We start from the raw sequence: 57,671 nt of genomic DNA on the forward strand, positions 1-57,671 counted from the left end.
CGCTGATGAGGCCGACCGCGGAGACATACGCCACGATCATCGAAGTCGCACCGCCGGCCGCGCTCAGCAGGTACGTCAGTAGCAGGGGCGTCAGACCCGAAGCGACAATGCCGGAGAGTTGATAGACCACCGAGATCCCGGTGTAGCGCACCCTGGTGGGGAACATCTCGGCGTACAGCGACGGTTGGGGTGCGTACATCATGGGGTAGAGCACCCCGAGCATGACGACGATGGTGATCACCACCACGCTCGTTCGCAAAGTTCCGAGCAGAAAGAATGCGGGATATGTTGCCGCAGTGCTGATCACGATGCCCAGAGCGAACAGCTTCCTGCGGTCGTAGCGGTCAGACAGCTTTCCGTACCACGGGATGAACAAGACCATCGTCGCCGCCGCCGCCATCACTGATATCAGGATGGTCTGGCGACTCAGGCGCAGGACGTGGGTGCCGTAGGTGATGACGAACACCGCCCAGGTGTTGAACGCGACGCCCTCCGCCCAGCGACTTCCCATACCCAGCAATAGGTTTCGCCGTGATTCTGGATCTCTGACCATTTCCAGGGCGGGCAGGGACGATCTCGCTTCGACTTTGCCAAGCCCGCGGAAAGCCGGGGTTTCCATCACCTTGAGACGGACGAACGTACCCACCGCAACCAGGATGAGGCTCAACATGAAGCCGATTCGCCAGCCGAATGCCAAGAATTCGTCACTCGACATCACCGAGTTGAGCCCAGCGAAAACGCCAGTACCCAACAACAATCCAAGCGCGAGGCCCAGTTGAGGAAGACTTCCGTAGTAACCGCGCTTACCGTCTGGGGCGTACTCGACGGCCATCAGCACGGCCCCACCCCACTCGCCGCCGATCGCGGCACCCTGGGCCAATCGCAGGAGCACGAGCAGGATCGGCGCGCCAATGCCTATCGTGTCGTAGCTCGGGACCAGACCGATCAGAAACGTCGCCAGCCCCATGATGATCATCGTGGCAACCAGCGTCTTCTTCCGGCCGACGCGATCGCCGATATGACCGAAGATCAGGCCGCCGATCGGGCGAGCGACAAATCCGATCGCGAAAGTCGCGAAAGCGAGCAGGGTCCCGACGATTGGATCGGCGCTCGGAAAGAACAGCTTCTGGAAGACCAACCCGGCTGCGATCCCATAGAGGAAGAAGTCGTACCACTCCACGGTCGTTCCGAGAATGCTGGATACAACGACGGTGCGAATTTCCGCCCGTGTCGGACGTGGGCGCGCCGGGCTGGTCAAAACGATTCCCGGAAGATCTGGGTGAGTGCTTCACGCGTCACGGGTCGCGGCACGACAGCCAACTGCCGGGTCTGCTTCATGGTGCCCTCGACGAGGGTGGGCAGATGGTGTTCGCTGTAGCCGAAGGCGCGCAGCCCCGCCGGCATACCGATGTCCACCATCAGCTCGCTGAGCACGTGGGCGAGGGCATCGGCTCCGTCGGTTGCGGTGAACCGCTGCCCGGACAGCAGCTCCGCCGCGCGCAGATGGCGCTCTGGCCCGCTCGGGTAGGTCCAGCGGAAAACTGCTGCGGCGGTTGCGGATACAGCCTGCCCGTGCGGGACCATCGGCATCGGTGGGTATCCCTCCGCCTGATAGTTCTCCACCGCCCCGGCAATGGGATAGGCGTTGGCGTGTGGCAGATGCGTGCCGGCGTTGCCGAAGCCGGTGCCGGCCGAGGTGGAGGCCAGCGCCATCTGGTACCGGGCCTCGAGGTCACGGCCGTTCATTACGGCCCGCCGCAGATACTTGCCTACCAGCGTCAGCGCCAGTTCGCACCACGTGTCGCTGATCGGGTTCGACCCGCAGAACGCGGGCCGCATCATCGGATCGGCGGGCGCGGGCTTGGCGTCGAATCGGATGCAGGTGTAGCTCTCCAGCGCGTGTGACAAGACGTCCATCCCACTGGCGGCAGTCGCCTGGTGCGGCAGCGAGACGGTGGCAAGCGGGTCGACTACGGCCAGCGTCGGGCGCAGTTTTGCGTGGCTGATTCCGGCCTTCAGATGCAGTCCCAGCAAGTCGACCACGCAAATGCTGGTGGATTCGGATCCGGTGCCTGCGGTGGTTGGCACCGCGATCAGCGGTTTCAACGGTAGCCACGGTGCCCGGCCGCCCCCGATGGGCGCCGTGACAAAGTCCAACAGTTCGCCGTCGGGATGGGTTGTCAGGAGGTTCACCGCTTTCGCGGTGTCGATTGCCGAGCCACCACCGACCGCCAGAAAACCTTGCCACTCTTGTTGTTTGGCGTAGGTCACGGCTTCTGCGATGCTGTCGTCGGTGGGCTCGACGGCGACCTTGTCGAACACTTCCGATTTGATTCCGGCCCCGATCAATTGCTCATAGATCCGGTCCGGCATACCCGCGGCGCGCACCCCCGGGTCAGTGATCACTAAGCAGGATTCGATGCCCAGCGCCGATAGTTCGGCACCTATCTCATCGAGGGCTCCCAGGCCAAATTTCAATGGTGGTGCGGCCCAAGTAAATACGGTCTCGTTCTGAAGTGATCCGGGCATCCTCGTCGCCTTTGACGGTCACAATGTAGGGGAGGTCCCCACATTGTGGGACAGTACGCCTCCGGGCCGCCATTGAGAAGTGGATCACACCCCGGCGCCGGCTCCAGCTAACCACTGGGCTACGCGGTTTGCGGTGCGGGGCCAGCAGATCGAAAGAGCTCTGGCAAAAGTAAATTCACCGGGATTTCAGAACCACCCAGGATCTCAGAATGACATGGTCCGGTCGACGGGCACGAACTGTGAAACATCTCGCGCGGCCCGGATAACCTGCTTGCCCAATGTGCGAATCCGGCTTTTCGACATGCGGACCGTAGGAGCCTGGATGACCAGCGCCGCGTGCGCGTGTCCCTGCGGGTCCAGCACCGGGGCGCCCACACAGCGCAAGCCCTCGATGTTTTCCTGTTCGTCGATGCTATAGCCGCATCGCCGGATGCCGGCGAGCTGATCGGCCAGAGCTGCGGGGGTGTTCAGACTGTGCGGAGTGACCTTGACGAGTTTGGACGGCAACGAGTCGAGGTATCGATCGGCATCGGGCGAGAACGCCAGGATGGCCTTCCCGGAAGCGGTGCTGTAGAGGGGGAACCGCGTTCCGGTGTGCTGTTCGTACCGCAGTGGGAGCGTGCACCGCACCCGCATCATCACCACCGACTCCGCGCCTTGGCGGATCGACAGGTTGATCGCCTCTTCGGTCTCGGTGTTGAGGCGCTCGAGGATGGGCAGCGCCTTTTCGATGCCCAACCCGCGCTGTGCGGCCTGACCGAGCAGCACCGCGCCGCTGCCGAGGTAGTAGCAGTCGGAAAGTGGATTGCGCGCGACGAGACCCTCGGCGATCAACGCCCGGATCAACCGATTGGCGGTGCCCGACGAGAGCCCGAGCGCGTTTGCGATCGCGTTGCCACTGAGTTCATCCGGTGAGCCGGCAAGCAACTTCAATACGGCGAGTGCCCGTCCCACTGATTGGGTCCCCGCAGGCAAATTCTCACTCACGGCGCCCAGCCACCGGTCCTCTCCTTCAGATCCGGTAGCCACCAGGCAGCAGCGCGGCGACCTCCTTGGCCGTGCTGACGACGAGGCGGCCGAGATCGTCCAGCCGATCGTCGCGAACGCGCATTTCGGGCCCCTGCACCGCAATTGCAGCCATCACGGTGCCCTGCGCGTCGAAAGCTGGAGCGGCGACTCCGCGGACTCCGTCGAGGCGCTCGCCAAGGTTGATGGCATACCCACGGGCGCGGGTCTCCTCGAGATCGCGCAACAAAGCTTTGCCCGAGGTGATGGTGATCGGCGTCAGCGGGCGAAGCTCGCCGAGCCCGGCCACCTCAGCCGTGATGTCGGGCGCGAACGCCAGAAATACTTTGCCGCTGCTGGTGCAGTGCAGCGGAATCCTCGTCCCTACGGGCTGGATGAAGCGCAGCGGGTGTTTCGACTCCACGCGAAGCACGACGAGGCCGTGGTCACCGTCTCGGACGACAAGATTGGACGACTCGCCCGACTCGTCGCTCAGCCGCTCCAGGACCGGGGCCACGCTATCGAACCCCAAACTGCGCTCGGCGGCACGACCGAGCAAGTAAGCCTCTCGTCCGAGTCGATACCGCTCGGTTTGGTCGCTTTGCACGACGTAGCCGGCCGCGACAAGTGCGCGCACAATCCGGTGGGTAGTGCTCGTGTTCAACGAGAGCGTGCGGGCTAATTCGGTCACACCCAAATCGCTCGGGGACTGCCGAAGAATGCCCAGCACCCTCAGGGCGCGGCTGATCGTCTGGGTGCCCAGAAGCGGCTCGTCCGCCACCGCCGTCACGCCGCCGACCACGTCCGATTCCCCTGCCATGGCAATAAGGATAACGACATCAACCTGACAGTTGACTGGTATCGGACCTAGCGATCACTCGGGTCGCGGTGACGACATCGCGCAACACCGGCGGTAGTTGCTCACCGGACCGCAGCACCAGCCGGAGGCTGCGCCGCAAATCCATCCCCACAGTCGGGACGATGATCAGCCGGTGCTGAGCGACTTCGTCGGCAAGCGCCAGTGAGCTCAGCACGGCCGGGCCGATCCCCGCTTCCACCGCGGCCTTGATCGCGGTCGTCGATGACAGCTCCATCATCGGATCAGCGGTGACCGGGTAGCCGAGACGGTCGAGTTCGTGCTCGAGCACATACCGCGTGCCGGATCCCGGTTCCCGGCTGATCATGGCGGTGCGGCTGAGCTGCTCCGCGTCTACCGAGGCCCGGCGGCGGCCCCAGGGGTGCGAGTGGCCTACCACCAGGACGAGCTCGTCGTGAGCCACCACAACGGAATCCAGACCGTCGCTGACTTCCGCACCCTCGACGAATCCGACGTCGGCGGCCCCGGCCAGCACCAGTTCGGCGACTTTGACGGAGTTGATCACCTGCAGACCGATAGTCACGGTGGGCAGCCGCCTGCGCAGTTCGGACAACCAGCCGGGCAGTAGATACTCGGCGATCGTCATGCTGCAGGCGACTTGAATCCGGCTCGCCTGATGGTCGCGCAGCGCCGTGATGCCCGCGTCCAGTTCGCTGGCGGCGTCGACCACCCGCCGGGCCCAGTTCGCGATCATCGCGCCGTGATCGGTCAGCCGTGATCCGGTCGTGGACCGCACGATGAGGGCGACGCCGATCAGCCGTTCCATGTTTCGAATGCGCGACGCCGCGGCAGGCTGCGAAACGCCATGTTCGCGGGCGGCTTTCGCGAGGCTGCCCAACCTGGCCACGCTAAGTAGCAGGTCGAGCGAACCGATCTCCGGCACCCGTGGTGACAGCGGCACGAGTTAACGGTACTGGGTGGGGTCAAAACCAGACTTTGGGCCTTCCAAGTCCAAGGGCGCTACCGGCGTGGGCAGGCGGTCGTTAACGTCGCTGCCACAACGGAATCGGAGATGCAATGCAATACGGATTCGCGATCGACCAGCGCACTTGCATCGGCTGTCACGCGTGCACCGTGGCCTGCAAGACCGAGCATGAAGTCCCCGTCGGACAGTTCAGAACCTGGGTGAAATACGTTGAGTCCGGGGAATTCCCGGCCACGACGCGCGACTTCGGCGTCATGCGCTGCAACCACTGCACGGACGCGCCCTGCGTCAAGATCTGTCCGACGAAAGCCCTGTACAAGCGCGACGACGGCATCGTCGACTTTGACAACGAGCGCTGCATCGGGTGCAAGGCATGCATGCAGGGCTGCCCCTACGACGCGATCTACATCGACGAGGACACGCACACCGCCTCCAAGTGCAACTTCTGTGCCCATCGGGTCGACGAGGGGCTGGAGCCGGCGTGCGTCGTTGTCTGTCCGACGCATTCGATCTGGGTCGGCGACCTGGAGGATCCGACCAGCGGTATCGCCCGCCTGGTCAATTCCAACCCGGTGCAGGTCCGCGCGCCGGAGCAGAACACCGGTCCCAACGTCTTCTACCTCGGCGCTGACCGGGCGGTGCTCGACCCGTTGGCCGCTCCGACCGGCAAGTCCTATCTGTGGGCACGCCCCGACAAGCACCGCAGGGAAGCCTCCACCGACCTTCCCATCGACCCGGTCAGCAAGGCGCGGACCACACTGAACACCGCCCATCCGCGGCCGTGGGGCTGGCGGGTGACGACCTATTTGTGGACCAAGGCGGTCGGTGCCGGGGCCATGCTGATCGCTACGCTCGCCCGCTTGATGGGAGTCGATCTCGATCTGCTGGGCTCGGTTGTCGCGCCGATGATCGGGCTCGCGGGGGTCGGCATCACCGGGGTCCTGCTCGTCTGGGATCTCAAACGACCCGAGCGGTTCCTCTATATATTTCTGAAACCCAATCCGCGCTCGTGGCTGTTCTGGGGCTCGGTGGTCCTCGGCGTGGCCGGCGCGCTGTTCTCGGCGTGGCTGGGGATCGGCATGCTCGACTACGCGGGCCTACTGGACGCGAAGACGAGCGGCTCGATGCTGTCCGCAATCGCGGTACCGACTCTGCTCGCCGCCACGATGACCACTGGCTACACCGGGTTCCTCTTCGGGCAGGCAGAAGGCCGGGATCTGTGGCAATCGCCGCTGCTGTTCTGGCACCTCATCGTGCAGGCATTCATGGTCGGCGCTGGCGCGCTGACGGTTGCCGCCGTGGCCACCCATCCGGGCCGCAACGCCTGGGAGCTGCTGCTGGTCACCCTGACCGTCGCCACGGTCGGGCATGTCCTGATGGTGCTCCTCGAATTCCTCGGCCGACACCCGACCAGCCACGCGGCTGCTGCCGCGCACATGGTCGTCAAGGGTCGCTACGCACGCGAGTTCTGGGTGGGTGGTGTGGCCCTGGCGGTCCTGGCCGCTGTGCTTGCCGGTGCCAGCTGGGCCCTGGCAAGCACTGCGCCCGTGGCGCTCGCGGTCGTCGGCGGTCTCGTCGTCCAAGCGGCGCTGCTCGTCTACGAGAGCGTGTTCGTCCGCGCCGGCCAAGATGTCCCCCTGTCCTAAGTAAGGAGCACCCATGTCGGTCGAACCGGTTCTCCCGGGCGCACGCCGCCACGAGCACCTGCGCAATTTTCCGCCAGTGTCCGCCTGGGACAACCACATTGAGTACGACGCCAAGGCCCATCCCCGCAAGGTGCCGCACTCCTACATGCTGATCCCGACCACGTGCTTCAACTGCGAAAGTGCCTGCGGGCTGCTGGCCTATGTGGACAAAGAGGACCTGTCGGTCAAAAAGCTGGAAGGCAACCCCGCGCATCCCGGCTCGCGGGGCCGCAACTGCGCAAAGGGTCCCGCCACCGTCAACCAGCTCAACGACCCCGAACGGATCCTGTACCCGTTGCGCCGCACCGGGGAGCGGGGCGGCGGCAGCTGGGAGAGGGTCAGCTGGGACCAAGCGCTCGACGACATCGCCGAGCGGATCCGCACGGCACTGACCGAGGGCCGCCACGACGAGATCATGTACCACGTCGGCAGGCCGGGTGAGGACGGCTTTACCGAGCGGATGCTGAACACCTGGGGAGTCGACGGGCACAACACCCACACCAACATCTGCTCGGCCGGTGCCCGGCTGGGCATGTCGTTGTGGGCGGGCTTCGACCGTCCCTCGGCCGACTATGCGAACGCCAAAGTCATGCTGCTGCTCTCCAGTCACCTGGAGACCGGGCACTACTTCAACCCGCACGCGCAGCGGATCATGGAAGCCAAGCAGTCCGGTGCCAAACTGATCGTGCTCGACCCGCGGATGTCGAACACCGCCTCGCACGCGGACATCTGGCTGGCACCGTGGCCGGGTAGCGAGGCCGCGATCCTGCTTGCGGTGGCGTCTTACCTGCTTCGCACCCGGCGCATCGACGAGCCATTCCTGCGTCGCTGGCTCAACTGGCGCACCTATCTACAGCAACTGCATCCCGATGCGCCGCAGGATTTTGAGACGTTCCTGGACCGCATCACCGACGACTACGCGGAGTACACCTTCGAATTCGCCGCGCAGGAAGCAAAGGTGCCCGCCGAGAAGATCGAGGAGATTGCCGAACTCGTCGCTGACTGCGACAACCGGTTGTCGTCGCACATCTGGCGCGCGGCTGCCGCCGGCAACCTGGGCGGCTGGCAGGTCGCCCGTTCGCTGTGGTTCGTGATCGCCCTGACCGGCAGCATCGGAACCCGCGGTGGGACCAGCCCGAACGGCTGGCACAAGTTCATCCCGCAACCCCCGAACATGCCGAACCACCACGAGCGGTGGAACGAGCTGACCTTCCCGCGTGACTTCCCGCTGTGCACCAACGAGATGTCGATCCTGTTGCCGCACTTCCTCGCCGAGGGACGCGGGAGGTTGGAGGTGTACTTCTCCCGGGTCTACAACCCGATCTGGACGAACCCGGACGGGTTCACCTGGATCGAGCAACTGTCCAATCCGGACAAGGTGGGCCTGCACGTCGCGCTGACCCCGACCTGGTCGGAGACAGCCGAATTCGCCGACTACGTGCTCCCGATGGGTCACTCCAGCGAACGGCACGACACGCACTCCTACGAAACGCATGCCGGCCGGTGGCTCGGCTTCCGGCAACCGGTACGCCGCGTCGCGATGGAGAAGCTCGGACAGTCCTGCACCGACACCCGCGACGCCAACCCCGGTGAGGTGTGGGAGGAAAACGAGTTCTGGTTCGAGCTCTCCTGGCGCGTTGACCCCGACGGTGCCTTGGGCATCCGAAAGTACTTCGAGTCTCCCTACCACTCCGGCCAGAAGATCACCGTCGACGACTACTACCGGTGGATGTTCGAGCACAGCGTTCCCGGACTTCCGGAAAAGGCCGCCGCGCAAGGCATGACACCACTGGAATACATGCGCCGTTACGGTGTGGTCGAGGTGGAACAGCACGTTTACCGCCGCGACGAACGCGTTATCGACGACACGGAGCTCGTCGACACCACAGTCGATGAGCTGGGAGTGGTGCGCAAGCCGGTGACCCTGGACTCGGTCGCACCGATCGTCGGTGAAGCCGGTGCGGTCGGTTTGCAACATGACGATGGAACCGTGACCTTCGGATGGCCGACCCCGTCACGCAAGCTCGAGGTGTTCTCCACCGCAATGCGGGACTGGGGCTGGCCCGAGCACACGACACCCGGATACATTCGCTCGCATGTCGCGGCCAGCGAGATCGACCTCGACGCCGGCGAGATGGTCCTCGTCCCGACCTTCCGGTTGCCCACGTTGGTTCACACCCGTTCCGGAAACGCCAAGTACCTCAACGAAATATCCAACACGCACCCGCTCTGGCTGAACTCGCGCGATGCCGCCCGACACGGGGTGGGCACCGACGACTTGGTGCGGATCAGCACCGAAATCGGCTACTTCGTTGCCCGGGCCTGGGTCACCGAGGGTATCCGCCCGGGCGTGTGCGCACTCTCCCACCATATGGGTCGCTGGCGCCTTCATCCGGGCGAAGGCAGTCGCTGGGTGTCCGGGATGGTCGAGTTGTCCCATCCCGGTGGCGAGCACACCTGGTTGCTCCGCCACAAGAGCGGGGTCGCGGCATTCTCGTCCAACGACCCCGACTCCTCCCGCATCACGTGGGACGACCCCGGCGTCCACCAGAATCTCGCGTTCGGCGTCCATCCGGACCCCCACTCGGGCATGCACTGCTGGCTGCAGAAGATCCGGTTGGAGCCCGCCCACGCCGAAGACAGGTATGGCGATGTCTACGTCGACACCCGACGTTCCTCCGAGGTGTACAGAGAATGGCTGTCTGGGACCAGGAACACCCTGGGACCAGGCGGACAGCGCCGCCCCGAATTCATGATGCGGCCCCTCGCGCCGACGCGGCGCGGCTACCGGGTCGAGACATGACAGCGATATCGCGATGATGACGCGGCATCGGCGCCGGACGCTTGTCGACGATAACGAGTTGCGGTCGGCAGCGGAGGCGGTGGAGGATCCCGAGATCCACCGTCCGCTAGGGGATCTGGGGATGATCAGGCGCGCTGACGCGGGACGCGACGGCGTGGCTCACGTCGAAGTCGCGCTCACTACGCTTGCCTGCCCGATGCGCGAGCGCATGCGTACCGACATGGCCACCGCGCTTGCTGCGGTCGACGGCGTCACCACGGTCGAGGTGACCTTCAGCGTTCTGTCGGAGCGAGAGCGTCTCGCCCTCGCCGGGCGGCTGCGCGGCACCGACGGACCGCGACTCGCCGACGGGACGCAGGTATACGCGGTCGCCAGTGGTAAGGGCGGTGTCGGCAAGTCCACGGTGGCGGCCAATCTGGCTGCGGCGCTGTCCATGTCGGGCCAGCGCGTTGCCTTGCTGGATGCCGATGTGTGGGGCTATTCGGTGCCCCAGCTGTTCGGGGTCCGCCGAAGCCCGGTCGCGCTCAACGGTCTTATGCTGCCGGTAGAAGCTCACGGTGTGCGGCTGATGTCCGTCGGATTCTTCGTCGACGAGGAAGAGCCCGTTGTGTGGCGCGGTCCGATGCTGCACAAGGCGCTCGAGCAGTTCCTGTTCGACGTCCATTGGGGTGACATCGATGTCATGCTGATCGACCTTCCTCCGGGCACAGGCGACGTGACACTGTCGCTGCTGGAGCTCGTCCCGCAGGCCGGACTGCTCGCCGTCACCACGCCACAACCCGCGGCGCAGCGGGTCGCTTCTCGAGTCGGACGCATGGCAACCAATATGCGGATGCCGATCGTCGGGGTGGTGGAGAACATGAGCGCCGTGGTGTGCGGTCGCTGTGGTGAGCACACCGAAATGTTCGGCTCGGGCGGTGGGTCGCGGTTGGCTGACGAACTCGGCACCGAATTGCTTGGTCAGATCCCCCTTGATGTGGAGCTGCGCTCGGCCGGTGATGAGGGCACACCCGTGGTTATCCAGCGGCCGCAGGCGCCGTCCGCCGCGGCCCTGACGCGCCTCGCGGCGCGGCTGCCCGCGGTGCGTCGGCCACTGGCCGGAATGTCGCTTCCTCTGACCGTAACCGGTTGAGGGGCAGACGAATACGGATCGCCGGAGATACCCGACGCTCAAGGCCCGGTTTCCAGCGGTGCCGCCAGGCCCCTCCCCCGCGAGGCATTTCCTCACGCCACACAAATCGAAACTGAAAACGCTGACAATGATTGGACTGAAAGGGATCTCGTCCTCATGTGAGCCGCGCCGATTGGCGGTTTGCGTGCCCCGGAAACCCAATGCATTGGTCGTGGTAGTCGATCCAAACCACCCTTGGGCGCGGCGCCGCACACCCCCGACAGCAGCCGAGTTGGCCGCAAGCCAGTGCTGGAACTCGGCAGCGCGCCGGTGATCTCTGAAGGTTCCCGCCGGCTCAAAGGGACCTCAGGCTGCAGCCCCATCGAGCAAAGGGACCTCAGGCGGACCCGAAACCCGAGCGATCAGGATCCGCTGCGGGCAGGCTCAGCCGGTGACAGCGTGGCTTGCACGCCCAACGAGCGGAGAGCTTCGCCGATTGCGCTGGGCACGTCGACGACCACCGCGCCCGCTTCGGTGAGGGCGCGCACCTTCGACTCACCACTGCCGCGGCCACCGGTCACGATTGCGCCGGCATGGCCCATCCGTTGCCCCGGCGGGGCGGTACGCCCGGCGATGAAGGCGACTACGGGCTTGGTCATGCCGGCGATATACACCGCGGCTTCCTCCTCCACCGCACCTCCGATTTCGCCTACGACGACGACGGCCGACGTGCGCTCATCGGCGTCGAGGAGCCGCACCGCGTCCAGCGTCGTGGTGCCGAGGATCGGGTCACCGCCGATGCCGATGAAGGCACTCTGCCCGAAGCCTGCGGTGATCAGTTCCATCGACACCAGCGTGCCCAGGCTGCCACTGCGCGAGATGACGCCGATCGGACCCGGCCGGAAGATGTTGTGCGCGAATCCGGGCATGATGCCGATCGATGTTTCGCCCGGCACGACCAGTCCTGCGGTGTTGGGTCCGAGCACCGTGGTTCCGGCCGCTGCGGCGCGGGCGAGGATTTCCATGACATCCTGCGCCGGCACATGCTCGGTGAGCAGAACCAGCTTGCCGACGCCCGCTGCGATCGCGTCGAGTGCCGCGGCCCTGGCGTGCATCGGTGGGACGAAAAGCACGGAGGCGTCCAGCCGGTGATGCGCTGCCGCCTCGACCACGCTGTGGTAAACGGGTATGCCGTTGACCATGCGTCCCCCGCGGCCGGGGCTCGCACCGGCGACGACTTCGGTACCGCACTCGACCATGCGCTCGGTCCAATACGAGCCTTGCCTACCGGTGATCCCTTGGACAACGACTGTCTCACCGCGTCGAATCAACATCGTTACACCTCCACTGTGGTCGCCGCGGCGGCAACTGCGGCCTTGACGGCATCGTCCATGAGTTCGTAAGGATCCACCCCAAGCCGCTCGCGGACGAGGCGTATCGCCTCCTCCTCGCCGGTGCCGTGGATGGTGAAGAAATAGGGAATCTCCGGTCGCAGCTCTTCGATGGCGGTGACAACGCCTTCGGCCATGACATCGGTGCGGGCGAAGGCGCCACAGAAATTGATCAGCAGGCTGCGCACCCGTGGATTGTCCAAGACCAGCTTTAGGGCCGGGGTGGCCTTGGTATAGGCGTCGCCGCCGATCTCCAAGAAGTTGGCCGGCCTGCCGCCGTAGTGGTTGACCACATCCAGGCTCGTCATGGTCAGCCCCGCACCGTTGGCCAGAATCCCGATGTCGCCATCCAGCTCGATGAACTGCAGACCCAGTTCGCGACCGCTGCGCTCAAGCTCGGTCCCAACCTCCAACTGATCGGCGCGAAGATCCGCGACCAGGGCCGGGTGCCGGGACAGCGCGCCCGGATCGAGCGAAACCTTGCTGTCCAAAGCTATGAGCTCGCCCGAGGTCGTGACGGCCAGCGGGTTGACCTCGACCAAGTCGGCGTCGGCCGACCAATAGGCCTGATAGAGCGCGGCCAGCGTCTGCGCTACCGCTGCCTGCGACGTCTGGGGAAGGTCAGTAGCGGCAAGCATGTCGGCGGCAGCGTCCTGGGCCAGACCACACAGGATGTCGATGGGCAGCTTGTGGACCCGCTCCGGGAACTCAGCATTGATCTCTTCAATGTCCATACCGCCCGCGGTGGAGAACAACAGCAGCGGGCCTTTGGTCTGGGCGTCGTTGAGTATCGCGGCATACAGCTCCTGCTCGATGTCCACGCATTGCTCGATGATGAGTTCCTGTACGCGGTATCCGCCTATTTCGGTGCCGAGCAGGCGGCGGGCCGCATCCGCGGCCTGGTCGGGCGCGTCGGCGAACAGGACACCGCCCGACTTACCACGTTTGCCGGCCGGCACCTGAGCCTTGAGCACCACCCGGCCGCCGATGGTCGCCGCAGCTTCCATCGCCGCCTCTGGCGAGTCGACGACTTCCCCTTTCGGAATGCGAACGCCGGCATCGGCAAGCAGTCGCTTGCCTTGGTATTCGAGGAGTTTCATGATCACCGTCCGTAAGTAGCGAAGTAGGAGCCCCACAGGTCCTCTTCGGTTGGTTCACAAGCCGGGATGACCCGCGCGAGTCGGGTGATGTTGAGGAAGTCCCGGTAAGACAGGTTGTGGGAGATGCTGTTGCCTGCCCAGGTACCTGCCCCCATCGTCAGGGTGAAGCCAAGCCCGTTGTCGAATCCGCCACCGGTGCCGAAGCAATGCGCCTGGTTCACAAGTACCCGGGCCACCTGCAGTCGTTCGGCGACGTGTCGCGCCTGGTCGTCGTTTTTGGTGTGGATGCCACACGAGTGACCCGCGCCCTGGAAGTCCAGGATTCCCTGGATCCGGTCGATCGCCTCGTCCAGATCGGCGAACCGGTAGACGGTGAGCACCACGGAAAGCTTCTCGCCGCTGAATGGGTGGTCCGGGCCGTAGCTGTCCTCCTCGACGAGGAAGAACTCGGTGTCGTGTGCTCCCCGCCCATTGAGACCGGCCAGCGCGGCGATCTTGCCCGGCGGCTGCGCGGTGACCTCGGGGCTGAGGTTGCCGTCGGGCCACATCACCTGCTGCAAGCGTCGCTTCTCGTCTGGGCTCAGCAGATAGGCTCCCTGACTACGCAGTGCTTCGATCGCGGCGTCGTAGACGTCGGCGTGGATGTGCAGCGAATTCTCCGAGGAACAACTGGTCGCGTAGTCGAACGTCTTGCTGGCGCGGATCTTCGCTGCCGCGTCGGCGAGATCCGCGTCGGCATCGATGATGACCGGCGCGTTGCCCACACCGACACCGATCGAGGGCGTCCCGCTGCTGTAGGCGGCGCGCACATTCTTCTGTGATCCGGTCACGACGACGAAATCGGCTTGTCGCATCAACTCGAACGTCAGCGCTTTGGACGGTGCCGCGGTGTACTGCACTAGATCGCGCGGGACCCCCAACCGGTCGAACTGCTCATGAATGTGCTGGACCAGGAGCGCGCAAGTGGACGCTCCCTTGGGCGACGGGGACAGGATGACGGCGTTGCCACCCTTGAGCACCATCATCGTTTTGTTCGCCGGGGTCGCGGCGGGATTGGTCGAAGGACAGACGGCCGCAACGACGCCCATCGGCTTGGCATATTCGGTGATGCCGGTGTCGCGATCTTCGCTGATGACACCCACCGACTTCGCGCCGGTGAGGTCGCGCAGCGTACCCATCGTCTTGCGCTGATTCTTCAGCGTCTTGTCCTCGACATTGCCGAGTCCGGTGTCACGAACCGCGAGCTCGGCGAGCTCACGCGCTCTGGCGGGCTCCGCGATTGCCCACGCGACGGCCGCGACGATGTGGTCCAGGCGTTCCTGGGAACATCCCGCGACCTGGGCCTGGGCCGCGCGCGCACGCCGCACCATATCGGCCACAACCGGTTCGGCGCTTTCGACTTTTACCGTGGCTGAGGTCATCATGCTGGCTCTCCTATTCTGGGCAACGATGCCGCTCCGCTGGCGGCCTGAACGGCGCTTGCCAGCGCCACGAACTCGATGTCATCGACACTGCATCCGCGTGACAGGTCGTTGATGGGCTGGGCGAAGCCTTGAAGGATCGGCCCGAGCGCGGCTGCCCCGCCGATTCGCTCGGTGATTTTGTACGCGATGTTGCCCGCGTCGAGGTTGGGAAAGATCAGCACGTTGGCCCGTCCCGCGACGACCGAGCCTGGTGCTTTGCTGGCTCCGATCTCGGCGACGAACGCGGCATCGAACTGCAGCTCGCCCTCGATCAATAAATCCGGGCGAAGCTGGCGGGCGATCTCGGTGGCCCGGCGCACCTTGTCGACCTCGGCATGTGCGGCACTGCCTTTGGTGCTGAACGACAGCATCGCAACGACAGGCTCGATCCCCGTGAGCGAACGATAAGTCGTCGCCGCGGCTACCGCGACTTCGGCGAGCTGTTGGTCGTCGGGCATGGGAATGACCGCACAGTCTCCGTATCCGATTACCTGCCCGGAGGGAAGCCCCATCAAGAAACAGCTCGACACCGTGTGTGTGTCATGTGCTAACCCGACCACCCGCAGCCCGGCACGCAGCACGTCTGCGGTTGGACGGGACGCCCCCCCGACGCACGCATCGACGGCGTCCATGCGCAGCAGGGCGGTCGCCACGTAAAGCGGATCGCCGAGCAGCTCCGAGATCTGCGCCTGCGTAAAGCGGGATGGCAGCGCGCTGCGCAGCGCTGCGGCGAGCTGCCCCACCCGGTCCGCCGAGGCGGTGTCCACAATCAACGATTCCTGCGGCGGCCTGATCCCGCTTCGCGCCGCCACGTCCTGGATCACCGTCCGGCGGCCGACGAGGTACGGCACCACGGTTCCGGATTCGGTGAGCCGCGCTGACGCTGCAATCACGCGCGGGTCTTCGCCATCGGCCAGCGCCACCCGGACGTTTCGGCCTGCGAGGACGGTTCGCCAGGCGATCCGCAGGGCCTGGAGAACGCCGAGGTCGGTGCGCGTGTCCGCGGCGTTCATCGGGGCACCAGCGATGTCGCTGACGGTCATCGATCCTCGCAGGTTGAGGTTGATTGTTTTCACATTATGAAATCACTTCCCAAACTGTCATGATCCCGAACCGCTGTCAAGGTTCGCGGGGTGTGGCGAACGCCGCTCGGACTGACGCCGGCACGTCAGATCGAGGATCTCGTTAATACCTTATCTAGCAGCGTATATCGAGAGTCGAAGCGTGATCTACGGAGAGCAAGTTGGGCGGTGTTATTGACATCACAGCGTCTTGTGGCTAGCGTCACATGCCACCAGATCTGGGATGCCTTTTCACATTTAGGGACGACTCAAACCCTCGGTGCTGCCCCGCCGAGGCATAGCTAGGCGGTGGACCCCACATGCTCAAACCCGCACCACACCTCGACGCGAGTGAAGCACGACCGAGAGCTAGGCCATCGCTGCGCACCGCGTTCGTCGGACGCGTGCGCGGCAAGGTGCTGTTTCTGCTGTGCTTGCTGTACTTCATCACCTACGTGGACCGTGTGAACATCTCGACGGCCGCGCCGTTCATCAAGCACGACCTCGGGTTGTCCAATACCCAACTCGGTTTGGCCCTGTCCGCTTTCGCTGTTCCGTATGCGTTCTTTCAGATCTTCGGCGGGATGATCGGCGACCGTTTCGGACCCCGCATCGTGCTCGGCGTCGTCGGAGTGGTGTGGGCGGTGGCGACCGCGGCCACTGGATTCGCCGTCGGTTTGGTATCACTGGTCGGCGCCCGACTTGCGCTCGGCTTTGGCGAAGGAGCAGCTTTCCCAACCGCAACCAATGCGATGGCGAGGTGGATGCCTGCGGATCAGCGGGGATTGGCTCAGGGCGTGACCCATTCCGCCGCGCGACTTGGCAATGCCATCACTCCACTGGTCGCCGCGGCGCTGATCACGCTTTACGGCTGGCGGCTTTCGTTCTGGGTCTTCGCCGCGATCAGCCTGCTGTGGGTCATTGCTTGGGTCCGGTCGTTCTGCGACTCGCCGGCCGACCACCCGAAGATGACGGAAGCAGAGCTGAAGGAACTGCCCGAACAGCAGCCGCAGGCGAACCGTACGCCGATCCCATGGCGTCCGCTGCTGCGCCGCATTCTTCCGGTGACCTTTGTGGACTTCTGCTACGGATGGACGCTGTGGGTGTTCCTTACCTGGCTGCCCTCGTTCTTCAAGGAGAGCTACGGTTTAAATCTCCAGCATTTCGCCATGTTCAGCACCTTGGTGCTGTGCGCCGGGGTCGTCGGCGACACCGCCGGTGGGGTGGTCTCCGACGCGCTGCTGCGGCGAACGGGCAACCCGAAGATCGCCCGTCGCGCCACGCTCGTCGTGGGCCTGCTCGGTTCGTTCGTCTTCGTGGTGCCCACGCTGTTGACCCACCACCTTGTCTTCGTCGCGACTTTCCTGGCCTTGTCGTTCTTCTTCCTCGAGTTGACCAACGCGGTCCTCTGGGCCATCCCCATGGACATCGCGCCGCAACATGCCGGCACCGCCGGTGGGCTGATGAACACCGGCTTCGGGATAGCGGGCGTTCTTTCCCCACTGGTGTTCGGCATGCTGCTGGACGCAACCGGTAGCTGGACGGTCCCCTTCGCCGTCTCCGCCGCGCTGCTGTTCATTGGGGCAATCGCCGCACTGCGCGTCAATCCACAGCCGATCTCCGTGGAGACCGTTGCCGTATGACAGCGTCACCGCCATTGGACTTCGGGGCGTTACCGCCGGAGAGCAATTCGGGCCGGATGTATGCCGGTCCAGGTTCGGGCCCGTTGATGGCTGCGGCCGCGGCCTGGGACCTCCTGACCGCAGAGTTGAATTCGACCGCGACCCGCTACATGTCGGTGATCACCAAGTTGACCGGCTCATCGTGGCTGAACCTGGCGTCGCAGGCGATCGCTTCCGCGGTCACGCCCTATATTTCCTGGCTCAACACCGCGGCCGGACTGGCTGCGGAGACCGCACACCGGGCCAGGGCCGCCGCGGCGGCCTTTGAGGCCGCGTTCGCACTGACGGTCCCGCCGCCGGTGATCGCGGCGAACCGCTTGTTGCTGATGACGCTGATCACGACGAACTTCATCGGCCAGAACACTCCGGCGATCGCGGCCACCGAAGCCCAATACGCCGAGATGTGGGCTCAAGACGCTGCCGCAATGTACGGCTACGCACGTGTCTGGTACCCGACGCCACGACTTTTCGGCATGGGTGGCCTGGGCAGGTCGGTGTCGGCGAACGTCGCCTCGGCTAGCAAGGTCGGGGGATTGTCGGTGCCCTCGAAGTGGGCCTACGCCCGGATCGCCCACCCACGCCACCGTCGTCGTCGAGTATGTTGCCGGCCAAGAAGGCCCAGCGAGCGGCCTGCTGCGCGGCACACCCGCGGGTAACGGCAGCGCGCGGCCGCCGGCTCGGGAGCGCTCGCCGGCAGTCGCAATTCGCGTTAGCGCTTCTTGACCGACTTCGGCGGCTTGGCACCCCGGCCTTGTTGACGCGCGGCAGCGCGCCGCTCGCGCCTGCTGGCACCCCCGGGTACCCCGGCCGGAGTCTTCTGCCCGCCACCGCCGTTGCGTTGGACCTCCGCCGAACCGTCCTCCGCCGGACCGGAATACGTCAGAGCGGGCGCATCGTTGTCAATGCCCTTGGCGCGCACCGTCCTTGGAGCCTGTTCCCGCACCGCGGTGAGTGCACCACCGGAGGTGCCTTCCTGCTGTTCGGCGGCCACGGCGTTGGTCGTCCCCAATTCCGCCAGCCCCTCCGGGGTTTCCATCGGAGCAAGCTGGGGAGAGGGCGCCGCCTCCACGGTGACGTTGAACAAGAAGCCGACCGACTCCTCCTTCATGCCGTCGAGCATGGCCATGAACATGTCGTAGCCCTCGCGCTGGTACTCGACCAGCGGGTCGCGCTGCGCCATCGCGCGCAGCCCGATGCCCTCCTTGAGATAGTCCATCTCGTAGAGGTGTTCACGCCATTTGCGGTCGATCACGTTGAGCAGCACGTTGCGTTCCAGCTGTCGCATCGCGCCTTCTCCCGCGATCTCCTCCAGCTCGGCTTCCCTTGTGGCATAAGCCTGTTCGGCGTCTTTGACGAGCGCCTCGAAGAGCTCGTCGCGGGTGAGTTCGTCGCGCTCGGAGTCGGCGTCTTGACGGGTGAGCGTCTCGTGTTCGATCCCGACCGGGTACAGCGTCTTGAGCGCCGTCCACAATGCGTCAAGATCCCAATCCTCGGCGTAGCCCTCGCCGGTCGCGCCGTCCACATAGGCGGTGATGACGTCGCGGACCATGTCGAACGCCTGCTCCTGCAGGTTCTCGCCCTCGAGGATGCGTTTGCGCTCCGCGTAGATGACCTTGCGCTGCTGGTTCATCACCTCGTCGTACTTGAGGACGTTCTTGCGGACCTCGAAGTTCTGCTGCTCGACCTGGGTTTGGGCGCTCTTGATGGCGCGGGTGACCATCTTGGCTTCGATCGGGACGTCGTCGGGCAGGTTCAGCCGGGTCAGCAGGCTCTCCAGTGCGGCCCCGTTGAACCGGCGCATGAGCTCGTCGCCCAGCGACAGGTAGAAGCGCGACTCGCCGGGGTCACCCTGCCGCCCGGAGCGACCGCGCAGCTGGTTGTCGATGCGCCGCGACTCGTGCCGTTCGGTACCCAGCACGTACAGGCCGCCGGCCTCGATGACCTCCGTGGCCTCTTTGGTGGCCTCCTCCTTGACCTTGGGGAGCTCTTCGTGCCAGGCCGCGTCGTACTCCTCGGGGGTCTCGACCGGATCCAGACCACGGGCACGCAGCCGTAAGTCAGTAAGGAAGTCGACGTTGCCGCCCAGCACGATGTCGGTGCCGCGACCGGCCATGTTGGTGGCGACGGTGATGCCACCGCGGCGGCCGGCCTCGGCAATGATGCCGGCCTCTTGCTCGTGGTACTTGGCGTTCAGCACGTTGTGCGGGATCTGCCGTTTGGTGAACTGCCGCGACAGGTACTCCGAGCGCTCCACGCTGGTCGTCCCGATCAGGACCGGCTGGCCCGCCTCGTAGCGCTCGGAGACATCGTCGACCACTGCGATGTACTTGGCTTCCTCGGTCTTGTAGATGAGGTCGGACTGGTCTTCGCGGATCATGTCCTTGTTGGTCGGGATGGGGACCACGCCGAGCTTGTAGATCTCGTGCAGCTCGGCCGCCTCGGTCTGGGCGGTACCGGTCATGCCGGACAGCTTCTCGTAGAGCCGGAAGTAGTTCTGCAGCGTGATCGTGGCCAGCGTCTGGTTCTCGGCCTTGATCTCGACGTGTTCCTTGGCCTCGATGGCCTGGTGCATGCCTTCGTTGTAGCGACGGCCGATCAGCACGCGACCGGTGAACTCGTCGACGATGAGCACCTCGCCGTCGCGGACGATGTAGTCCTTGTCGCGGTTGAATAGCTCCTTGGCCTTGAGCGCGTTGTTCAAGTAGCTGACCAGCGGCGAGTTGGCGGCCTCATACAGGTTGTCGATGCCGAGCTGGTCTTCGACGAACTCCACCCCGAGTTCGTGCACACCGATGGTGCGTTTGCGCAGGTCAACCTCGTAGTGGGTGTCTTTTTCCATCAGCGGGGCAAGCCGGGCGAACTCGAGGTACCAGTTGGAGGCACCGTCTGCGGGACCGGAGATGATCAGCGGCGTGCGCGCCTCGTCGATCAGGATGGAGTCGACCTCGTCGACGATGGCGTAGTTATGCCCGCGCTGCACCAGGTCGTCCAGCGAGTGCGCCATGTTGTCGCGCAGGTAGTCGAAGCCGAACTCGTTGTTGGTGCCGTAGGTGATGTCGGCGTTGTAGGCCGCCCGACGTTCGTCGGGGTTCATGTTGGCCAGGATCACCCCGACCTGAAGGCCGAGGAAGCGGTGCACCCGGCCCATCCACTCGCTGTCGCGTTTGGCCAGGTAGTCGTTGACGGTGACGATGTGCACACCCGTGCCGGCCAGCGCGTTGAGGTAGGCGGGCAACACGCAGGTCAGGGTCTTGCCTTCACCGGTCTTCATCTCGGCGACGTTGCCCAGGTGCAGAGCCGCGGCACCCATCACCTGCACGTCGAACGGACGCTGATCGAGCACCCGCCAGGCGGCTTCGCGGGCCACCGCAAAAGCCTCGGGCAGCAGGTCATCGAGGCTTTCGTCGTCCTCGAGCCGCTTGCGGAACTCGTCGGTCTTGGCCCTCAGTTCGGCGTCGGTGAGTTTTTCGACGTCGTCAGACAGCGTGTTGACATAGTCGGCGACCCTTCTCAGCCGCTTGACTATGCGACCTTCACCAAGGCGCAGCAACTTCGACAGCACAGCTATGTCCCCTGTTGGATGTCAGTCTTCTTCGATGAGGCGCCACCCATCGTAGGTGACTCGCTTGCGAAGCCGCCGAACGTCGGCGTTCAGCTGATCGACGACGGTCAGGAGAGCCTGATCAGCCCGTAGTCGTACGCGTGTCGGCGGTAGACCACGGACGGCCTCTCGGACTGCTTGTCGTAGAACAAAAAGAAGTCGTGCCCGACGAGTTCCATCTCGTAGAGCGCGTCGTCGATCGACATCGGCGTGGCCTGGTGTTCTTTGGTGCGCACCACCCGCCCTGGCTGATGGTCTCGATCGTCGTCACCCGTGTCGTGTTGGTGTGCCGCCGCGGATGCGTTGTTGAGGGCCTTTCCCGGCGGCGGGGCCACCGCGGTGGCCTCGGCCAGGGAAACAGGGGTCTTTTCGCCGTAATGCACTTTGCGGCGGTCCTTGCCGCGGCGCAGCCGGCTCTCCAGCCGTACCACCGCGGACTCGAGCGCCGCATAGAAGCTGTCGGCGCACGCCTCCCCGCGGACGACCGGCCCGCGACCCCGCGCGGTGATCTCCACGCGCTGACAGGACTTACGTTGGCGACGGTTGCGTTCATGCTTGAGTTCGACGTCGAAGAGGTAGATGGTTTTGTCGAATCGTTCCAAGCGGGCGAGTTTCTGCGAGACGTAGATGCGGAAGTGATCGGGAATCTCGACGTTGCGGCCCTTGTAGACGACCTCGGCGGTGGTTGTCGGTTCTTGGGCGTCGATTCCTGCCGGTGGTTGGTCCAGAAGCTGAATGGAATCCGCGGTTGGCCTTGACATACGTGACAACTCGTTTCTCTTTTCCCGTCGCACGCACCCTGCGTGCCGGCTTGATTGAATGAGCGCCGACGGGGTGGGAGCGGTTTTGAAAAGATGACCGCCGCAGGCAGCCCGCCGGTGCAAGGTGTCGAATACTCACCCCCTCCGCAATTGGCGTCTCAACCTGGGAAATCGCGACCCGTGAGTCGGGGCCAGTGCACCCCGAGAAGTTGTTGAAGGTTGTCCCCGACGTTAGCTCGTGTTCGCCTCGCCGTGCCACCGATTTGACGAACCCGTAGCGAGTTCTTCACCTCTTCTTGGCAATTTCACTGGTTCGCGGCGAGATTCGCCGGTTCAGGCGGCCGCGATCGCCAACACCGCGGTCACGCGCACTCCGGCCGCGGACAAGATCCGCACCGACTCGCGCGCCGTCGCACCGGTGGTGACGATGTCGTCGACGAGCAGGACTTCGGTGTGCGGCGGTCGGCCCCGCAGCAGCACCCGGCCCGCGACGTTGCGCTCACGCTCGGCGGTGCCAAGACCCACCGAGTCGCGGGTCAGCGCCTTCATCCGCAACGCCGGAAGGACGGTGACGTCCGGATGCCGGGCCACCGCGGCCGTTGCCAAACGGGTAACGGGATCGCCGCCGCGCCGGCGCGCCACCCAACGCCGTGTCGGCGCGGGCACGATCGTCAACGGGGTCTCGACGATGCCCCAGGCCAGCAGCCGGTGTACGCCGACGGCCAGCGTTTGGGCCAGCGGCGTGACGAGGTCGGCGCGCCCGTGCTCCTTCATCGCGAGAATCGCCTGGCGACGCGCACCGGCGTAGCGGCCGAGCGCGAACACCGGTGCGTGCGGGTCGATGCGCGGACTGATCAGATGCGGCTCGTCAGGCTTGATGACCAGTTCCGTGGCGCACGCATCGCACCAGCGGGTCGACGGCGTCCCGCAGCCGCCGCATTCCAGCGGCAGGATCAAATCGAGCACAGCGTTAGTGTCGCCAGCCGGGGTGACATTTATTGCTGCTGGTTGGCCTTCAGCTGTCAGGCCGACGAGCCGACGTGGTCCCATTCTTCCCAGGCGGTGATCCGGTCCTGATAGAAGTTCTTGACGATCGCCAGCATCCTGGAGCCAAAGACGATGCGCAGCGGTGGTTTCTCGGCGTCGACGACGGTCAGCAGTGCGGCAGCGGTCGCCTGCGGATCGCTGGGTTCCCCGAAGATGCCTTCCCCGTACGCGTCCGCGTCCTGGTGACGGCTCGCATATGCCGGCAACGGGGTGGCGTGTTTGGCGGACGACCCAGCCCAGTCCGTCCCGAACAGCCCAGGCTCGACCAGTGTCACCTTGACGCCAAAGGGCTCGACCTCAAAAGCCAGGGCCTCGCTGAACGCTTCCAACGCGAATTTGGATGCGCAGTACACGCCCACATTTGGACCGGTGAAGAGACCGCCCGTCGATGAGACCTGAACGATGTGCCCGCCGCCCTGCGCACGCAGGAAGGGCAACGCCGCCTGCGTTATCCAGATGGCACCAAAGAAGTTCGTTTCCATCTGTTGGCGGAGTTCACTTTCCGAGAGCTCCTCGACGAAGCCGAACTGCCCGTAGCCGGCGTTGTTCACCACTACGTCGATCCGGCCAAAGTGAGAATGCGCCTCCGCGACACGCGCGAAGCCTGCCTCGCGATCGGTCACATCCAGTTCGAGCGGCAGGAGCGCGTCGCCAAAGCGTTGCTGCAGATCGGTGAGTGTCGACGTGTCGCGTGCGGTAGCGGCAACCCTGTCGCCCCGTTGCAGCGCTGCTAACGCCCATAGGCGGCCGAAGCCACGCGAGACCCCGGTGATGAACCACACTTTCGACGACATACTCGATCCTCCATTGCGGTCAGCCCTGGTTGATTGAGACACCCTCGGGACGCGATTCATTCCGCAAAATTCCCAGGTTCACTAATTAACCGGTGTCGTCTGTCTTCTGGTCAACACCAGGGCCGCGCATAGGATGCTTCTTCCAGTCGTGCGGTATGACCGCCGCGTCACCGACAACCACACCACATATCTGGGTACTGAAATCTCAAAAAACATTGCTAGGCAACGTGTTCAGACGCTGGATCTAGCAGCCGGTGCTCGGCCTTGATCTCTTCGGCGGCGCGCTCGCCGATGACCACACAGGGTGCCATCGTGTTAGCCGCGGTGATTCTGGGCATGATGGATCCGTCAGCGACACGCAGGTTTTCGATGCCATACACCCGCAGGCTGCCGTCCACGACGGCGAACCCATCGCGTCCCATCTTGGCGGAGCCGACATAGTGCCAGTAGGTCAGTCCGGCGTCGCGCACATACGTCAGCAGATCGTCGTCCTTCAGATCGCCGGGCATCACCTCGCGCTTCGTGAAGGGCCGCAGCAACGGCGAATTGCCCACTTCACGAAGCTCTTCGACGAATTTCACGGTGAGTCGCAGGTCGTCGGGATCGGACAGACCGTTGTGCACCACCTTGACGGGTCGATCGGGATCCGAGCTGATCAGTTGCACCCTGCCGCGGCTTTTCGGGTGGGTAAGCCCGCCGAACATCCCCCAACCGGCTTCGGGAAGCCCGAAGCGAGCGATGTTCTCGGGGCTGCCGATTAGCATCGCACCCTGGCACGCAAAGAAATCTGGCTGGTCGCCGCCGGCTTCACTCGGCCAGAACAGCACCGCGTCGCCTGTGCCCTGGAAGGGTTCGGCAGCCGGACTCTCCCACATGCAGCTGATGGCGAGATGGTCGTGGAAATTGCGGCCCACACCGGGAAGGTGCTGTTGGACCGGGATCCCCAAGGGTCGCAATTGATGTTCATCGCCGACCCCGGACAGCATGAGGATCTTCGGGGTGTGGATTGCGCCCATCGACAGCACCACCTCGGTGCCGGCCAAGAATTGGCGCACTTCGTTGCGATAGCGGACCTCGACTCCGATGGCCCGGTGGCGCTCGATGATCACTCGCCGCACCAACGCATTCGACAACACCGTCAGATTGGGCCGGTCCATGTATGGATAGGTGTAAGACCGGAAGACCGATTCGCGCTTGTCGCCGCGAACGCGCAAGTCCGAGATCGCCGCGCCACCGTTGCCTTCCATCATCTGTCCGTTCGGATTCGCGAACGGAACCACGCCCAGACATCTGGCGGCTTCGACCACGGCCGGCCCAGCAGGATGCGGATTGTGTTTCGGTTGCACGTAGACGGGGCCGCCGCTGCCCCGGCGATCATCGGGGGCGCCCTGCCAATCTTCGATGCGCCGGTAGATGTCCAGAACAGATTGGTAGCCCCAGGCGTCATTTCCCGACTCGGCGGCGAAGAAATCCCAATCCGCCTTGTGACCGCGTGCCCATAGCATCACATTGATGCTCGAGCCACCGCCCAGCACCCTGCCCATCGACAGCGTCAGCGAACGCCCATTGAGATGCTGGTTCGGTTCTGCCGGAAACGCCCAATCCGTCTCGCTGCCAAGGTTTGTCTGCCACAGGCTCACCTCGGTGACGCTGGGTACGTCGTCGCTGCCGCCCGCCTCCACCAACAAGACACTGACTGCCGGGTCTTCGGCCAGCCGCCGGGCAACGACCGAGCCGGAAGATCCCGCACCGCAAACCACGAAATCGTAGTGCTGCTTGAGGCCGGCTGTCAGGCGATCCTGGTTCTCCCGGACTCGCCGGCGCAGGTCGTTGTCCGGCTCCGTGTGTGAGTTAGTCGACACCCGTTGTCCCCCCGCCTAATTCGTACATCCCGATGACGCTGCTGGTGGCAGCGTGTTCGCCGGCGCGGATGCCTGAGAACACGCAGTCCGCCAGCGACAGTCCGCTGACGTAGGAGTTCGCACAGACGCCTACCGCGGTGCGGCCCGCGGCGTAGAGCCCCCGAATCGGAGAGCCTGCCTCGTTCAATACCTGACCGCTGGCCCCGTCGACCCGCAAACCACCCAAGGTCATGCCCGGCACGAAGTAAGCCAGCGAGGGCCGAACCGAGATGTCGAGGCCGTAGTACGGCCCGCACCTGAGCGGGCGGCACATCGACGGTGTCTTGCGCTCGGGGTCCTCGTGCCCGGCATCAGCGGCGTGGTTGTAGGCCGCCACCGTGGCCGCCAGGCCCGTCGTCGAAATCCCCAGCGTCATAGCCAGTTCGGGCAGTGAGGCGGCCCTGCGAAATTCGGCGGTGAACACCGCGGCCATCTGGAGCCTTTGCAGCGGCGAGGTCTGGGTCACCAACTGCGCGCGTGCCCGCTTCCACATGACCGAATCGAGGACGAGAAATCCGCGTCCGCCGAACTTGCGCACCATGACGTCGGCGTGGGTGGCACCGTACAGGTCTTCGTTGGCAATGCGTTCGCCGCTGAGACCGACGGCTATGCCCTCCAGCATCGCCGTGGGCGGGCTCAGGAACCGCCAGGCGGCCACGCTGTGCAGATACCCGGTCGCTCCGCCGACCCCCGTCCCCAGCATGATGCCGCTACCGTCGTCGGCTGGTGTCCCCAGCGGCGAGATGCCGGCGAACGACGGCGCATAGCGGAGCAGCATGTCACGGTTGAACGCAAATCCACCGGCAGCCAATATCACGTTCGGCGCTAGGACCATCAGCTCGCTCGTGCGCTGCCACAAGCGGGCCGCGCCGGTGGGAAACCTACGGGCGACCGCGGGTGCCCAATTGGTCAGCTTGTCCCGAAAACGCGTTGTGCGCCAATAGTGCTGTAGCAACAGCGGGTTGCAATCAGTGACGGTGCGACCGCGCACTCCTGCCACTCGGCCGTTTGCCATCACCAGTTCCTCGGCACGAGTCATGGGCAGGAACTGCACGCCCAATGCCTCGGCCGAATGGCGCAGCGCCCGATACAGGGCACGACCAGAGCCCATGCCCTTGGCGACCTGCCGGTGTCCGCGCGGAGCCGGAGCGGCTCTCCGGCAGTACGGGTAGGCCCGTTCGTTGCCGGAGAAGTACAGATAGTGCCGGTCGGTCGGATAGGACGTTTTGTAGTCACACAGCGACGCGGCAAACCGAGCGCCGTGGCGCTCAAGCCACGAAAGCCGTTGCACGCTCTCATCACAAAACCTGCGTAACGTCTCGTCGTCGACCGCGCCGCCGACCTCTTGCCGCAGGTAATTGAACATATTGTCCGGGGTGTCGTCGAAACCAGCCGCCCGCTGGTAGCGAGTGCCCCCGCCCGAATACACCACTCCGCCCGACAGGGCCGTGGCCCCTCCACCGACCGACCGATCGACGACGAGTACCCGGGCCCCACTTTCGGCGGCCGCGATTGCAGCGCACGCGCCGGCTGCGCCGAATCCCACGACCACGACGTCGAATTCGTTGTCGGCAGGAACAATCACGTCAGCTCCGATCTTTCAGTGGCCGGCGCTCACGCCGCGGTCGACGTCTCGTCACCCAATGCGGCGGTCAGCCCGCCAGTTCGCGCACGATGTCGGCGGCCGAACCCGTTCGCACGTTGCGGTACGCAGCACCCGTCCACATGCCCGCGCCGTGTGGGTCACCCAACTTCACCGCAGCCGCCTGCAGGGGCGCGGTGATCATGGCAGCATGGGGAAATCCGAATACCGCGTGAGCGTCATGCTTGTCGATGAATCGATTCCGCAACGCGCGCGCATACCGTCCGGTGAACGCCCGCGTCACCACGGTTTCGGTGAACTGGGGATCGCGCAATGCCGCGCGATGCACCGGGTTGGTACCGGCTTCATCCGCGAGCAAGAACGCCGTACCGATCTGTACCGCAGACGCGCCGGCATCGTGCACCCGCCGCACCGCAGCAGCGGTCCCCAATCCCCCGGCCGCGACAACAGGGCAGTCAAAACAGGCGACCAGGGCCGACACCAGATCATCGAGAGGATCGTCGGCAGGCCTGGCGAGCGGGTCAAATGTCGCCCGGTGCCCACCCGCGTCGGGGCCCTGTGCCACCACCGCGTCCGCGCCAAAACTGACCGCTATGACCGCTTCTCGGACGGTGGTCACGGTGGCGAGGGTCAGGATGCCGGCACCGCTGAGTCGATTGCACTCCGCTTGGTTCGGCGAACCGAAGGTGAATGAAACCGCTTCCGGTCGCAGATCGCACACCACGTCGAGCTTCGCCGCCCACTCGTCGTCGTCATCATGTGGTTCACCCAGGGCCACGCCGTAGTGTTCGGCTTCGTCCTCGAGTGCTGCCGCGAACGCGCCGAGCTGCTCGATGGTGGCCACCGGAGCTTGGGGCACAAACAGATTCACTCCAAGCGCGCCTGAGGTCAGCCTTCTCGCCGCAAGGATCGAGTCGGCGAGCTCTTCGGCGGATAGCATGCCTGCCGCTAAAAAGCCCAGGCCACCGCCATTGGATACCGCGGCCGCCAACGCCGGCGTCGACGGGCCGCCCGCCATGGGCGCGCCGAGCACTCGAACACTCAAATCCCCCAACGCAAATCGGTCAAACACCACAAACCTCCCCGATACTTATCTGCCGTACCTGACTCAGGGCATGGCCGTCGACGATGACAATGCTTTTGCCCTCCAGACGGATCCAGCCGTTAGCCTCGAATCCACGTAACGTCGCGCCGATCGTCTCCGGATCGACCCCGGCAAGATGAGAGAAGTCGTCCGACGTGAGGTCATGCACCACCCGCACGACGTCGCCCTCCTGTTTGCCAAATCGCTTCTTCAGCAACAACATCCGGCTCGCGATGCGGCCCTGCGCGTCGGCCAACGCGAAGTCGACCAGAGAGTTCGTCATCGCTTTCACCCACCGCGCGAACAGACGCAGCACCTGATCGCAGACTTCCGGGCGTTCGACCACCCAGGTCAGGAGCTGATCACGGGCAATCGGTACCGCCGAAACATCGGTGAGGGTGGTCATCCTCATGTCTTGCGGGCCGGGGTCGAAAAGGGTGATGGCACCGAAGATCTCTGATGGGCCCAGAATCTTCAGCATGATCTCACCACCATCGGGACCCTGGTAGGAAACCTTGACTTTGCCGGACATGATCACGTAAACGCGTCCCTCAGCGTCGCTTTGAGCGCCGACAACCAGTCCGGGCGAGAAGTGCACGGGCTTCAGGTCCTTGGACAAGGCGGTGACCACCTCGGGACTTGTCCTGCCGAATATTCCGGATGCGATCAGCGCCTGTTGCACATCGCCATGCTCCGGACGCGGCGTCGCGGGTACGCTTTCGGCCGCGCCCAACGCCACTGCATCCAAATCGTTTTCGTGGTGTCGCTGCTTGTCGAACGTCAGACCGAATGGGACTCGTCGCCCACCACAACAACGCCACCACCATCACCATCGGCGTAAGGGCGATCGCCGCGGGACTTGTCACATGGTTAACGCTATGCAGGCCAGGGTAAAACGGGTAGCCATCGCGCGCTGCCTGCAGGACAGATTGCGTAGGGAACGGCTAAGCCGTCCGGGATCAATCCCAGCCGCTCGCCCAAGGAGTACGCGGACCGCCTGACTCGATCGGGGCATTATCCCCGGCCAACGCTAACGAGCTTGCCGGGCTGGGCCGAGCCACCGTGCGCAAGGCTATGGCCACAGTGCGCAGACCACGAAGTATTCGGTGTGACCGCGGCCAGCGGCGAGCGTAACATCGACATCGCATGACCAATCGACGGGATAGCTGCCATATCGGATAGCACTGCGTGGAGGACTGCGAAATCGGTCGACGAGTTCGCCATGTTGTGCTGCCAAGAACCCCATGTCAGGCTGTTGAGCAACCCGGATTCGTTTTCGCTCGGCCAGCGGGCGGGTGTCGTCGGTCCGATCACCCTCTCCCAACTTGTGGTCGGGTCCGACGTGTCGCTGGATTGCGGTGATCGATGCAGCGGCTACCGCGTGAATGTGCTGCACTCGGGACGTTCTGAGTGGACGCATCGGGGTTCCTTCCACAACGCGGGTCGCGGCACTGCCGCCGTGTACCAGCCGGAAGGCCACACCGCGGCGCGCTGGGTGGCGGGCAGCCGGATGTTGGGGGTGAAGCTCGATCGCTGCGCTGTCGACGATGCGCTGAGCGACGCGCTGGGCCGGCAGGTGACAGCGCAGGTCGAGTGCGCACCCTTCATGTCGACCACGACTGCGGCGGGTCGCGGCTGGATCAGCATGCTGTTGTTCCTCCACCAGCAGATCTCTCGTCCCGACAGTCTGTTGAATCAACCACTGGCCGGATTGCCGTTCGCCGACAGCCTGATCCGTGGATTCCTGCTCGCCGCCGATCATCCCGATCGCGATGCCGTCGCGGCAGGCGCGCCTCGCCCCGCGCCCCGCACCATTCGTGCCGCGCTAGACATCATCGAGGCCGAAGCGCACCTGCCGTTGACCGTGTCAGCGCTTGCGGCACGCACCCACGTCAGCGCCCGCTCGCTGCAGCAGGGTTTTCGCAGCCATCTGGATGCTTCACCGATGGAGTATCTACGCCAGGTGCGGATGCGCCGGGCACACCAGACGTTGCTCGACTCGGACCCCTCGTCGCTGACTGTGGCCTCAGTCGCCTACCGCTGGGGCTTCACCAATCCTGGGCGATTCGCGGCTGCACACACGGAGCGATATGGGGAATCTCCTTCGGAGACCCTGCGCCGCAACGGGTTCCGCGCGCCGGGTTCCGCGCACCGAGGGACCGTCAATAGTCGCTATGCACTGCGGCGCAAAGTTTCCGACGGCGACTCCTGATAACGAGCGGTGTGGGCGGCCGCGAACCGGCCGAGATTGGTGAAACCCCACCGACACGCAACCGAAGCGACGGTGATCCGCGATGGATCGGACTCCAGCAACATCTGGTGTGCCCGGCGCATCCGCACCTCGCGCAGATACGCCATCGGCGTGATGCCGAGGTGCTGGCGGAACCCAAGCTGTAACGACCGGACGCTGACGTAGCTGCGCTCGGCCAGCGCCGACACCGTCAACGGCTGGTCGGCCTCGGCCTCGATGACGTCGATCGCGGCCCGGATGGCGCGCGGCTCTGGCTCGCCCACCTCGCCGGCCAGGGCCTCGCGGTAGGGGTGGTCGGCGGCCAGCAGGAGGCCGTGGACCACGCTGTCGGCGAACGGCATCCCAACCATCGGCTGGTGCACAGTGCTGCCGGGAGCGAACAGTTGCTCGGCGAACAGCGTCACCATGTTGATCCAGCTGCGGGCGGCTTGAGCCGTGGCGGCCATGACGGGTTGGTAGTCAATTTGGGAAGTGATGGGGCGCCCCAGCACTCCCGCAAGCGCGTCTTCGACAGCGTGCCGGTCGATCATCACGGCCAGCAGGCGGCCGACGTAGCGGGAGACGCTGGCGTTGCCTTCCGGTCGATACACCGACACCGCACCCGGCTTCGTGACGAGAGAAGGGCTGTCATCCGTCGCGGCCGAGGGTGTCCCGACGGGCACCGTGACATGATAGTGGGGACGATTCTCACCGCCGTTCACCCATACCTCGTCGTGAAAGTCGATGTCCAGAACGGTAATTGGACCGAGGCTATGTATCCGGTGGGTGAATGAAAGCGAGCCGGTGCCCCTGGTCGGCCCAATGTCAGGCCACCAGTGGGGCGAGGACTCCGATCCGCCGTTGCGCACCTCGGCGAAGTCGTCCAATGATCGCACGGAAACCCAGCCCCGGTTATCTACCGCCACGGTGGCACCTCCTATCCATCCACGATAGCGCTGCCGGCAAGGCCGAGAATCCGTCAACGCCGAGCTGTTCTGACGCGGACCCGTTCTTCGGCGGTGAGGCGTTGAAACGCCCTACGGCGCAACGTCTCTGTGGGCGTCTCGCGGTAGCGCGCGGAGTGGGCGGCGGCGAACCGGCCGAGATTGGTGAAACCCCACCGGTAGGCGACCGAAGCAACCGTCACTGTCGACGGATCCGACCTCAGCAGCGCCTGGTGTGCCCGCCTCAGCCGGACCTCACGCAGATATGCCATCGGCGAGGTATCCAGGTGACGCTGAAATCCTTGCTGGAGCGTGCGGACGCTGATGTGGGTGCGGGTGGCGATCACGGAAAGCGTCAAGGGCAAATGCGCTTCCTCCTCGATGATTTCGATCGCGGAACGAATCGCGCGAGGCGCGATCAGCCGTACGTCTCGGGCAAGGGCGTCGCGGTGCGGATGATCGGCGGCCAGCAAAAACCCGCGGACCAAGCTGTCGACGAACGGCAATCCGACCAGCGGCTGATTCAGCACGCTGTCGGGCCGGAAGACCTCGTCCCTGAACAGGGCCGCCATGTTGATCCAGGTTCGGGTCGTCGCCGCATTGGCTGGCATGACGGGCGTGAAGTCGGGCTGGGACATCACCTGCCAACCGAGCGCATCGCTGAGTGCATCGTCGACAGCGGAGCGATCGAGCTTGATGGAGATCAACCTGCTGCCGGCGCTCCATCGGACCGCGCACCGACCCTGCGGCGGGAAGACCGCGGCCATACCGGGGCCGCCAGCAAAAGAAAGACTACGGTGTACACCCTCGGTGGATCCCGATCGCAGCACAACGATTCGATAGCTGCCACACGCCTCACCGGCGTCCAGGGACAGTTCAGATCCGATGGCGATTTCGGCCATGGTCGCCGGACCGATTCGACCCACCCGATGGGACAGCGAAAACGAATCGGGGTCGGTCAGCAGTGTCATGTGGCGCCGGCCGCAGCACACCTGGGCGAAGTCGTCGAACGTCTTCGCCGGTGCCCAGACGTGGGCATCCGAAGCGCACGTTGTCGGTGATTCCGTCACTCGGTCGTCTTCCTCCCCAGCCACGGATGCCCTTTCCGTACCCGCTCATCCACAAGTTAACGTCGCTGACATTGCTGTGCCACGCGCCGACAGCCAGTTTGCGCGATCCGTCCGTACCGCTTCGCAATTCGGCTAGGCGATCCGTCGCGTCTCTCGTAACGTCTAACGTTGTAACGTGCCTAACATATTGCTTGCCAACATGATTGAACGGCATACCTGACGTGCACCTAGGTATGATTCCGGATGACCCGGCCGAATGGAAGGCATTAGCGTCACGACAACTACCGTTGCCATTCTTCGAAACCCACTTTGCCTTCGGCCTTGCGCGCGCGATCATGGCAGCAACCAAACTCGGTGTGTTCGAGTCGTTGAGCCGCGGCGCGGCATCACCGGCCGAAATCGCCGACCGGTGCGGAACCGATGTGGTGGCAACGCACAAGCTGTTGGTTGCCCTGGCCGGATCTGACTACCTGCTATTCCGCGATGGCCGCTACGCGTTGACCCCCACCGCGCGCACCTGGCTGCTCACGGCAAGCCCCACCTCGATAGTCGACGCGGTGCTCTTCGGATTCGACGAATGGGAGCTCATGACCCACGTCGAAGACTATGTCCGCACCGGCATCCCCCTTGAGCTGCACCAATGCATGACCGGTCCGCAGTGGGCCCACTACCTGCGGTCCATGCGGGCGCTGGCCGGCTTGACGGCGCACGAAGTCGCGCAGGCCATCCCGGTGCCGCCCGGCGCCACCGACATGATCGATGTCGGCGGCTCGCACGGGCAGTACTCGGTTGCGCTGTGCCGGCGCCATTCCCGTTTGCGGTCGGTGGTCCTGGACTTGCCCGACGCCGTCAGGGTCGCGGCGCCGCTGTTGGCCACCGAGAAGATGGGCGCTCGCGTCGTCCACCTCGAAGCCGACGCGCTAGTCCATGATTTCGGTGCCGAGTCCTACGACGTGGTGCTGCTGAGCAATCTCGCACACCACTTCAGTGCAGCGGAGAACGCCCTGTTGTTCCGGCGGTTGGCGCGGGCGCTGCGACCGCACGGCGTATTCGCGGTGGTCGAACCCATGCGGCCCGAAACGGGTGACAGTACAAGCCAATTCGCCGCACTGAGCGAGCTGTACTTTGGGGCCACCAGCCGCTCCGGGACCTGGACCGCGCGCGAGACCGCGGGATGGCAGCGTGATGCGGGATTAGAGCCCGCGGCCGAACCGGTCCCGCTGAGCGGTGGCGAGGTCGGCGTACAGATCGCGACGAAGGCCTAGCAGCTACCCCGGTAGCACCGGGGCGGCACCACCCAGCATGAAGCCCGGCACCTCCGACCAGGTTTGCTGGCTTTCTGGCGCAGACGCCGAATACTGCAGCACGCCTTGCGGAGCCGCGACGTAGACCGTCGACGGATTTGCCGCGATCGCGGTCAGCGGAATCTGCAAACCGTGCGCCGGTGCATCGGAGTTCACCCCGTCGAGGTTCACGTACGAGACCGGGTGCGCGAGGTCATTACGAGTCACCACCATGTCGTCGCCGGTTCGCCAGTACAAGGACACCACCGTGTTGCCCAGCCCGAAACCCAGCCGCCGGGGGTAGGTCAGCGCATACTGCCCCGCCTGCGTCTGCTCGACACCGGCGAGAATGACCTCGCCACCGATCACCATCGCGGCGCGCGTGCCGTCCCGGGACAGTTGCAGGTCGGTGATCGGCCCCGGGAACTTGCTCGCCACCGCCGCGGAATCCACCGGGATGCGCGCGGGTTGCCCGGACGCCGGTTCCTGTATGGCCCGCAGCACGTTGTTGCCGTCCACCACCAGCCAGACCGCGTCGTCCAGCGACCAGCTGGGACGCGACAGGCTGTGTCCGTCGGCGGATTGAACCGCCTCGCCACCGAGATCACCGATCCACAGCGACTCCGCCATGTCCGGGGCGCCACGGTGCAGCGTCACGATGGACGCCACCTGCCGCCCGCTGCGCGACAGCGCGGCGAGCGTCTGGTCGCCCATCCGGCCGAACGCGCCGGGCACCGGAGTCGCCCGTTGTCCGTCCAGACCCACCAGTGATCCGTTGACGAGGGCATGCAGCCCCGCGCCGGCGCCGTCCGCCACGCCCGGGTCGGTGGCCGCGACGTCGGAGGTGGTCCACCCGTCGGCGAACCTGTCATCCAGCGGTGCCCCGTCGGCGGTGATCACATACGGGCCCCTGATGTCGGCTCTGGCCAGAGTCCAAATGATCTGTGCGGCAAGCAATTGCCTACTGTGCGGATCGGTAGTAGAGAGCTTCTGCAAATCGATGCGCGCGCCGCCGTAACCGCGCCCGATCCCGTTCTTGCCGCCGTCGGCCCGGCTCACCGGCCCCCGCAGCCGCAGTGGTGGGGCCAAGAGATTACGGACCGTGTGAGCCATCTCGGGCCGCGGCCCGGCCAGCAACTTGGACATGAGTTCGGTGGCCAACTGATCGTGATCGGCGACCGCGACATAGCGTGGGTCGGGGACCACCGTCTTACCAGTCGGGTCGGCGAAGTACAGCGTATTGCGCTTGTAGGTTGCCTGAAACTGTTGCCAGTCCAGGAAAACCCCGTTGGGCAGCTTGTCGATTCGCCAGCCGCCGGATGTCTTGACCAACTCGAGCTGACCCGGGTCCGGCAGCACACCCTCGGCCGTCTCAAATACCCCGATGTCGGACAGCGAGCCCAGGATGTCGGCTCGCATGGTTGCCGAAACCCGTTCGGCGCCACGGGTTTCGACGAATACCACATGGTCGATCAGCAGTGCGCTACCGGCGTCGTCCCACGCGTTCGACGCCGACTGGGTGAGAAACTGCCGCGCCGCCAGGTGCCGGTTAGCCGGATCGGCTGTGGCCTTGAGGAATTCGCGCAGCAGCACGTCGGGATCCATGCCCGGGGTCGGCTTGGGCAGATTCGACGGTGCGGGTCGCTCGACCGTACCGATGGCTTGCGGCGCCGATGAACTGGGCACACCCGCGCAGCCAGCGAGTAGCACCGCCAACAGCGCGACGAACAGCCGCCGCATCACCCGCTCCGCTCGGCGTGCTCGCGCGTGCGTTGACGTTCGTTGCCGGGTTGCTGGTCGGTTGCGCCCTGAGGTGGCGGCTGCGGGATTGGTTTCATGGGCAACGGGCTGGTGGTGACCTTGTGGCCACGTGTCATCGGCAGCGTGAGCCGGAAGCACGCGCCCTGACCGGGCTCGCCCCATGCCTCCAGCCGGCCCTGATGCAGGCGCGCATCCTCGACGCTGATCGCCAGCCCCAGCCCGGTGCCGCCGGAGCGCCGCACCCGCGACGGGTCCGACCGCCAGAACCTGCTGAACACCAGCTTCTCCTCGCCCGGCCGCAACCCCACCCCGTAGTCACGGACGGTGACGGCGACGGTGTCCTCGTCGACACCCATCCGGATCTGCACCGGTTTGCGCTCGGCGTGGTCGATGGCGTTGGCGATCAAGTTGCGCAGAATGCGTTCCACCCGCCGGGGGTCGACCTCGGCAATCACCTCTTCGGCCGGCGTATCCACCAGCAGCTCGACACCGGCGTCTTCGGCCAGGTGGCCCACGTCGACCAGTGCGCTCTGCACGGTGGTGCGCAAGTCGGTCGCCTCGACGGACAACTCGGCAACACCGGCGTCGTGCCGGGAGATCTCCAGCAGGTCGCTGAGCAGCGACTCGAAGCGATCGAGCTCGTTGACCATCAGCTCGGTGGATCGACGCAGCGTGGGGTCGAGGTCTTCACTGTGGTCGTAGATCAAGTCGGCGGCCATCCGCACGGTGGTCAGCGGCGTGCGCAGTTCGTGGCTGACGTCGGAGGTGAACCGGCGCTGCAGGTTGCCGAACTCTTCGAGCTGGGTGATCTGCCGCGACAAGCTCTCGGCCATGTCGTTGAACGACACCGCCAGCCGGGCCATGTCGTCTTCACCGCGCACCGGCATGCGCTCGGACAGATGCCCTTCGGCGAAGCGTTCCGCGATCCGCGACGCCGACCGCACCGGCACCACCACTTGGCGGGAAACCAGTAGCGCGATCCCGGCGAGCAACACCAGCAGCACCGCGCCGCCGGTGATCATCGTGCCGCGCACCAGCGTGATCGTGGCTTGCTCGCTCGTCAGCGGGAAGATCAGGTACAGCTCCAGGTTTGCGACCTGCGACGATGCCGGGGTACCGACGATCAGCGCCGGCCCCGAAAAGCCTTCGGTGTGCACGGTGCCGTATTGGTAGGCCGCCTGCCCGGCCTTGACGAAGCCACGCAACGCGGCGGGCACCTGATCGACCGGTCCGGCCGCGGTCGCGGCGCGCGGGCCGTCGCCCGGCACCATCAGCACCGCGTCAAACGCGCCGGCGAGACCCGGACCCGAAGACGGATCGGTTTTCGAGGTCAGCGTGTTGCGGGCCAGCTGCAGGCTGCTGTCCAGCGAGCGCGTCTCCTCGCCGTTGACGATCCCGCCGACGGTGGTGCGCGCCCGTTCGATCTGTTCGATGCCCGCCTTGACCTTGACGTCAAGCACCCGATTGGTGACCTGGCTGGTCAGCACGAAGCCGAGCGCCAGAATCACTGCCAACGACAATCCGAGAGTGAGCGCCACGACTCGCAACTGCAACGAACGGCGCCAGGCAATGCCTACGGCTCGACTCAACGCACTCATGCCCCGCGTTATGGGGCCAGTGCGACCCCAACGGTGACCGTGAATACGTCGCCGCGAGCCCCAGATCACGGAGGTCCGGCCTTGTATCCCACTCCTCGAACGGTCAGAACCACGGTCGGGTTCTCAGGGTCTTTCTCAACCTTGGCGCGTAGGCGCTGGACGTGCACGTTCACCAAGCGGGTGTCCGCTGGGTGACGGTATCCCCACACCTGTTCGAGCAGCACATCCCGAGTAAACACCTGACGGGGTTTGCGTGCCAGCGCGACCAGCAGGTCGAACTCCAGCGGTGTCAGGGAGATCTGCTCGCCGTTGCGGGTGACCTTGTGCGCCGGCACGTCGATCTCCACGTCGGCGATGGACAGCATCTCGGCGGGCTCGTCGTCGTTGCGCCGCAGCCGCGCCCGCACCCGGGCAACCAGCTCCTTCGGCTTGAACGGCTTCATGATGTAGTCGTCAGCACCCGACTCCAAGCCCAGCACCACATCCACGGTGTCGGTCTTGGCGGTCAGCATCACAATCGGAACGCCCGAATCAGAGCGCAGCACTCGGCACACGTCGATGCCGTTCATGCCGGGCAGCATCAGGTCCAGCAGCACCAGATCGGGCCGCAGCTCGCGCACCGCGGTCAGAGCCTGGGTACCGTCACCGATGACCGCAGTGTCGAAGCCCTCCCCACGAAGAACGATGGTCAGCATCTCCGCGAGCGACGCGTCGTCGTCCACGACCAAAATCCTTTGCCTCATGGACTCCATGGTGTCACCAGATCGGGACAAAACTGGCGCACCACACGGGCGTTTCTCATTCGATAGGGCCAAATCGTGACAAATTTGTGCTATTCGCGGCCTATACGCGGCCTATTTGGGGGTCAACCGGGCGGCCAGACGCCCCGGATCGACGTCTGCGTCGACGACGAGCCAGCGCCCTCCCCAGCCCGCGTCGGACAGCTCCGCATACACCGCACCGGTGCGCTGCTGAAGCCCGCCGTCGCGTTCGTAACTGTCGCGTGGACGGCCCGGATCGGACTCGGCCCGACGTCGGGCCCGCTCTTCGGCGAGCTCGGCGGGCACCCCCAGCAGCACCTGCCAGTCGGGCGCGGGCAGTCCGAGCCGCTGGTATTCCAGGGCATACACCCAGGCGGCGGCGTCTCCTGCCGCGTCCTGATGCAGGCGAGCGGCGCTATAGGCCGCGTTGGATGCGACGTAGCGATCGAGAATCAGCACGTCATGGTCGTGGCGCAGGCCAGCGATGTCCTCGATCGCGCCGGCGCGGTCGAGCGCGAAGAGCATCGCCATCGCATACACCGACGATGCGAGGTCGCCGTGCTCGCCGTGCAGCGCCTCGGCCGCGATGTCGGCGGTCACCGACTGCCCGTAACGCGGGAAGGCCAGCGTGGCCACCGACTTCCCGGCAGCCAAGAATGCCGCCCGCAGGCCCTCCGACAGGGTGCGCTTGCCGGCGCCGTCGACGCCTTCGATCGCGATCAGCACGGCGCGAGCCTATCGAGCCCGCGCCGCGAAGGTGTCGCTCAGTAGCGGTAGTGGTCCGGCTTGTAGGGGCCCTCGACGTCGATGCCGAGGTATTCCGCCTGTTCCTTGGTCAGCTTGGTGAGCGTGCCGCCCAGTGCCTCGACGTGGATTTTGGCCACCTTCTCGTCCAGGTGCTTGGGCAGCCGGTACACCTCGTTGTCGTACTCGTCGTTCTTGGTCCACAGTTCGATCTGGGCGATCGTCTGGTTCGCGAAGCTGTTGCTCATCACGAACGACGGGTGCCCGGTGGCGTTGCCCAGGTTCAGCAGCCGGCCCTCGGAGAGCACGATGATCGACTTGCCGCTGTCGCCGAACGTCCACAGGTCGACCTGCGGCTTGATGTTCAGCCGCGTCGCGCCGGAGCGCTCCAGCGCCGCGATGTCGATCTCGTTGTCGAAGTGGCCGATGTTGCCCAGGATCGCGTGGTCCTTCATCGCCTTCATGTGGTCCAGCGAAATGATGTCCTTGTTGCCGGTCGAGGTCACGACGATGTCGGCGTCGCCGATGGCCTGCTCGACCGTCACCACGTCGAAGCCCTCCATCAGCGCCTGCAGTGCATTGATCGGGTCGATCTCGGTGACGACGACCCGTGCCCCCTGGCCCTTCACCGCCTCCGCGCAGCCCTTACCGACGTCGCCGTAGCCGCAGATGAGGACCTTCTTGCCGCCGATCAGCGCGTCGGTGCCGCGGTTGATGCCGTCGATCAGCGAGTGCCGGGTGCCGTACTTGTTGTCGAACTTGGACTTGGTCACCGAGTCGTTGACGTTGATCGCGGGGAAGGCCAGGTCGCCGGCCGCGGCGAACTGGTAGAGCCGCAGCACGCCGGTGGTGGTCTCCTCGGTGACACCCTTGACCGAGTCGGAGATCTTGCTCCACTTCTCCTTGTCGGTCTCGAAGCGGCTGCGCAGCACGCTCAAGAAGACTTTCCACTCCGCGGAGTCGTCGTCCTCGGCGGGCGGCACCACGCCGGCCTTCTCGTATTGCGCGCCGCGCAGCACCATCATGGTGGCGTCGCCGCCGTCGTCGAGGATCATGTTGGCCGGCGCTTCTGTCCCGTCCGACTGCGGAGGCCAGGTCAGCATCTGCTCGGCCGCCCACCAGTACTCCTCGAGCGACTCGCCCTTCCAGGCGAAGACCGGGACACCCTCGGGCTTCTCCGGCGTGCCGTGCGGGCCGACGACGACGGCGGCCGCCGCGTGGTCCTGGGTGGAGAAGATGTTGCACGACGCCCAGCGGACTTCGGCGCCCAGGGAGGTCAGGGTCTCGATCAGCACCGCGGTCTGCACGGTCATGTGCAGCGAGCCCGAAATACGGGCCCCCTTCAGCGGTTGCACGTCGGCGTATTCGCGGCGCAGCGACATCAAGCCGGGCATTTCGTACTCGGCCAGGTCAAGTTCCTTGCGGCCGAATTCCGCCAGCGACAGGTCGGCGATCTTGAAGTCGATGCCGTTAACAACGTCGGGGGTCAGCGTCTTTTCGGTCGTGGTCATGGCGTGTGTCATCCTTCTGCGGCTCAGGGGGTTCAAAGTGTTTGAGCGGGCCACTCAGCTTTAGTTAGCTTGGGTACGCTCTTCCGCCACTGTAGTCGGCGCCGCACAGCCCAATGGGCTAGGGGACGTTGATGACCCCGTGACGCTCGGCGAAGGGCGTCATCAACCGCGCGAGATCGCGCGCGACGTCGTGATCGGCCTCGGGTGGCATCGATACGTAACTCAACGCCAGCCGCACGATGGCACGCGCCAGCACGCCGGCGTCCTCGTCGCTGGTGGCCACCCAGGTCTGCGTCAATGCCACGCTCAGCCGGGCCGAAGCCCGGGTGATGATGGGCGCGCTGTCGGTGGTGATGAGTTGCAGCAGATCGGGCTTGGCGACGCCGCTGAGCAGCGAGATCACCAGCGGGTCCGACGCCGACTCGGCGAAAAACGACCGGAAGCCCGCCAGGAAGGCTTCGTAGATGTTGCCGACGTTGGCGTCCAACGCGGCGTGGATGGCGTCCACCAGGCGATCGGCCAGGCGCAGGGCGTAACCCTGCGCCAGGCCCTGCCGTGAGCCGAATTCGTTGTAGATGGTCTGCCGACTGATGCCGGCCACGCGGGCCACGTCGGACAACGTGATGGCGGACCAGTCCCGGGTCAGCAGGAGGTCGCGCATCGCGTCCAGCACCGAGTCGCGCAGCAGAGCTCGCGACGCCTCGGCGTAAGGAATCCGCTCCACAGGCGCGACAATAGCGCTTGGAGCGCTCACGAACGCGCTACCTCTACCATCTCGAAGTCGGATTTTGCCGCGCCGCAGTCCGGGCAGTTCCAGTCGTCGGGGATGTCGTCCCAGCGGGTACCGGGCTCGATACCGTCTTCCGGCCAGCCCAGCGCCTCGTCGTACTCGAATCCGCACTGGATGCACTGGAACAGTTTGTAGTCACTCATACGCTTGCTCCCGTCTTTTCGAAATCAGCCTTGTCGCGCACCGCGCAGTCCGGGCAGCACCAGTCATCGGGAACGTCCTCCCACCGCGTGCCGGCCGGAAGGCCTTCTCGGACATCACCTTTGGCCTCGTCGTAAACGTAGTCGCAGACCGGGCACTGATAGGTCGCGGTCATTTGGTAGCCCCGTGAGTGGCCAGCAGCTTTTCGCGCAGGCGCGGCTGCACGTTGATCTTGGTGATGTCGCCGTCATAGTGCGCCAGCACCCGGTGGTCCATCACCTTGCGCCACAGGGGCGGAAAGTAGGTCAGCGCGATCATCGACGCGTACCCGCTGGGCAGGTTGGGAGCCCCTTCCATGCTGCGCAGCGTCTGGTACCGGCGGGTGGGGTTGGCGTGGTGATCGCTGTGCCGCTGCAGGTGATACAGGAACAGGTTGGTGACGATGTGGTCGGAGTTCCAGCTGTGCACCGGCGTGCAGCGCTCGTAGCGACCGTTGGCGTTGAGTTGGCGCAGCAGCCCGTAGTGCTCGAGATAGTTGACCGCTTCCAGCAGGCTGAAGCCGAAGATGGCCTGGATGACCACGAACGGGATCAGGCTCGGACCGAAGATCGCGATCAGGCCGCCCCACAGCACGACCGACATCAGCCAGGCGTTGAGCACGTCGTTGGACAGGTACGTCTTGGGGTGCCACGGGCTGACACCCTGCCGGCGTATCCGTTGCGCTTCCAGCCGCAACGATGAGCGCAGGCTGCCAAAGACGCTGCGCGGCAAGAATTCCCAGAACGTCTCGCCGAAGCGGGACGACGCCGGGTCCTCCGGGGTCGCGACCCGCACGTGGTGGCCGCGGTTGTGCTCGATGAAGAAGTGGCCGTAGCAGGTCTGAGCCAGGGTGATCTTGGACAGCCAGCGCTCGAGGGAGTCCTTCTTGTGCCCCATCTCGTGCGCGGTGTTGATACCGACGCCGCCCAGGACGCCGACCGACAGCGTCACACCGAGCTTTCCCGCCCAGCCCAACCCACCGTCGAAGCCGAGCCAGTGCAGGTTCGAGGCGGTGAACAGGTAGGCGGCGAGGACCACGCTGAGGTACTGGAATGGGATGTAGACGTAGGTGCAGTACCGGTAGTACTTGTCGTTCTCCAGCTGTTCCATCACCTCGTCGGGCGGGTTCTGCCCGTCCGGCCCAAAGCCCAGGTCCAGCAGCGGCAGCAGGACGTAAAGCAGGATCGGCCCGATCCAGAGCGGCACCTGGGCCGCGGCGTGCCAGCCGAGCTGGTTGATCCCCCAGGTCAACGGCAGCATCACGAACAGCGCCGTCGGGGCGATCAATCCCATGAGCCATAGCCGACGCTTTCTATCCCGCCAGACCGGTACTTCGAGGGCGTCCGCCGCTTGGGCCATGTGGGTGGTCATATGCCAAACCTCCTTGTGAGTCATACCACGTTAGATTTGGACAATACAGCCATCTGCGTCTCATGTCTAGACACGCGATGGCATTTTGTAAAGGAGAGGACTACGCCGCCTCGTTGGCCTGTCGGCGACCCTGCAACGAGTGGCGGTATCCGTAACCGAGGTAAATCACGGTCCCCACAACCAGCCACACAACGAACCGGACCCAGGTCAGCGCGGTGAGGTTCACCATCAGCCAGACACAGGCGCATATCGACGCGATCGGCAACGCCGGCACCCACGGGGCCCGGAACCCGCGCTCCAGGTCCGGCCGGGTCCGGCGCAGGACGATGACTCCAGCGGACACCAGGACGAACGCGAACAGCGTCCCGACGTTGACCATCTCCTCGAGCTTGCTGATCGGGAACACCGACGCCGTCGCCGCGATCACCAACGCAACAAGCACGGTGATCCGGATCGGCGTCCCGCGTGAGCTGGTCTTGGCCAACGACCGCGGCAACAACCCGTCGCGCGCCATCGCGAACAAGACCCGGCACCCCCCGAGCACCAGCACCATCACCACGGTGGTCAGTCCGGCCAGTGCCCCGATGGCGATGATCTCGCTCGCCCACTGGACCCCGTTCGCGGTGAACGCGGTGGCCAGGTTCGCCGGCTTTCCGCCGGGCATGGTTTTGAGCTGGGTGTAGGAGACCATGCCGGACAGCACGACGGAGACGGCGATGTAGAGGACGGTCACGACCGCCAGCGACGTCAGGATCCCCCGGGGAACATCGCGCTGGGGTCGTTTGGTCTCCTCGGCCATCGTCGCGACGATGTCGAACCCGATGAACGCGAAGAACACGATCGATGCGCCGGCCAGCACGCCGTACCAGCCGTAGTGACTGCTGTGCGCCCCGGTCAGCAGCGACAGCACCGACTGGTTGAGGCCGCCGGCCTCGTGCCCGGCTTCCGGCTTGGGGATGAAGGGCGAGTAGTTGGAGCCTTTGATGTAGAAGATGCCGACCACCACCACAAAGATCACCACCGACACCTTGATGGCGGTGATCACCGCGGAAATCCTCGACGACACTTTGGTGCCGACGGCGACCAGCGTCGCCACCAGAGAGACGATCAGCAGCGCGCCCCAGTCGAGGTCGATCGAGCCTAAATGGACTGTGCCACCGGCGAATCCGAACACCGTCCCCAGGTAACTCGACCAGCCTTTGGACACCACGGCGGCACCGATTGCCAATTCCAGCAACAGATTCCAGCCGATGATCCAGGCCAGGAACTCACCGAAGGTGGCGTAAGAGAACGTGTACGCGCTGCCCGCGACGGGCAGCGTGGAGGCGAATTCGGCGTAGCACAACGCGGCCAGCGCGCAGGTGACCGCGGCGATCACGAACGATATCCAGATCGCCGGCCCGGTGATATCGCCGGCCGTCGATGCGGTGACCGTGAAGATGCCGGCCCCGATCACCACGGCCACGCCGAACACCGTCAGGTCCCACCAAGTCAGGTCCTTACGTAGCCGGGTCTCTGGTTCGTCGGTGTCGTCGAGTGACTGTTCGACCGACTTGGTACGCCATCGGTTGGCCATCTGCCGCCCCTTCATGAACCGTCCGTTTGACCGCACAGTACTGGGTACTCTCCCGGGATGCCGGACGCCGGAGACAACATGCAAGGTCACGCGGTAGTGATCGGAGCCAGCATCGCTGGCTTATGCGCCGCGCGGGTGCTCTCCGATTGGTATTCCCAGGTCAGCGTCTATGAACGGGACGAACTGCCGAGCACCCCGGCAAACCGCGCGACGATCCCACAGGATCGGCATTTGCATTTGTTGATGGCCCGCGGGGCCACGGAATTCGACACCCTGTTCCCGGGCCTGCTCAACGACATGGTGGCCGCCGGCGTGCCCATGCTGGAGAACCGGCCGGACTGCATCCACCTAGGCGCCGCGGGCCATGTGCTCGGGACGGGACACACCCTGCGTGACGAATTCACCGCGTACGTGCCCAGCCGTCCACACTTGGAGTGGCAGCTGCGCAGGCGTGTCCAAGACATCGACAACGTCGCGATCGTGCGGCGCTGCGTCGCGGAGCCGCGGTTCGACCGGGGGCAGCAGCGGGTGACCGGTGTACTGCTGGACCCCGTCGATCGCGAGGGCGGCGACCCGGAGTTTGTGCGCGCCGACCTGGTCGTCGACGCGGCGGGTCGTGGCACGCGGTTGCCGGTGTGGCTGACGCAGTGGGGATATCAGCGGCCCACCGAGCAAACCTTGGACATCGGCATCAACTACGCCAGTCACCAGTTCCGCATGCCGGAGGGATTGATTCAGGAGAAGGTGGTCGTGGCGGGCGCCTCCCATGACCAGTCGCTGGGGATGGGCATGCTCTGCTACGAGGACGGCACCTGGGTGCTGACGACCTTCGGCGTGGCCGGCGCCAAGCCGCCGACGACGTTCCCCGACATGGTTGCGCTGGCGGACACCCTGCTCCCGGCGCATTTCGCCGATGCCCTGGCGCAGGCCAAACCCCTTGGCGCGCCGGCATTTCACGCCTTCCCGGCCAGCAAATGGCGGCGCTACGACAAGCTGGACCGCTTCCCGGCCGGAATCGTTCCCTTCGGCGATGCCGTGGCCAGCTTCAACCCCACCTTCGGACAGGGCATGACGATGACGTCGCTACAGGCCGGCCATCTGCGGCGGGCATTGCGATCCGTGGACGGGGACCTGGCGAGTGAACTCAGTCGGGCGACCGCCAAGACCACCTTTCCGGTGTGGATGATGAACGCCATCGGCGACATCACTTTTCACCACGCCGGCACCCCCGAACCGATCCCCTGGTGGTGGCGCCCGTCGGGGGCGCTGTTCGACCAGTTCCTTGGGGCCGCCGAAACCGAACCCGTTCTCGCCGAATGGTTTTTGCGCCGGTTCTCGCTGCTCGACAGCCTCTATATGGTCCCGCCGCCGCGGATCATCGGCCGGACCATGGTCCACAACCTGCGGCTGTGGCTGCGCGAGCGCCGCGAGTTGCGGCGGGCCGCCAAAGAACGGGCCGTCACAAACCTACGGTCGCCCTGAACAACTTGGCGGGCTCACGCGCCACCAACCCCACCGGGCCGTCGTCGGCCGCCACCCAGGCCGCCATTCCACGCTCCAACTCGAGCGAACCGGATTTGCCGTGCACCATCGTCGAACCCTCGACGCACAACAAGATCTGCGGGCCGTCATGGCTCGGTGACGCATCGACCTCGTGGCCCAGATGCTCGCCCTCAAGGGTCAACAGCGCGACCGCGAACTCGTCGGCCGGGGTGTCGTAGATAAGCCCGAGGCCCTCGCGGTGGACTTGCGGACGCAGCTGCGCCTCGGCGGTGGGCGCGAAATCCAGCACCCGCAGCAACTCGGGCACATCGACGTGCTTGGGCGTGAGGCCGCCGCGTAACACGTTGTCGGAGTTGGCCATAACCTCCACCGCAAAACCGCGTAGATAGGTGTGCAGGTTGCCGGCCGGCAGGAAGAGCGCCTCGCCCGCAGCCAGGCTGATCCGGTTGAGCAACAACGACGCCAGCACACCGGCGTCTCCGGGGTAGCGTTCGCCGAGTTCCAGCACCGTCTTGGCTTCAGCCGCGAATTCCGTTGCGCCCGAGCTGACGTACTGGATTGCACCGTCGATCACGGCGGACACCACCACATCGATGTCGGGCTGAGGAGCGGTGATCCAGGTGGTGAACAGCGCGCGCAGACCGTCGGCGTCGGACTGGTCGTTCAGCAAGTCGATGTAGGGGTCCAGGTCGGTGACGGCCAACGCCCGCAGCAGCTCGATGGTGCGCGACGCCTGACGAAATCCGGCGAGCGCCTCGAACGAATGCAGCGCCACCAACAATTCGGGCTTGTGCGACGTGTCGCGGTAGTTGCGGACCGGCGAGGTCACCGGGATGCCCAACCGTTCCTCGCGCAGGTAACCCTCGATTGCCTGTTCGGCGCTGGGATGCGCCTGCAGCGACAGCGGCTCGTCGGCAGCGAGCACCTTGACCAGGAACGGGAGCACGTCGCCGAACCGGTCGCGCGACGCGGAGCCGAGCTGTCCCTCCGGATCGGCGGTCACCGCCTCCAGCAAGGAGAGTTCGCCTTTCTCGGTTTCCAGGAAGGCCGGGTCGCCCGGATGCGCGCCGAACCAGAGCTCGGCCTCGGGGTGAGCGGCGGGCACCGGACGCCCGGTGAATTCGGCGATATCGGTACGCGATCCCCACGCGTACGTCCGTACGGCACCGCGAAGCACTTCCACTTGTCTATCTATCCCCGAACCAGTCGCAAGTAAACGGCGGCCATCTCCACCCGAACGGCCAATACTGCCAGTTGCTGCTCGGGCCGCCCGGCACCGGCCGGCTCGCGCGGACCGGCCGCTCCCCCAGGTCCGGCCAAGTCGTCCATTGGGTCGGACGCATCGGGCACATCCTGGGCCGCGATCAGGTAGACGTCATCGAGCCCGGCGACCCGCGCGGCGGCCACCGTCCGATCGTCGGACAACGTCAGCGCCAGCACCCGCAGCCGCTGCGGCAACGGTCCGTCGATCTCGTCGTCGTGGAACAGCGCATCCACCGACGAAGCGGCTTGGCCCAACTCGGAGCCGAACTCGGCAGGCTCGCGCAGTGCCACGACCGCATCCGCCAGCCCAGTGGCGGCGACGACGTGGTGCGCGATCCGCAGCAGTACCGAACTTCCGTGCCGGGCCAGCGCCAGCGTCGCGGCACAGTCACCGGCCAGCGCGACCCGGTGCCCGGAGATGCGCGCGGCCATCGTCTTGGCCGGGTTGGTGAAGAGCTCACGGCCGGCGCTGTTGCGCAGCACTTCGGCGTCCAGCTCGTCGGCGAGTGCGGGCACGTCGATGTCCAGTCGGGGGTCCACCGTCTGCAACGTGGCCAAGCCGGCGGCCAGGTACCGGCACAATCCGAACTCGTCGGCCCCCCACAGCCGGGGCGCCAGCACCGCGACGCGGCCGGCCGTGGAGTCGCGCAGCGGACCCTCATAGGGCGCGATGACGACAACCCGTGCACCGCGGCGCACCCCGGTCGCGGCGGCGCCGATCAAGGCCGGATCGCCGGGGTCGTCGCCCGCGACGATCAGCACGTCGAGCGGACCCACCCACGCCGGGGCTTCGCTGACGATCACGATCGGCGCCGACGCCGTACCGCCCAGCGTCGCGGCCAGCATCGTCCCCGCCGTCTGGGCGGTCCCCCGCCCGGCTACCCAGATCACGCTGCGCGGCCGGTCGCCGGTGCGCAGTGAGTCCAATTCGCCTTCGTCTACCGCGGCGGCAATGGCGCGCACCTGCGCGCCTGCCAACGAGGCGGACCGCAACAGGCCCTGCCGATCGGCGGCGAGCAGGCCGTCGATGTCTTCGAGATCGATCGCCTGGGTGGCGTTCACGGCACGCCCTCGCTGCGCTGCACCTGGCCGGTGACCTCGGCGCTGATCTGGGCGACCATCGCGTCGACGTCCTCGGCGGTACGACCCTCCGCGTTAAGCCGCAGCAGCGGCTCGGTGTTGGAGGTGCGCAAGTTGAACCAGCTGCCATCACCCAAATCCACCGTCACCCCGTCCAGGTGATCGATGGAGTGGATCCGGCTGCCGAACGACTTCAACACGGCGTCCACGCGATCCGCGGCGTCCGCCACCGTGAAATTGATCTCGCCGGAGGACTCGTAGCGCTGGTAGTCCGCGGTCAGCTCCGACAGCGGCCGGTCTTGCTCACCGAGGGCGACCAGCACATGCAGGGCGGCCAGCATGCCCGAGTCGGCGCCCCAGAAGTCGCGGAAGTAATAGTGCGCCGAATGTTCACCACCGAAAATCGCGCCGGTTTCGGCCATCAGCGCCTTGATATAAGAGTGTCCGACGCGCGAGCGCAGCGGTGTGCCCCCGCGCTCGGAGACCAATTCGGGCACCGCGCGCGACGTGATCAGATTGTGGATGACGGTGGCGCCGATTTCCCGGCCGAGCTCGCGGGCGGCCACCAGACTCGTCACCGTCGACGGAGAGACCGCCACGCCACGCTCGTCGACCACGAAGCACCGGTCGGCGTCCCCGTCGAAGGCCAGACCGATATCGGCGCCGGTTTCGCGCACATAGAGCTGCAGATCCAGCAGGTTGGCCGGGTCGAGCGGGTTGGCCTCGTGATTGGGAAACGAACCGTCGAGCTCGAAGTACAACGGCAACAACGTGATCGAGTCGATCGCGCCGAGCACCGCCGGTGTCGTGTGACCGGCCATGCCATTGCCGGCGTCCACCGCTACCCGCAACGGTCGCAATCCGGAGACCTCGACCAGCGAGCGCAGGAACTCGCCGTAGTCAGCAAGCACATCGCGTTCGGTGCTGGTCCCCGGCTGCCCGTCGTACGTCGCGACCCCGGCGATCAGATCCTCGGTGATCACTTTCAGGCCGGTATCCGCGCCGACCGGCAGGGCGGCGGCCCGGCAGAGCTTGATGCCGTTGTAGGCGGCAGGGTTGTGACTGGCGGTGAACATCGCGCCGGGGCATTCCAGCAACCCCGAGGCGAAATACAGCTGATCGGTCGACGCCAACCCGATATGCACGACGTCCAGGCCCTGGTCGGTCACTCCGGTCGCGAAAGCGGCGGCGAGCGACGGCGAACTATCGCGCATGTCGTGGCCGATCGCCACCCGTTGCGCCCCCTCACCACGCATCAACGCGGCGAACGCGGCCCCGACCTCGGCGACCAGCGACTCGTCGATCTCTTCGCCGACCAGCCCACGGATGTCATAAGCCTTAATGACACGGTGGACAGTCGCGGCGGGCCGAGACATGCGGGCCTCCTGACGCCGTCGATCGATTTGCCTCTTGGCGTCAGCCTATCGGCCCGCAGAAGTTACTGTTCCAAACCGGTTTGGAAGAGAACCGCGCGGCCTAGTCGGCCGGATCGGGCAACACCCGCAGATGTCCACGCCGGCGTCCGGAGCTTTTTTGAGGTGGCGCGAACAGATGGCTGCTGGGGGCCGTGGCCTGGGCTCCGCCGTGGTGGACAAGCGAATCGGCGGAAACACTTCCCGCCTGCGCGGAAAAGCCGTTCAACGGCATGCCGGTGCTGCCCGCATACGGCAAGCCCCCGTCACCCGGACCGCCTTCGCGCACCGCGTCGGCCAGGGCGACCAGGTCGTCCTCGTCGGGATTGGTGGGCTCCGAATTGAGGGGTCCGGCGTGGCGTACGAGATCCCATCCGCGGGGCGCGGTGATCGAACCGGCGTGGCCGACGCACAAATCCCAGGAATGCGGTTCGCGCACGGTGGCCAGTGGGCCTACGACTGCCGTCGAGTCCGAGTAGACAAACGTCAAGGTCGCCACGGCGTAATGCGGGCACCCGGGCCGGCAGCAGCGACGGGGAACGTTCACGTCGCAAAGGCTATCGTGCGAAAACGCCGCCGAAGCGCCGGACACGCGCAACCGTCCGGCCGACGATGTTCAACCGTTACCATCGGCGCGTGGGTGATTCGCGCAGTTTCCCGCGGAACGGAGGGCCTATGGGCCGAGCGGCTCCGCACCGGGCAACTCGGCGTGGCCGCGATATGCGCGGTCCTTTGCTGCCGCCGACGGTGCCGGGATGGCGCAGCCGGGCCGAGCGGTTCGACATGGCGGTGCTGGAAGCCTACGAACCCATCGAGCGCCGCTGGCAATCACGAGTGTCGGAACTCGACGTGGCAGTCGATGAAATCCCGCGCATCGCCGCCAAGGATCCCGACAGCTTCCAGTGGCCGCCCGAGGTCGTCGCCGACGGGCCGATCGCACTGGCCCGCTTGATCCCCGCCGGAGTGGACGTCCGCGGCAATGCCACGCGGGCGCGAATTGTCTTGTTCCGCAAGCCCATCGAACGACGTGCTAAAGACACCGTCGAACTGGGCGAGTTATTGCACGAGATCCTGGTGGCTCAGGTGGCCATCTATCTCGACGTGGAACCCACAGTCATCGATCCGACGATCGAGGACGAATAACCGTGCAGAAGGGTTGATCGGTCAGATGACGCCGCGTTTGAGGCGACGGCGCTCACGCTCGGACAGACCGCCCCAGATGCCGAAGCGCTCGTCATGCGCCAGGGCGTAATCGAGGCACTCATGGCGCACCTCGCAACCGAGGCAGATCTTCTTGGCCTCGCGGGTGGACCCGCCCTTCTCGGGGAAGAAGGCCTCGGGATCGGTCTGCGCGCACAGGGCGCGGTCCTGCCATTCGTCGGGATTGGCCGGTGGCAATGGCTCGGGCTCGAATGCGATTGGCGCATCAGGAACCACGGTCAAGTGCGGCCGGGCAAGTGGCTCTGGAGTCAGGCTGATTGAGGCGTGCTCAGTGCCTGCCATGACGCCCCGTAGGTGCTCGTAAGACATGCGTCGTACGCCTCCTCAGATCGATTTTGGGAGATTGGTTGACTTCCACTGTTCTGATGTAACCGACAATTCGAACAAGTGATCGAATCTCGGTCTGCGACACCGGAACCGGCCGGCTAACCGGGAAATGACACTGATGTGATTAGACACGGGTTAATCTGCCGGGTCAAGCGTTACGGCGCATTTCCATATCATCTTGTGACCATTTTTCGGCGTTTCTGTTGTAGAGGGCTTTCGGCGTGTCCATCACAACCGCTCCCAACTCCCCCTTTTCCCGGCCGGTACTGTCGTGCGATGTGAAGGTCACCGTTCTGGTCGGCGGGGTCGGCGGCGCCCGTTTCCTGCTGGGCGTCCAGCAGTTACTCGGCCTGGGCCAGTTCAGCGCCGAGGGGCAACGCGACCCTTCGGGCGCGGGCCACGAGCTCACTGCCGTCGTCAACATTGGCGACGATGCCTGGATCCATGGGGTTCGGGTTTGTCCGGATTTGGACACCTGTATGTATACCTTAGGTGGAGGCGTCGACCCGGAGCGCGGTTGGGGCCACCGTGACGAAACCTGGCATGCCAAAGAGGAATTGGCGCGCTACGGCGTGCAGCCGGATTGGTTCCAGCTCGGCGACCGCGATCTGGGCACCCATCTGGTGCGCACCCAGATGCTGCACGCCGGCTACCCGCTGTCACAGATCACCACGGCGCTGTGCGACCGGTGGCAACCGGGTGCGCAGTTGCTGCCGGCCAGCGATGACCGTTGCGAAACACACGTGGTGATCACCGATCCCGCCGACGACAGCCGGCGCGCGATCCACTTCCAGGAGTGGTGGGTGCGCTATCGGGCCAAGGTGCCCACCCACAGCTTTGCGTTCGTCGGCGCTGAAACGGCCAGCGCCACAACTGAAGCGCTGCAGGCCATCGACGACGCCGACATCATCTTGCTGGCACCGTCCAATCCGGTGGTGAGCGTCGGCGCGATCCTGGCCGTACCCGGTATTCGCGGCGCGCTGCGGGCGGCGTCCGCCCCGATCGTCGGCTACTCCCCGATCATCGGTGGAAAGCCGTTGCGTGGCATGGCTGATGCCTGCCTCGAGGTGATCGGGGTCGAATCCACCGCGGAGGCGGTCGGTAGGCACTACGGGGCGCGCGAGACCACCGGGATACTGGACTGCTGGCTGGTGCACGAAGGCGACCACGCCGACATCGAAGGCGTCGCGGTGCGCTCGGTCCCGCTGCTGATGAGCGACCCGAAGGCGACGGCGCGGATGGTCCGCGCCGGACTGGATGTTGCGGGTGTGGCGGCGTGACCGGTCCTCGGCACGAGCATGGCACCGCCTCGACGATCGAGATCCTGCCCGTCGCCGGGCTTCCCGAGTTCCGCCCCGGCGACGATCTCGGTGCCGCGGTCGCCGCCGCCGCGCCATGGCTGCGTGACAGCGACGTCGTGGTGGTCACCAGCAAGGTGGTGTCCAAATGCGAGGGCCGGCTGGTGGCGGCGCCCGAGGATCCCGAGGAACGCGATGAGCTCCGGCGCAAGCTGGTCGACGACGAAGCGGTGCGGGTGCTGGCCCGCAAGGGCCGGACGCTGATCACCGAGAACCGGCTCGGTCTGATCCAGGCCGCCGCCGGCGTCGACGGATCCAACGTCGGCCGAACCGAACTCGCGCTGCTGCCGGTCGACCCCGACGGCACTGCCGCGGCACTGCGCGCCGCCCTGCGCGAGAAGCTCGGCGTCGACGTCGCGGTGGTGATCACCGACACCATGGGCCGGGCCTGGCGCAACGGACAGATCGACGCCGCCATCGGTGCGGCGGGTCTTGCTGTGCTGCATGGCTATTCGGGTGCGGTCGACGAGCACGGCAACGAATTAGTGGTCACCGAGATCGCGGTGGCCGATGAAGTCGCGGCGGCCGCCGATCTGGTCAAGGGCAAGCTGACCGCCATGCCGGTAGCCGTTGTGCGCGGCCTCACGGTCATCGACGACGGCACGACGGCCCGGCAACTGCTGCGACCCGGTCCCGAAGATCTGTTCTGGCTCGGCACCGCCGAAGCCATCGATATGGGTCGCCGGCAGGCCCAGCTGTTGCGCCGATCGGTGCGCCAGTTCAGCGACGAGCCGGTGCCGCCGGATCTTCTCGAGGCGGCTGTCGCCGAGGCCCTGACCGCACCGGCCCCACACCACACTCGCCCGGTGCGGTTCGTGTGGCTGCGTACTGCGGCCACCCGGACGCGGCTGCTCGATCGCATGCAGGACAAGTGGCGTACCGACCTTGCCGGTGACGGCAAGCCCACCGACTCGATCGATCGGCGGGTGGGTCGCGGCCAGATCCTCTACGACGCACCCGAGGTCGTCATCCCGATGTTGGTCCCCGACGGTGCCCACCCCTACCCCGACGCCGAGCGCAGCAACGCCGAGCACACCATGTTCACCGTCGCCGTCGGAGCCGCCGTGCAGGCCCTGTTGGTCGCGCTGGCCGTGCGAGGCGTGGGCAGCTGCTGGATCGGCTCGACGATCTTTGCCGCCGACCTGGTCCGCGCCGAGCTGGAACTACCGCCCGATTGGGAGCCATTGGGCGCCATCGCGATCGGTTACGCCGCGCAGCCGGCCGAGTCGCGCGACCCCGTGAATCCCGGAGATCTGCTGATTCGCAAGTGATACTGACCCGGTGAAGACGTTCGCGGGCAAGGCGGTCGCATCGGCCGACAAGGTCCGCGGCGGGTATTACACGCCGGCACCGGTGGCCCGATTTCTGGCCCGCTGGGTCCGCCAGGCCGGTCCGCGAATTGTCGAGCCGTCGTGCGGCGACGGCCGAATCCTGCGTGAGCTGGCCGAGCTGAGCACGCAGGTGCACGGCGTGGAACTCGTCGCCGCCGAGGCCGCGAAGTCGCGAGCATTCGCTCCCGTCGACGCCGCGAATCTGTTCACCTGGCTGGCCGACAACGAGGCCGCCGGCTGGGACGGGGTCGCGGGCAACCCGCCTTATATCCGGTTCGGCAACTGGGCGTCCGAGCAACGGGAGCCGGCGCTGGACCTGATGCGGCTGCAGGGTTTGCGCCCCAGCAGGTTGACCAATGCCTGGGTCCCTTTCGTCGTCGCGAGCACCGTATTGGTGCGCGACGGCGGACGGGTGGGTTTGGTATTGCCCGCCGAATTGCTCCAAGTCGGCTATGCCGCACAATTGCGTGAATTTCTGCTCAGCCGCTACCGCGAAATCACTCTGGTCACATTTCAGCGTCTGGTGTTCGACGGCATTTTGCAGGAAGTCGTGTTGTTTTGCGGTGTGGTCGGTCCGGGTCCCGCGCGCATTCGCACGATCAATCTCACCGATGCCGATGCGTTGGACCTAATGGCGCACCCGGAACTGAACGCCGAATCGGCGCCCGCGCTGCTGCACGAAAAGGAGAAGTGGACCAAGTATTTCTTGGACCCCGCCGCGATCGGACTGCTGCGCACACTCAAGGGCTCCGACACCATGACCCGACTCGGGTCCATCGCCGATGTCGACGTCGGCATCGTGACGGGCCGCAACAGCTTCTTCACCTTCACCGATGCGCAAGCCCACGAGCTGGGGCTGCGGGCCCACTGCGTCCCGCTGCTCTCACGCAGCAGCCAGCTGTCCGGCCTGGTCTACGACACCGATTGCCGGGCCAGCGATATCGCGGCCGGGCACCGGACCTGGCTGCTCGACGCCCCAGAGCAGCCGGCCGACCCCGCGCTGGCCGCCCACATCGACGCCGGTGAGGCCGCCGGCGTCCACCGCGGTTACAAGTGTTCGATCCGGAGGCCCTGGTGGCGCACACCGTCGCTGTGGGTCCCCGACCTGTTCCTGCTGCGCCAGATCCACCTGGCCCCGCGGCTGACCGTCAACGCCACCACGGCGACGAGCACCGACACCGTGCATCGGGTGCGGATCGTCGGCGATCATGACCCGACGGCGCTTGCCGCGGTGTTCCACAACAGCGCGACATTCGCTTTCACCGAGATCATGGGCCGTAGTTATGGTGGAGGCATCTTGGAGCTGGAGCCGCGGGAAGCCGAGCAGCTGCCCATTCCGGCACCGGCGCTTGCCGGCGCCGAACTCGCCGAGGATGTCGATCTCCTACTGAGGGCCAACGAAATCGAGAAGGCCCTCGACACCGTCGACCGTCATGTCCTGATCGACGGCCTCGGCTGGTCGCCGGATGTCGTCGCACAGTGCCGGGCGGCATGGCACACGCTGCGCGACCGCCGCACCAGGCGCGGAGCCCGATGAGCATCCGGGAGTCGGCGATCTCGATCCTCGCCGACTGGCAGGCACCCGACCCGGCGCAGGATTCGCTGCGGCATGCCGTGCTGGCCTTCGTGCACGGCCGCACCGACGCCTGCCGCCGCGAGTGCGTATCGGGCCACGTCACGGCCTCGGCGATCGTGCTCGACGACAGCGGTACCCGGGTGCTGCTGACCCTGCATCCGCGGCTGGGCAGGTGGGTGCAGCTGGGCGGCCACTGCGACGATGACGACCCCGACATCGTGGCCGCGGCGCTGCGCGAGGCCATCGAGGAATCCGGTGTCCCCGATTTGCGTATCGCACCGGACCTGGCCGCAATTCATGTCCACCCGGTCACCTGCTCGCTGGGAGTCCCGACCCGCCATCTGGACCTGCAGTTCGTGGCCCACGCGCCGGCGGGTGCGCAGATTGTCCTCAGCGACGAATCCGAGGACTTGCGCTGGTGGCCGGCCGACGCGTTGCCGCCCGGTACCGATTACGCGCTCGCCCACCTCGTTTCGCGGGCGCGGGCGACTGGGTGACTGGGTGACCCGGCGAAGGCGCGAAAGCGGTTCAGACGTCGCTGGAGTAACGGATCCCGCCGTCGGGAATGGAGACGCCGGGCCACACCCGGGCGCCGCGCAGCAGCTCGCAGCGCGCACCGATATCGGCGCCGTCGCCGATCACACCGTCGCGGATCAGGGCCCGCGGACCGATGCGGGCCCCGAAGCCGATGATCGAGCGCTCGATTACGCTGCCGGCCTCGATCTTGACGCCGTCGAAAATCACCGCGCCGTCCAGCCGCACACCCGGACCGATCTCGGCGCCCCGCCCGACAACCGTGCCGCCGATCAGCACCGCGCCGGGTGACACCGCTGCGCCTTCGTGCACCAGCTGCTCACCCCGATGACCCTGTAGGGCCGGCGAGGGCGCAATGCCGCGCACCAGATCCGACGATCCGCGGACAAAGTCGTCCGGGGTGCCCATGTCCCGCCAATAGGTGGCATCGACGTAGCCGCAGACCTTGATGTCGGGATCGGAGAGCAGCGATGGGAACACCTCGCGTTCGACCGAAACGGGCCGGCCCCGTGGAATCTGATCGATGATCTTGCGCTCGAAGACATACGTGCCGGCATTGATCTGATCGGTCGGCGGATCCTCGGTCTTCTCCAGAAAGGCGACGACGCGGTCCGTCTCGTCGGTGGGCACGCAGCCGAATGCGCGCGGGTCGCCGACACGCACCAGGTGCAGCGTGACGTCGGCCGCGTTGGCTTGGTGGGACTCCAGCAGCTGGCCGAGGTCGGCGCCGGAGAGCACATCGCCGTTGAAGACCATCGCGGTGTCATGACGCAGCTTGTCGGCGATGTTGGCGATGCCGCCGCCGGTCCCCAACGGATCCTCTTCGGTGACGTAGTCGATCTGTAGACCGAGTGCCGACCCGTCGCCGAACTCCGCTTCGAACACCGCAGCCTTATAAGAGGTGCTCAGGATTACGTGCTCGATGCCCGCCGCCGCGACGCGCGACAACATATGGGTGAGAAAGGGCACCCCGGCGGTTGGCAGCATCGGCTTGGGCGCCGACAGCGTCAGCGGCCGCAATCGGGTGCCCTTGCCGCCGACCAGAATCACCGCATCGACTGGGGGGATCGCCAATTCAGTGCCGCCCTTCTGCCAGCTTCTCGGAGCGCTTTCGGCGCGAGCTGCGCACCATCAGACGAGAACGCAGCGCCAACGATGCGCGCAGGCTCCAGCGCAGCGGAGCCAACCACCATCCGGTATGCCGGTCGGCCAGGAAGAGGTAGGTGCTCCGGTGGTGTGCGGCCAAGTGGCTTGCCGGATCGTGTCCGGTGGAGTGGCCCTTGTGGTGCAGCACTTCTGCCGACGGCACGTAGACGTTGAGCCAGCCGGCTTTGCCGAGCCGGTCGCCGAGGTCGACGTCCTCCATATACATGAAGTAGCGCTCGTCGAATCCGCCGATCTGACCGAACGCCGAGCGGCGCAGCAGCAGGCAGGATCCCGAGAGCCAGCCCACCGGCCGTTCGCTGGGCTCGAGCCGCTCCTGGCGATACGCCGCCGTCCACGGATTGCGTCTCCAGAACGGCCCGAGCACCGCATGCATGCCGCCGCGGATCAGGCTGGGCAGGTGGCGCGCCGACGGATAGACCGAACCGTCGGGGTCGCGGATCAGTGGGCCCAGCGCGCCGGCCTGCGGCCAGCGGGTGGCCGCCTCCAGCAGGGCGTCGATGCTGTTGGGACCCCACTGCACGTCCGGGTTGGCCACCACCACCCAGTCATCGATCTGCCCGCTCTCGGAGAGGTGTTCGATCGCGCGATTGACCGCGGTTCCGTAGCCGAGATTGGCTCCGGTCTTGAACAACCGCGCGTTCGGGTAGCGCTCCACCG

At 65.7% G+C, this 57,671-nt stretch carries 47 protein-coding genes and 2 pseudogenes (2 of these 49 running past the window's edge); 13 read left to right on the top strand and 36 right to left on the bottom strand.

The window, feature by feature from the left end:
- The 5 genes and pseudogenes from ACTXG5_RS26950 to ACTXG5_RS26970 all read right to left on the bottom strand — a co-directional run.
- Positions 1 to 1,258: pseudogene (locus ACTXG5_RS26950) on the bottom strand (MFS transporter) (its annotated part extends 35 nt beyond the left edge of the window); the annotation flags it as partial.
- Complete coding sequence (locus ACTXG5_RS26955) at positions 1,255 to 2,529, bottom strand: hydroxyacid-oxoacid transhydrogenase (protein ID WP_445161685.1); 1,275 nt, start codon at positions 2,527 to 2,529, stop codon at positions 1,255 to 1,257. The pseudogene ACTXG5_RS26950 and the gene ACTXG5_RS26955, both read right to left, overlap by 4 nt.
- Positions 2,530 to 2,733: 204 nt before the next feature.
- On the bottom strand, positions 2,734 to 3,516 hold the full coding sequence (locus ACTXG5_RS26960; protein WP_445161686.1) for an IclR family transcriptional regulator: 783 nt from the start codon (positions 3,514 to 3,516) through the stop codon (positions 2,734 to 2,736).
- Positions 3,517 to 3,541: 25 nt separating this feature from the next.
- The gene (locus tag ACTXG5_RS26965) at positions 3,542 to 4,354 is read right to left on the bottom strand and encodes an IclR family transcriptional regulator (protein ID WP_445161687.1); all 813 of its coding nucleotides are present in this window, start codon (positions 4,352 to 4,354) and stop codon (positions 3,542 to 3,544) included.
- Positions 4,355 to 4,373: 19 nt separating this feature from the next.
- Positions 4,374 to 5,312 (bottom strand): LysR family transcriptional regulator, encoded by a 939-nt coding sequence (locus ACTXG5_RS26970; RefSeq protein WP_445161688.1) that lies wholly within the window; start codon positions 5,310 to 5,312, stop codon positions 4,374 to 4,376.
- Positions 5,313 to 5,428: 116 nt separating this feature from the next.
- Between ACTXG5_RS26970 and ACTXG5_RS26975 the strand changes: the two genes are divergently transcribed.
- Genes ACTXG5_RS26975 through ACTXG5_RS26985 form a run of 3 tightly spaced genes read left to right on the top strand, consistent with a single transcriptional unit; the run spans position 5,429 to position 10,956 of the window.
- Positions 5,429 to 6,982 carry a 4Fe-4S dicluster domain-containing protein gene (locus ACTXG5_RS26975; RefSeq protein ID WP_445161689.1) on the top strand — a complete coding sequence of 518 codons (1,554 nt, stop codon included), beginning with the start codon at positions 5,429 to 5,431 and terminating at the stop codon, positions 6,980 to 6,982.
- Positions 6,983 to 6,995: 13 nt separating this feature from the next.
- On the top strand, positions 6,996 to 9,824 hold the full coding sequence (locus tag ACTXG5_RS26980; protein WP_445161690.1) for a molybdopterin-dependent oxidoreductase: 2,829 nt from the start codon (positions 6,996 to 6,998) through the stop codon (positions 9,822 to 9,824).
- A gap of 7 nt (positions 9,825 to 9,831) precedes the next feature.
- Complete coding sequence (locus ACTXG5_RS26985) at positions 9,832 to 10,956, top strand: Mrp/NBP35 family ATP-binding protein (RefSeq protein WP_445164616.1); 1,125 nt, start codon at positions 9,832 to 9,834, stop codon at positions 10,954 to 10,956.
- A 401-nt stretch (positions 10,957 to 11,357) separates the two neighbouring features.
- Here ACTXG5_RS26985 and ACTXG5_RS26990 read toward each other — a convergent pair whose 3' ends face one another.
- The 4 genes from ACTXG5_RS26990 to ACTXG5_RS27005 are packed head-to-tail and all read right to left on the bottom strand — an operon-like array spanning position 11,358 to position 15,932.
- On the bottom strand, positions 11,358 to 12,269 hold the full coding sequence (locus ACTXG5_RS26990) for a succinate--CoA ligase subunit alpha (RefSeq protein WP_445161691.1): 912 nt from the start codon (positions 12,267 to 12,269) through the stop codon (positions 11,358 to 11,360).
- A 2-nt stretch (positions 12,270 to 12,271) separates the two neighbouring features.
- Positions 12,272 to 13,426: a succinate--CoA ligase subunit beta gene (locus ACTXG5_RS26995; RefSeq protein WP_445161692.1), complete on the bottom strand. Its 1,155-nt coding sequence runs from the start codon at positions 13,424 to 13,426 to the stop codon at positions 12,272 to 12,274.
- A gap of 2 nt (positions 13,427 to 13,428) precedes the next feature.
- Entirely contained in the window at positions 13,429 to 14,850 is a 1,422-nt protein-coding gene (sauS, locus tag ACTXG5_RS27000) for an acylating sulfoacetaldehyde dehydrogenase (protein WP_445161693.1), read from the bottom strand.
- Positions 14,847 to 15,932, bottom strand: coding sequence for a phosphotransacetylase (locus ACTXG5_RS27005; protein ID WP_445161694.1), 1,086 nt, complete (start codon positions 15,930 to 15,932; stop codon positions 14,847 to 14,849). Before ACTXG5_RS27005 ends, sauS begins: the two co-directional genes overlap by 4 nt.
- Before the next feature lie 338 nt (positions 15,933 to 16,270).
- Here ACTXG5_RS27005 and ACTXG5_RS27010 point away from each other — a divergent pair, with 338 nt between their 5' ends.
- Both ACTXG5_RS27010 and ACTXG5_RS27015 read left to right on the top strand, forming a co-directional pair.
- Positions 16,271 to 17,593 carry an MFS transporter gene (locus ACTXG5_RS27010; protein WP_445161695.1) on the top strand — a complete coding sequence of 441 codons (1,323 nt, stop codon included), beginning with the start codon at positions 16,271 to 16,273 and terminating at the stop codon, positions 17,591 to 17,593.
- Positions 17,590 to 18,072: pseudogene (locus ACTXG5_RS27015) on the top strand (PPE family protein); the annotation flags it as partial. The gene ACTXG5_RS27010 and the pseudogene ACTXG5_RS27015, both read left to right, overlap by 4 nt.
- Before the next feature lie 269 nt (positions 18,073 to 18,341).
- Here ACTXG5_RS27015 and secA read toward each other — a convergent pair.
- The 8 genes from secA to ACTXG5_RS27055 all read right to left on the bottom strand — a co-directional run bounded on the left by secA (position 18,342) and on the right by ACTXG5_RS27055 (position 29,156).
- On the bottom strand, positions 18,342 to 21,194 hold the full coding sequence (gene secA, locus ACTXG5_RS27020; protein WP_445161696.1) for a preprotein translocase subunit SecA: 2,853 nt from the start codon (positions 21,192 to 21,194) through the stop codon (positions 18,342 to 18,344).
- A 107-nt stretch (positions 21,195 to 21,301) separates the two neighbouring features.
- Positions 21,302 to 21,994 carry a ribosome hibernation-promoting factor, HPF/YfiA family gene (gene hpf, locus ACTXG5_RS27025; protein ID WP_445161697.1) on the bottom strand — a complete coding sequence of 231 codons (693 nt, stop codon included), beginning with the start codon at positions 21,992 to 21,994 and terminating at the stop codon, positions 21,302 to 21,304.
- Between the two features lie 333 nt (positions 21,995 to 22,327).
- Complete coding sequence (locus ACTXG5_RS27030; protein WP_445161698.1) at positions 22,328 to 22,960, bottom strand: ComF family protein; 633 nt, start codon at positions 22,958 to 22,960, stop codon at positions 22,328 to 22,330.
- A 56-nt stretch (positions 22,961 to 23,016) separates the two neighbouring features.
- Positions 23,017 to 23,835, bottom strand: coding sequence for an SDR family oxidoreductase (locus ACTXG5_RS27035; RefSeq protein WP_445161699.1), 819 nt, complete (start codon positions 23,833 to 23,835; stop codon positions 23,017 to 23,019).
- A 218-nt stretch (positions 23,836 to 24,053) separates the two neighbouring features.
- Positions 24,054 to 25,628 (bottom strand): GMC family oxidoreductase, encoded by a 1,575-nt coding sequence (locus ACTXG5_RS27040; RefSeq protein ID WP_445164617.1) that lies wholly within the window; start codon positions 25,626 to 25,628, stop codon positions 24,054 to 24,056.
- 58 nt (positions 25,629 to 25,686) lie between these two features.
- Complete coding sequence (locus tag ACTXG5_RS27045; protein ID WP_445161700.1) at positions 25,687 to 27,321, bottom strand: FAD-binding protein; 1,635 nt, start codon at positions 27,319 to 27,321, stop codon at positions 25,687 to 25,689.
- Between the two features lie 67 nt (positions 27,322 to 27,388).
- Complete coding sequence (locus ACTXG5_RS27050) at positions 27,389 to 28,411, bottom strand: nitronate monooxygenase (protein ID WP_445161701.1); 1,023 nt, start codon at positions 28,409 to 28,411, stop codon at positions 27,389 to 27,391.
- Positions 28,404 to 29,156, bottom strand: coding sequence for a Crp/Fnr family transcriptional regulator (locus ACTXG5_RS27055; protein ID WP_445161702.1), 753 nt, complete (start codon positions 29,154 to 29,156; stop codon positions 28,404 to 28,406). Before ACTXG5_RS27055 ends, ACTXG5_RS27050 begins: the two co-directional genes overlap by 8 nt.
- 522 nt (positions 29,157 to 29,678) lie before the next feature.
- Between ACTXG5_RS27055 and ACTXG5_RS27060 the strand changes: the two genes are divergently transcribed.
- Positions 29,679 to 30,635 carry an AraC family transcriptional regulator gene (locus tag ACTXG5_RS27060; protein ID WP_445161703.1) on the top strand — a complete coding sequence of 319 codons (957 nt, stop codon included), beginning with the start codon at positions 29,679 to 29,681 and terminating at the stop codon, positions 30,633 to 30,635.
- Here ACTXG5_RS27060 and ACTXG5_RS27065 read toward each other — a convergent pair.
- Together ACTXG5_RS27065 and ACTXG5_RS27070 are read right to left on the bottom strand one after the other, a co-directional pair.
- On the bottom strand, positions 30,596 to 31,579 hold the full coding sequence (locus ACTXG5_RS27065; protein WP_445161704.1) for an AraC family transcriptional regulator: 984 nt from the start codon (positions 31,577 to 31,579) through the stop codon (positions 30,596 to 30,598). The genes ACTXG5_RS27060 and ACTXG5_RS27065 overlap by 40 nt on opposite strands.
- Before the next feature lie 53 nt (positions 31,580 to 31,632).
- A complete protein-coding gene (locus tag ACTXG5_RS27070) occupies positions 31,633 to 32,667 on the bottom strand; it encodes an AraC family transcriptional regulator (RefSeq protein ID WP_445161705.1) in 1,035 nt (344 codons plus the stop codon).
- Positions 32,668 to 32,900: 233 nt separating this feature from the next.
- Between ACTXG5_RS27070 and ACTXG5_RS27075 the strand changes: the two genes are divergently transcribed.
- On the top strand, positions 32,901 to 33,932 hold the full coding sequence (locus tag ACTXG5_RS27075) for a methyltransferase family protein (protein ID WP_445161706.1): 1,032 nt from the start codon (positions 32,901 to 32,903) through the stop codon (positions 33,930 to 33,932).
- A 3-nt stretch (positions 33,933 to 33,935) separates the two neighbouring features.
- Here the strand turns inward: ACTXG5_RS27075 and lpqB are convergent, their stop codons facing one another.
- The 10 genes from lpqB to ACTXG5_RS27125 all read right to left on the bottom strand — a co-directional run bounded on the left by lpqB (position 33,936) and on the right by ACTXG5_RS27125 (position 44,242).
- On the bottom strand, positions 33,936 to 35,690 hold the full coding sequence (gene lpqB / locus ACTXG5_RS27080) for an MtrAB system accessory lipoprotein LpqB (RefSeq protein WP_445161707.1): 1,755 nt from the start codon (positions 35,688 to 35,690) through the stop codon (positions 33,936 to 33,938).
- Positions 35,690 to 37,378: an MtrAB system histidine kinase MtrB gene (gene mtrB / locus ACTXG5_RS27085; protein WP_445161708.1), complete on the bottom strand. Its 1,689-nt coding sequence runs from the start codon at positions 37,376 to 37,378 to the stop codon at positions 35,690 to 35,692. Before mtrB ends, lpqB begins: the two co-directional genes overlap by 1 nt.
- Complete coding sequence (gene mtrA / locus ACTXG5_RS27090; RefSeq protein WP_445161709.1) at positions 37,375 to 38,061, bottom strand: two-component system response regulator MtrA; 687 nt, start codon at positions 38,059 to 38,061, stop codon at positions 37,375 to 37,377. Before mtrA ends, mtrB begins: the two co-directional genes overlap by 4 nt.
- Before the next feature lie 102 nt (positions 38,062 to 38,163).
- Complete coding sequence (locus ACTXG5_RS27095; RefSeq protein WP_445161710.1) at positions 38,164 to 38,796, bottom strand: dTMP kinase; 633 nt, start codon at positions 38,794 to 38,796, stop codon at positions 38,164 to 38,166.
- A 38-nt stretch (positions 38,797 to 38,834) separates the two neighbouring features.
- Positions 38,835 to 40,325, bottom strand: a complete 1,491-nt coding sequence (gene ahcY / locus ACTXG5_RS27100; protein WP_445161711.1) for an adenosylhomocysteinase — start codon at positions 40,323 to 40,325, stop codon at positions 38,835 to 38,837.
- A 118-nt stretch (positions 40,326 to 40,443) separates the two neighbouring features.
- Entirely contained in the window at positions 40,444 to 41,079 is a 636-nt protein-coding gene (gene alkX, locus ACTXG5_RS27105; RefSeq protein WP_445161712.1) for a TetR family transcriptional regulator AlkX, read from the bottom strand.
- Complete coding sequence (locus tag ACTXG5_RS27110) at positions 41,076 to 41,258, bottom strand: rubredoxin (RefSeq protein ID WP_445161713.1); 183 nt, start codon at positions 41,256 to 41,258, stop codon at positions 41,076 to 41,078. Before ACTXG5_RS27110 ends, alkX begins: the two co-directional genes overlap by 4 nt.
- Positions 41,255 to 41,431: a rubredoxin gene (locus ACTXG5_RS27115; protein WP_445161714.1), complete on the bottom strand. Its 177-nt coding sequence runs from the start codon at positions 41,429 to 41,431 to the stop codon at positions 41,255 to 41,257. Before ACTXG5_RS27115 ends, ACTXG5_RS27110 begins: the two co-directional genes overlap by 4 nt.
- The gene (locus ACTXG5_RS27120) at positions 41,428 to 42,666 is read right to left on the bottom strand and encodes an alkane 1-monooxygenase (protein ID WP_445161715.1); all 1,239 of its coding nucleotides are present in this window, start codon (positions 42,664 to 42,666) and stop codon (positions 41,428 to 41,430) included. The genes ACTXG5_RS27115 and ACTXG5_RS27120 overlap by 4 nt, the downstream gene beginning before the upstream one ends.
- Before the next feature lie 100 nt (positions 42,667 to 42,766).
- On the bottom strand, positions 42,767 to 44,242 hold the full coding sequence (locus ACTXG5_RS27125; RefSeq protein ID WP_445161716.1) for an amino acid permease: 1,476 nt from the start codon (positions 44,240 to 44,242) through the stop codon (positions 42,767 to 42,769).
- Positions 44,243 to 44,320: 78 nt separating this feature from the next.
- On the opposite strand from ACTXG5_RS27125, the gene ACTXG5_RS27130 reads away from it, so the two are divergent.
- Positions 44,321 to 45,724 carry an FAD-dependent oxidoreductase gene (locus tag ACTXG5_RS27130; protein ID WP_445164618.1) on the top strand — a complete coding sequence of 468 codons (1,404 nt, stop codon included), beginning with the start codon at positions 44,321 to 44,323 and terminating at the stop codon, positions 45,722 to 45,724.
- Here ACTXG5_RS27130 and manA read toward each other — a convergent pair.
- The 4 genes from manA to ACTXG5_RS27150 all read right to left on the bottom strand — a co-directional run bounded on the left by manA (position 45,702) and on the right by ACTXG5_RS27150 (position 50,047).
- Entirely contained in the window at positions 45,702 to 46,928 is a 1,227-nt protein-coding gene (manA, locus tag ACTXG5_RS27135; protein ID WP_445161717.1) for a mannose-6-phosphate isomerase, class I, read from the bottom strand. The genes ACTXG5_RS27130 and manA overlap by 23 nt on opposite strands.
- A gap of 8 nt (positions 46,929 to 46,936) precedes the next feature.
- A complete protein-coding gene (locus ACTXG5_RS27140; RefSeq protein ID WP_445161718.1) occupies positions 46,937 to 48,070 on the bottom strand; it encodes a TobH protein in 1,134 nt (377 codons plus the stop codon).
- Positions 48,067 to 49,464, bottom strand: a complete 1,398-nt coding sequence (locus ACTXG5_RS27145) for a phosphomannomutase/phosphoglucomutase (RefSeq protein ID WP_445161719.1) — start codon at positions 49,462 to 49,464, stop codon at positions 48,067 to 48,069. Before ACTXG5_RS27145 ends, ACTXG5_RS27140 begins: the two co-directional genes overlap by 4 nt.
- Before the next feature lie 100 nt (positions 49,465 to 49,564).
- Positions 49,565 to 50,047 carry a DUF3499 domain-containing protein gene (locus ACTXG5_RS27150; protein WP_445161720.1) on the bottom strand — a complete coding sequence of 161 codons (483 nt, stop codon included), beginning with the start codon at positions 50,045 to 50,047 and terminating at the stop codon, positions 49,565 to 49,567.
- Between the two features lie 173 nt (positions 50,048 to 50,220).
- On the opposite strand from ACTXG5_RS27150, the gene ACTXG5_RS27155 reads away from it, so the two are divergent.
- Positions 50,221 to 50,643 (top strand): metallopeptidase family protein, encoded by a 423-nt coding sequence (locus tag ACTXG5_RS27155; RefSeq protein WP_445161721.1) that lies wholly within the window; start codon positions 50,221 to 50,223, stop codon positions 50,641 to 50,643.
- 21 nt (positions 50,644 to 50,664) lie between these two features.
- On the opposite strand, the gene ACTXG5_RS27160 is transcribed toward ACTXG5_RS27155, so the two are convergent.
- Positions 50,665 to 51,003, bottom strand: coding sequence for a WhiB family transcriptional regulator (locus ACTXG5_RS27160; protein ID WP_445164619.1), 339 nt, complete (start codon positions 51,001 to 51,003; stop codon positions 50,665 to 50,667).
- Between the two features lie 323 nt (positions 51,004 to 51,326).
- Here ACTXG5_RS27160 and cofD point away from each other — a divergent pair, with 323 nt between their 5' ends.
- From cofD to ACTXG5_RS27180, 4 genes are read left to right on the top strand one after another with little or no spacing between them, the layout of a single operon-like run.
- Positions 51,327 to 52,328: a 2-phospho-L-lactate transferase gene (gene cofD, locus ACTXG5_RS27165; protein WP_445161722.1), complete on the top strand. Its 1,002-nt coding sequence runs from the start codon at positions 51,327 to 51,329 to the stop codon at positions 52,326 to 52,328.
- Positions 52,325 to 53,677, top strand: coding sequence for a coenzyme F420-0:L-glutamate ligase (locus tag ACTXG5_RS27170; protein ID WP_445161723.1), 1,353 nt, complete (start codon positions 52,325 to 52,327; stop codon positions 53,675 to 53,677). The genes cofD and ACTXG5_RS27170 overlap by 4 nt, the downstream gene beginning before the upstream one ends.
- A gap of 10 nt (positions 53,678 to 53,687) precedes the next feature.
- Entirely contained in the window at positions 53,688 to 55,274 is a 1,587-nt protein-coding gene (locus tag ACTXG5_RS27175; RefSeq protein WP_445161724.1) for an Eco57I restriction-modification methylase domain-containing protein, read from the top strand.
- Positions 55,271 to 55,810, top strand: coding sequence for an NUDIX hydrolase (locus ACTXG5_RS27180; RefSeq protein ID WP_445161725.1), 540 nt, complete (start codon positions 55,271 to 55,273; stop codon positions 55,808 to 55,810). The genes ACTXG5_RS27175 and ACTXG5_RS27180 overlap by 4 nt, the downstream gene beginning before the upstream one ends.
- Positions 55,811 to 55,841: 31 nt before the next feature.
- Here ACTXG5_RS27180 and ACTXG5_RS27185 read toward each other — a convergent pair whose 3' ends face one another.
- Both ACTXG5_RS27185 and ACTXG5_RS27190 read right to left on the bottom strand, forming a co-directional pair.
- On the bottom strand, positions 55,842 to 56,921 hold the full coding sequence (locus ACTXG5_RS27185; protein ID WP_445161726.1) for a sugar phosphate nucleotidyltransferase: 1,080 nt from the start codon (positions 56,919 to 56,921) through the stop codon (positions 55,842 to 55,844).
- Position 56,922: 1 nt separating this feature from the next.
- Positions 56,923 to 57,671 carry the 3' portion of a glycosyltransferase family 2 protein gene (locus tag ACTXG5_RS27190; protein WP_445161727.1) on the bottom strand. 148 nt of this gene lie beyond the right edge of the window, so the window shows 749 of its 897 coding nt (coding positions 149–897); its start codon lies beyond the right edge, outside the window; it ends in the stop codon at positions 56,923 to 56,925.

The sequence above is a fragment of the Mycobacterium sp. Dal123C01 genome, assembly GCF_052566995.1.

Coding starts and splice junctions, on each gene's coding strand:
- ACTXG5_RS26955 (WP_445161685.1), bottom strand. CDS start 2,529: ATGCCCGGATCACTTCAGAACGAGACCGTATTTACTTGGGCCGCACCA.
- ACTXG5_RS26965 (WP_445161687.1), bottom strand. CDS start 4,354: ATGGCAGGGGAATCGGACGTGGTCGGCGGCGTGACGGCGGTGGCGGAC.
- ACTXG5_RS26975 (WP_445161689.1), top strand. CDS start 5,429: ATGCAATACGGATTCGCGATCGACCAGCGCACTTGCATCGGCTGTCAC.
- ACTXG5_RS26980 (WP_445161690.1), top strand. CDS start 6,996: ATGTCGGTCGAACCGGTTCTCCCGGGCGCACGCCGCCACGAGCACCTG.
- ACTXG5_RS26990 (WP_445161691.1), bottom strand. CDS start 12,269: ATGTTGATTCGACGCGGTGAGACAGTCGTTGTCCAAGGGATCACCGGT.
- ACTXG5_RS26995 (WP_445161692.1), bottom strand. CDS start 13,426: ATGAAACTCCTCGAATACCAAGGCAAGCGACTGCTTGCCGATGCCGGC.
- sauS (WP_445161693.1), bottom strand. CDS start 14,850: ATGATGACCTCAGCCACGGTAAAAGTCGAAAGCGCCGAACCGGTTGTG.
- ACTXG5_RS27005 (WP_445161694.1), bottom strand. CDS start 15,932: ATGACCGTCAGCGACATCGCTGGTGCCCCGATGAACGCCGCGGACACG.
- ACTXG5_RS27010 (WP_445161695.1), top strand. CDS start 16,271: ATGCTCAAACCCGCACCACACCTCGACGCGAGTGAAGCACGACCGAGA.
- hpf (WP_445161697.1), bottom strand. CDS start 21,994: ATGTCAAGGCCAACCGCGGATTCCATTCAGCTTCTGGACCAACCACCG.
- ACTXG5_RS27035 (WP_445161699.1), bottom strand. CDS start 23,835: ATGTCGTCGAAAGTGTGGTTCATCACCGGGGTCTCGCGTGGCTTCGGC.
- ACTXG5_RS27075 (WP_445161706.1), top strand. CDS start 32,901: ATGATTCCGGATGACCCGGCCGAATGGAAGGCATTAGCGTCACGACAA.
- lpqB (WP_445161707.1), bottom strand. CDS start 35,690: ATGCGGCGGCTGTTCGTCGCGCTGTTGGCGGTGCTACTCGCTGGCTGC.
- mtrA (WP_445161709.1), bottom strand. CDS start 38,061: ATGGAGTCCATGAGGCAAAGGATTTTGGTCGTGGACGACGACGCGTCG.
- ahcY (WP_445161711.1), bottom strand. CDS start 40,325: ATGACCACGACCGAAAAGACGCTGACCCCCGACGTTGTTAACGGCATC.
- ACTXG5_RS27110 (WP_445161713.1), bottom strand. CDS start 41,258: ATGAGTGACTACAAACTGTTCCAGTGCATCCAGTGCGGATTCGAGTAC.
- ACTXG5_RS27115 (WP_445161714.1), bottom strand. CDS start 41,431: ATGACCGCGACCTATCAGTGCCCGGTCTGCGACTACGTTTACGACGAG.
- ACTXG5_RS27120 (WP_445161715.1), bottom strand. CDS start 42,666: ATGACCACCCACATGGCCCAAGCGGCGGACGCCCTCGAAGTACCGGTC.
- ACTXG5_RS27125 (WP_445161716.1), bottom strand. CDS start 44,242: ATGGCCAACCGATGGCGTACCAAGTCGGTCGAACAGTCACTCGACGAC.
- ACTXG5_RS27130 (WP_445164618.1), top strand. CDS start 44,321: ATGCAAGGTCACGCGGTAGTGATCGGAGCCAGCATCGCTGGCTTATGC.
- ACTXG5_RS27145 (WP_445161719.1), bottom strand. CDS start 49,464: ATGTCTCGGCCCGCCGCGACTGTCCACCGTGTCATTAAGGCTTATGAC.
- ACTXG5_RS27155 (WP_445161721.1), top strand. CDS start 50,221: ATGCGCGGTCCTTTGCTGCCGCCGACGGTGCCGGGATGGCGCAGCCGG.
- ACTXG5_RS27160 (WP_445164619.1), bottom strand. CDS start 51,003: ATGGCAGGCACTGAGCACGCCTCAATCAGCCTGACTCCAGAGCCACTT.
- ACTXG5_RS27180 (WP_445161725.1), top strand. CDS start 55,271: ATGAGCATCCGGGAGTCGGCGATCTCGATCCTCGCCGACTGGCAGGCA.